38 protein-coding genes, 1 pseudogene, 4 riboswitches and 1 other annotated feature (1 of these 44 only partly in view) are annotated in these 42,129 nt (G+C 43.0%); of the genes and pseudogenes, 13 read left to right on the top strand and 26 right to left on the bottom strand.

From position 1 onward, the window contains the following. Positions 1 to 155: 155 nt before the first annotated feature. Complete coding sequence (locus MOF34_RS02025) at positions 156 to 338, bottom strand: hypothetical protein (protein WP_019714162.1); 183 nt, start codon at positions 336 to 338, stop codon at positions 156 to 158. A gap of 87 nt (positions 339 to 425) precedes the next feature. After that, on the bottom strand, positions 426 to 584 hold the full coding sequence (locus MOF34_RS02020; protein WP_019714161.1) for a hypothetical protein: 159 nt from the start codon (positions 582 to 584) through the stop codon (positions 426 to 428). A gap of 193 nt (positions 585 to 777) precedes the next feature. Here MOF34_RS02020 and tnrA point away from each other — a divergent pair, with 193 nt between their 5' ends. Continuing rightward, positions 778 to 1,110, top strand: coding sequence for a MerR family transcriptional regulator TnrA (gene tnrA / locus MOF34_RS02015; RefSeq protein WP_003218544.1), 333 nt, complete (start codon positions 778 to 780; stop codon positions 1,108 to 1,110). A 43-nt stretch (positions 1,111 to 1,153) separates the two neighbouring features. On the opposite strand, the gene mgtE is transcribed toward tnrA, so the two are convergent. From mgtE to ykoG, 7 genes are all read right to left on the bottom strand, one after another. After that, positions 1,154 to 2,509 carry a magnesium transporter gene (gene mgtE / locus MOF34_RS02010; RefSeq protein WP_019714160.1) on the bottom strand — a complete coding sequence of 452 codons (1,356 nt, stop codon included), beginning with the start codon at positions 2,507 to 2,509 and terminating at the stop codon, positions 1,154 to 1,156. Between the two features lie 17 nt (positions 2,510 to 2,526). Further along, a complete protein-coding gene (locus MOF34_RS02005; RefSeq protein ID WP_010330178.1) occupies positions 2,527 to 2,649 on the bottom strand; it encodes a hypothetical protein in 123 nt (40 codons plus the stop codon). A 90-nt stretch (positions 2,650 to 2,739) separates the two neighbouring features. Continuing rightward, a riboswitch (M-box (ykoK) riboswitch) is annotated at positions 2,740 to 2,907 on the bottom strand. Positions 2,908 to 3,014: 107 nt separating this feature from the next. Then, the gene (locus tag MOF34_RS02000; RefSeq protein ID WP_003218541.1) at positions 3,015 to 3,152 is read right to left on the bottom strand and encodes a transcriptional regulator SplA domain-containing protein; all 138 of its coding nucleotides are present in this window, start codon (positions 3,150 to 3,152) and stop codon (positions 3,015 to 3,017) included. A gap of 84 nt (positions 3,153 to 3,236) precedes the next feature. After that, the gene (locus tag MOF34_RS01995) at positions 3,237 to 3,752 is read right to left on the bottom strand and encodes a PepSY domain-containing protein (RefSeq protein WP_019714159.1); all 516 of its coding nucleotides are present in this window, start codon (positions 3,750 to 3,752) and stop codon (positions 3,237 to 3,239) included. A gap of 91 nt (positions 3,753 to 3,843) precedes the next feature. Next, positions 3,844 to 4,518 (bottom strand): PepSY domain-containing protein, encoded by a 675-nt coding sequence (locus MOF34_RS01990; protein ID WP_268398226.1) that lies wholly within the window; start codon positions 4,516 to 4,518, stop codon positions 3,844 to 3,846. Beyond that, positions 4,515 to 5,879, bottom strand: coding sequence for an ATP-binding protein (locus MOF34_RS01985; protein ID WP_268398225.1), 1,365 nt, complete (start codon positions 5,877 to 5,879; stop codon positions 4,515 to 4,517). Before MOF34_RS01985 ends, MOF34_RS01990 begins: the two co-directional genes overlap by 4 nt. 3 nt (positions 5,880 to 5,882) lie before the next feature. Further along, complete coding sequence (gene ykoG, locus MOF34_RS01980; protein ID WP_268398223.1) at positions 5,883 to 6,569, bottom strand: two-component system response regulator YkoG; 687 nt, start codon at positions 6,567 to 6,569, stop codon at positions 5,883 to 5,885. A 101-nt stretch (positions 6,570 to 6,670) separates the two neighbouring features. After that, positions 6,671 to 6,783, top strand: a riboswitch (TPP riboswitch). A 96-nt stretch (positions 6,784 to 6,879) separates the two neighbouring features. Here ykoG and MOF34_RS01975 point away from each other — a divergent pair. Genes MOF34_RS01975 through MOF34_RS01960 form a run of 4 tightly spaced genes read left to right on the top strand, consistent with a single transcriptional unit; the run spans position 6,880 to position 10,453 of the window. Continuing rightward, positions 6,880 to 7,488, top strand: coding sequence for a Ykof family thiamine-binding protein (locus MOF34_RS01975; protein WP_019714155.1), 609 nt, complete (start codon positions 6,880 to 6,882; stop codon positions 7,486 to 7,488). Beyond that, positions 7,485 to 8,084, top strand: coding sequence for an ECF transporter S component (locus MOF34_RS01970; protein ID WP_268398220.1), 600 nt, complete (start codon positions 7,485 to 7,487; stop codon positions 8,082 to 8,084). Before MOF34_RS01975 ends, MOF34_RS01970 begins: the two co-directional genes overlap by 4 nt. Next, the gene (locus tag MOF34_RS01965) at positions 8,071 to 9,714 is read left to right on the top strand and encodes an ABC transporter ATP-binding protein (protein WP_268398219.1); all 1,644 of its coding nucleotides are present in this window, start codon (positions 8,071 to 8,073) and stop codon (positions 9,712 to 9,714) included. The genes MOF34_RS01970 and MOF34_RS01965 overlap by 14 nt, the downstream gene beginning before the upstream one ends. Then, entirely contained in the window at positions 9,689 to 10,453 is a 765-nt protein-coding gene (locus MOF34_RS01960) for a CbiQ family ECF transporter T component (protein ID WP_268398217.1), read from the top strand. The genes MOF34_RS01965 and MOF34_RS01960 overlap by 26 nt, the downstream gene beginning before the upstream one ends. A 32-nt stretch (positions 10,454 to 10,485) precedes the next feature. Here the strand turns inward: MOF34_RS01960 and rsbRB are convergent, their stop codons facing one another. Further along, on the bottom strand, positions 10,486 to 11,319 hold the full coding sequence (rsbRB, locus tag MOF34_RS01955; protein WP_029317030.1) for an RsbT co-antagonist RsbRB: 834 nt from the start codon (positions 11,317 to 11,319) through the stop codon (positions 10,486 to 10,488). Between the two features lie 231 nt (positions 11,320 to 11,550). Here rsbRB and isp point away from each other — a divergent pair, with 231 nt between their 5' ends. Together isp and metE are read left to right on the top strand one after the other, a co-directional pair. Further along, positions 11,551 to 12,510, top strand: a complete 960-nt coding sequence (isp, locus tag MOF34_RS01950) for a serine protease Isp (protein ID WP_268398214.1) — start codon at positions 11,551 to 11,553, stop codon at positions 12,508 to 12,510. Between the two features lie 131 nt (positions 12,511 to 12,641). Then, positions 12,642 to 12,797: riboswitch (SAM riboswitch) on the top strand. Between the two features lie 127 nt (positions 12,798 to 12,924). After that, positions 12,925 to 15,213, top strand: a complete 2,289-nt coding sequence (gene metE, locus MOF34_RS01945) for a 5-methyltetrahydropteroyltriglutamate--homocysteine S-methyltransferase (protein WP_268398212.1) — start codon at positions 12,925 to 12,927, stop codon at positions 15,211 to 15,213. Between the two features lie 404 nt (positions 15,214 to 15,617). Here the strand turns inward: metE and MOF34_RS01940 are convergent, their stop codons facing one another. Then, positions 15,618 to 21,572, bottom strand: a complete 5,955-nt coding sequence (locus tag MOF34_RS01940) for a pectinesterase family protein (RefSeq protein WP_268398210.1) — start codon at positions 21,570 to 21,572, stop codon at positions 15,618 to 15,620. Between the two features lie 229 nt (positions 21,573 to 21,801). Further along, entirely contained in the window at positions 21,802 to 22,626 is an 825-nt protein-coding gene (locus tag MOF34_RS01935; RefSeq protein ID WP_268398208.1) for a MerR family transcriptional regulator, read from the bottom strand. Between the two features lie 770 nt (positions 22,627 to 23,396). On the opposite strand from MOF34_RS01935, the gene MOF34_RS01930 reads away from it, so the two are divergent. Then, complete coding sequence (locus tag MOF34_RS01930) at positions 23,397 to 26,912, top strand: bacterial Ig-like domain-containing protein (RefSeq protein WP_268398207.1); 3,516 nt, start codon at positions 23,397 to 23,399, stop codon at positions 26,910 to 26,912. A 304-nt stretch (positions 26,913 to 27,216) separates the two neighbouring features. Here MOF34_RS01930 and MOF34_RS20845 read toward each other — a convergent pair. Then, positions 27,217 to 27,680 (bottom strand): annotated as a pseudogene (locus tag MOF34_RS20845) (histidine phosphatase family protein); the annotation flags it as partial. Positions 27,681 to 27,814: 134 nt separating this feature from the next. On the opposite strand from MOF34_RS20845, the gene MOF34_RS01915 reads away from it, so the two are divergent. Then, on the top strand, positions 27,815 to 28,285 hold the full coding sequence (locus MOF34_RS01915) for a nucleoside deaminase (RefSeq protein ID WP_268398203.1): 471 nt from the start codon (positions 27,815 to 27,817) through the stop codon (positions 28,283 to 28,285). 5 nt (positions 28,286 to 28,290) lie between these two features. On the opposite strand, the gene MOF34_RS01910 is transcribed toward MOF34_RS01915, so the two are convergent. Both MOF34_RS01910 and MOF34_RS01905 read right to left on the bottom strand, forming a co-directional pair. Then, complete coding sequence (locus tag MOF34_RS01910; RefSeq protein WP_268398202.1) at positions 28,291 to 29,397, bottom strand: TPR domain-containing glycosyltransferase; 1,107 nt, start codon at positions 29,395 to 29,397, stop codon at positions 28,291 to 28,293. Between the two features lie 123 nt (positions 29,398 to 29,520). Continuing rightward, a complete protein-coding gene (locus tag MOF34_RS01905; protein ID WP_041905183.1) occupies positions 29,521 to 29,931 on the bottom strand; it encodes an organic hydroperoxide resistance protein in 411 nt (136 codons plus the stop codon). Between the two features lie 140 nt (positions 29,932 to 30,071). Here MOF34_RS01905 and MOF34_RS01900 point away from each other — a divergent pair, with 140 nt between their 5' ends. Then, positions 30,072 to 30,515 (top strand): MarR family transcriptional regulator, encoded by a 444-nt coding sequence (locus MOF34_RS01900; RefSeq protein WP_268398201.1) that lies wholly within the window; start codon positions 30,072 to 30,074, stop codon positions 30,513 to 30,515. A 34-nt stretch (positions 30,516 to 30,549) separates the two neighbouring features. On the opposite strand, the gene MOF34_RS01895 is transcribed toward MOF34_RS01900, so the two are convergent. The 9 genes from MOF34_RS01895 to MOF34_RS01855 form a co-directional block, all read right to left on the bottom strand. Continuing rightward, on the bottom strand, positions 30,550 to 30,975 hold the full coding sequence (locus tag MOF34_RS01895; RefSeq protein ID WP_268398200.1) for an organic hydroperoxide resistance protein: 426 nt from the start codon (positions 30,973 to 30,975) through the stop codon (positions 30,550 to 30,552). A gap of 130 nt (positions 30,976 to 31,105) precedes the next feature. Continuing rightward, positions 31,106 to 32,353, bottom strand: coding sequence for a glutamate-5-semialdehyde dehydrogenase (gene proA, locus MOF34_RS01890; RefSeq protein ID WP_268398198.1), 1,248 nt, complete (start codon positions 32,351 to 32,353; stop codon positions 31,106 to 31,108). After that, positions 32,350 to 33,462 (bottom strand): glutamate 5-kinase, encoded by a 1,113-nt coding sequence (gene proB, locus MOF34_RS01885; protein WP_268398196.1) that lies wholly within the window; start codon positions 33,460 to 33,462, stop codon positions 32,350 to 32,352. The genes proA and proB overlap by 4 nt, the downstream gene beginning before the upstream one ends. A 63-nt stretch (positions 33,463 to 33,525) precedes the next feature. Then, positions 33,526 to 33,736: a binding site (T-box leader), on the bottom strand. Between the two features lie 87 nt (positions 33,737 to 33,823). Next, a complete protein-coding gene (purU, locus tag MOF34_RS01880; RefSeq protein ID WP_019714137.1) occupies positions 33,824 to 34,726 on the bottom strand; it encodes a formyltetrahydrofolate deformylase in 903 nt (300 codons plus the stop codon). A 70-nt stretch (positions 34,727 to 34,796) separates the two neighbouring features. Continuing rightward, a complete protein-coding gene (gene ykkD, locus MOF34_RS01875) occupies positions 34,797 to 35,114 on the bottom strand; it encodes a multidrug efflux SMR transporter subunit YkkD (protein ID WP_003218500.1) in 318 nt (105 codons plus the stop codon). Continuing rightward, entirely contained in the window at positions 35,114 to 35,452 is a 339-nt protein-coding gene (gene ykkC, locus MOF34_RS01870; protein ID WP_268398195.1) for a multidrug efflux SMR transporter subunit YkkC, read from the bottom strand. Before ykkC ends, ykkD begins: the two co-directional genes overlap by 1 nt. 77 nt (positions 35,453 to 35,529) lie before the next feature. Then, positions 35,530 to 35,641: riboswitch (guanidine-I (ykkC/yxkD leader) on the bottom strand. Between the two features lie 33 nt (positions 35,642 to 35,674). Beyond that, positions 35,675 to 36,190 carry a GNAT family N-acetyltransferase gene (locus MOF34_RS01865; protein WP_032728172.1) on the bottom strand — a complete coding sequence of 172 codons (516 nt, stop codon included), beginning with the start codon at positions 36,188 to 36,190 and terminating at the stop codon, positions 35,675 to 35,677. After that, entirely contained in the window at positions 36,180 to 36,707 is a 528-nt protein-coding gene (locus MOF34_RS01860) for a DinB family protein (RefSeq protein ID WP_019714134.1), read from the bottom strand. The genes MOF34_RS01865 and MOF34_RS01860 overlap by 11 nt, the downstream gene beginning before the upstream one ends. Before the next feature lie 92 nt (positions 36,708 to 36,799). Continuing rightward, positions 36,800 to 37,531 (bottom strand): DUF421 domain-containing protein, encoded by a 732-nt coding sequence (locus MOF34_RS01855; protein ID WP_019714133.1) that lies wholly within the window; start codon positions 37,529 to 37,531, stop codon positions 36,800 to 36,802. Between the two features lie 155 nt (positions 37,532 to 37,686). Between MOF34_RS01855 and MOF34_RS01850 the strand changes: the two genes are divergently transcribed. Then, positions 37,687 to 37,917 carry a hypothetical protein gene (locus MOF34_RS01850; protein WP_019714132.1) on the top strand — a complete coding sequence of 77 codons (231 nt, stop codon included), beginning with the start codon at positions 37,687 to 37,689 and terminating at the stop codon, positions 37,915 to 37,917. A gap of 77 nt (positions 37,918 to 37,994) precedes the next feature. Here MOF34_RS01850 and hmpA read toward each other — a convergent pair whose 3' ends face one another. After that, positions 37,995 to 39,194, bottom strand: a complete 1,200-nt coding sequence (gene hmpA / locus MOF34_RS01845) for an NO-inducible flavohemoprotein (protein ID WP_268398194.1) — start codon at positions 39,192 to 39,194, stop codon at positions 37,995 to 37,997. Positions 39,195 to 39,436: 242 nt separating this feature from the next. Continuing rightward, positions 39,437 to 39,955 (bottom strand): acyl-CoA thioesterase, encoded by a 519-nt coding sequence (locus tag MOF34_RS01840; protein WP_268398233.1) that lies wholly within the window; start codon positions 39,953 to 39,955, stop codon positions 39,437 to 39,439. Positions 39,956 to 40,148: 193 nt separating this feature from the next. On the opposite strand from MOF34_RS01840, the gene MOF34_RS01835 reads away from it, so the two are divergent. Beyond that, the gene (locus MOF34_RS01835; protein WP_268398193.1) at positions 40,149 to 41,009 is read left to right on the top strand and encodes a dimethylarginine dimethylaminohydrolase family protein; all 861 of its coding nucleotides are present in this window, start codon (positions 40,149 to 40,151) and stop codon (positions 41,007 to 41,009) included. 87 nt (positions 41,010 to 41,096) lie between these two features. Then, a protein-coding gene (gene pgl, locus MOF34_RS01830; RefSeq protein ID WP_268398192.1) for a 6-phosphogluconolactonase crosses the window boundary here: on the top strand, positions 41,097 to 42,129 show its 5' portion. It continues 17 nt past the right edge of the window; only the first 1,033 of its 1,050 coding nucleotides appear in the window; it begins with the start codon at positions 41,097 to 41,099; its stop codon lies beyond the right edge, outside the window.

The following is a 42,129-nucleotide window of genomic DNA, read 5'->3' as shown; positions in this document are numbered from 1 at the left end:
ATGAAGAAGATTGCCACATACCTAGCCAAGCAGGGCTAGGTATGTGGGAGCTCTTTTTTAGTTTTTGAAATCAGCTGAAAATCCAAAGAAACAGTACAAAACAAAAAAGCTTGTAGAAAAAACGTCGTTTTCTCTACAAGCTGAATCCTTATACATTATCTTGTATAAGGATTTTTTTTGTGATTTTGAATGCTGCGAAAGAAATAAGCATATTCTTTCCGAAGCTCAGAAATCGTCATTTTGTTCATGACTTCTTTATTATAAACTCCAATTTGCCAGAGCTTTTCAGAATAATGGCTTCGTTCTTTTTCTAAAGCAGATTTCAATAAATTACTCATAGCGTCCTCCTTCATTTTGAGGTATCCTATATACAAGATACTCTTTTTAAATGAACGTGGTATGAATCTAATGTAAAGAATTTATGTCTACGAAGATTTTCGGTATAGTCCGTTTTGAACCGATCTTAATAATTGAAAAGCATGTTCTCCGGCAAGCTGCATAAACGTCTCCAACATTTCATCACGCTTGATATCCAACTCTATAATTTCTTTTGCCAGCGAGACCGCTTTTTCTTCTTCCTCCATGATTATCCTTCCTCCTCAGTTATTCGTTACATATAAGATAAAACGTGATTGTGTGTTACGCATTATTCTTGTTAATTTTTCTTCCGTGTTTTTTCAAAAATCTTCTATTTGATGTTAGAAAATATGACAATCGTCAGGTTTTTTCGCTTTGTTTTTTATATACTATTATCAAAAGACATCCAGGGGTGGAAAAATGGCCACAGAAGATCATTCTTATAAAGACAAAAAAGTGATTTCAATCGGGATTGTGAGTGAATTGACAGGATTGTCCGTAAGACAGATCAGGTATTATGAGGAACGAAAGCTCATTTATCCGCAGCGTTCATCAAGGGGAACGAGAAAATATTCTTTTGCTGATGTGGAACGGCTGATGGATATTGCCAATAAGCGTGAAGACGGCGTACAGACGGCAGAGATTTTAAAGGATATGCGCAAAAAAGAGCAAATGTTAAAAAACGATCCGCAAGTGCGGAAAAAAATGCTGGAGGGGCAGCTTAATGCTCACTTTCGGTACAAAAACCGTTAAATGATAAAAGTCCGACTCGCTATTGAGACGGACTTTTATCATTTTATAATGAGTGTATGAATGCAGTGGCAATGCCAAAGTAAATTATTAAAGACAAAATATCGCATAACGTTGTAATCAGCGGTCCAGAAGCGATCGCCGGGTCTACTTTTAGCTTATGCAAAATAATAGGGATAATTGTACCTGACATCGTGCCGATAATTAAAGTGAAGAACAGTGAAGAAGCGACAACAAATCCCAGCACCGCGTCCCCCTGCCATAAAATAGAAATGATTGCAATCAGCACTGAACAAACCGCTCCGATATAAATACTTGTTCTGAATTCCCGGAAAATCAGGCGCATAATCGTTTTTTTGTTCAATTCTTCTTTAGACAACCCTCGGATGACAACCGCAAGAGATTGTGTTCCTGTATTTCCTGTCATCCCTGTCACCATCGGCATGAAAAACGCCAGCGCGACAACCTGCTGCAGCGCATCTTCAAAATTACTGATAATGCTCCCAGAGATCAGTCCGATAAACAAGAGTAAAATCAGCCATGGCAGGCGCCGATACGCCGCCACGTATGCTTTTGTGTCAAAGGTGATGTCTTTACCTGAAGCGGCAAATTTTTCGTAGTCCTCATCAGCTTCCCGAATGACGACGTCGATAATATCATCGACCGTTACAATACCGACAAGCACGTTGTTTTCTTCCACAACCGGGATGGCCAAGAAATCGTAACGTTCAATCAGGCGGGCAACCTCCTCCTGATCCTGAAGAGCGTCTGCTGATATGACGCGGGTAAACATTAGATCCTGCACCTTTTCTTCAGGCTCGCCCAGTATTAAATCTCGGTAGGAAAGTACGCCAACCAGCTGTTTGCTTTCATTGATGACGTATAAGTAGTTGATCGATTCAGCTATTTCAGCAAAGCTTTTCAATTTGACAACCGCGTCTTTTACCGAATAATGCTGAGGAATCCATACATACCGGTTTGTCATCATGCGTCCCGCTGTGTCAGCCGGATAATTCATCAAAAGCTGTACAGCTTTTGACTCTGACGCTTCCATGCTGGACAAAAGCTGTTCTTTCAGTTCCTCATTCATTTCTTCTAGCAATTGAGCGAGATCATCGTTGTCCATTTTGTTCATCGCAAGTGTTGCTTTTGTTTTTCCAACTTTATTTAAGACGGCAAGCTGGTATTCGCGTTCCAGCTCCCCAATCATATCAGTGATATCATCTACAGTTAAATATGATAAATAGCGGGCGCGGTGTTTTTCTGGCATTTCCTTAAAAATAAATGCCATATCATAGGGCTGAAGCTCATCAATAACGCTTCTGAAATCCTTAATTTTCCCGTCTCGCAATAAAATAATAATGCGTAAAATGAGTTCGTCATAGGTCATGTTTTGAATCATCGGGAATCGTACCTCCTCTACGGAGACGTGCCGGCCTCGCCTGAAGGTGCGGCAGATCGTCTCCTCATCGTGTAATCAATTGTCTTGCTGTCATAGTATATGGGTACCTCTTCAGATTGACTCGAATGGGGAGAATCCATACTCCGCACCTCCTTTGATCAGTTTCGTTTTCAAGGCATAAAAAAAGCCTTCGGGATTGAAGGAGAAAGAAGCACGGCAAAAAAGCGTGCGAGCGCCTTCAGTCGTAGAGCTTTAGCACTGTATGGCATAGGATTTAATCATCCAGCTGCGTTAAAAATCACCTTATGTCGATGATTTCTGTTGACCCATTGGCGTCTTTGGACATTTTTGGGCAGCAGCGTATCTCCATACAGGAGCCTCACCTAACGAAGTTCTTAATTGAATTGACACACTGAGATTACAGAAAAAAACAAGCTGTGTCAACAAAAAAAAGTAATTAATGTGTTTTCATCACATTTACGGAACAAAACAAGGGCCTAAGCCCTTATTCTGTTGTTTGCGTCTCATCATCTTCAGAGAGCAAATGATATGTTTCATGAAGAAATAAAGCGTACTCTCCTTCCTTCGTCGGATGAGGGACATATTCAGCCTGATTGATGTATTGCTCCTCTTTCTTTTCCATGCGTTTTTCGCCTCCTTTTCTACTTAGATTGTCCAAAAGAAGGTTTCTTATCATGAAAAAACCCCCGCTGCTGCGGGGGTTTAGTTAGTCGTCTATCTCTTGTTTGATGATACGCCCATCCTTTGCGGAAATGTCAAACTCAGCCTCATTTCCTTGTTTCGTTTGGATCTCAATTTCGTAGATGTAAGCGCCGTCGTCTTCATCAAGCTTGCTTTCTGTTACGGTTCCATTGGTTTGCTTTAAGGCAATTTCTTCAGCTTCTTCTTTTGTGATGATAACTTGTTCAGCTTTCTCCTTTAACGGGTTATTGAGCGCTTGTTTTGTATTGATATCTACATAAACGTCGTAGTCTTCACCGTCTTTTTCGATCTCCACTTCATAGACTTCTTTACCGTTGTAAATGTCTCTGTCGATGTCGTCTACTGTGCCGTCAACAATCGTTTTGGCTATTGATTCCGCTTCCTGTTCAGTGAGTGCGTCAGTCTTGGAAGAAGCAGACTGTATGTTTTCATTGTTTTCTTTTGCAAACGCGTTGTAGCTGAATCCGCCAGCCGCTAAACACCCTGCTAAAAGACCAATCACCCATCTTTTCTTAATCATATGTGATTCCTCCTTTGTTTTGTATGAGTTCAGTTTACACACTCAATATGAAAGGAAAACGAGAGAAAGATGAGAATTTGATGAGAAACCGTCAGTCTTCATACACAATGTTTGCAACCTTTCCTGTGTAGGCATTGATTTTCACAGTCGCTTCTTTATCATCCGGAAGATCAACATCCACTTCAAAGATGAGAGTGCCCTCACTTTCTTCGAGATCTGCGTCATCCGCTGTCCCGCCCGTTTCTCGCTCAGCAATGGATTTGGCTTCTTTTTTCGTAATCGGTGTTTTTTGTTGATCTTCGCCGCTGATTCGATCGGCAGACACGACTGCTTTTTCCTTCATGTCTATCTTCACTTCGTATGTTTCTCCATCTTTTTTTTGTATGGTATATGTGGCAACACGATTTTGTTGTGTTTGTTTTTTGACGGTTCCCGGCACCCGCTCAAGCGCGAGATGTTCGGCTTCTTTTTCTGTCATGGCAGATGGATTCAACGCTTTTACTCTGTTCATCGAAGAAATGTCAGCCGATTTTGCGTCAGCTTTTATAAAATAAGTTCCTTTTGGATTTTCAAGGGTCATGTCATATGATTTTTTATCCTTTGACTGTGTTACTTTCGTGATCTTTCCTCCATAAGAGGCTTCGACTTTTTTTACAACAGCCTCCTTTGACAGCACATCCTCATGGGTTTGCCGAAAGGTGAGAAATGCACCGATGATGACGGCTAAAACCGCTGCTGCCGCAGCAAATATTGCTTTTCTGTTCATCGGCCTCCCCCATTCTGTTCTCTGAATTGCATGGTAACATCTGTTCCTTCTCCCGGCTTGCTTTTGACAGACAAATCAATGCCGTGTTCATCGGCGATTTGCTTGGCAATGGAAAGGCCTAAACCCGTTCCGCCTGTTTTTCTGTTTCGTGCCTCATCCGCCCGGTAGAACCGCTCGAACAGGTACGGGATATGCTCCTCAGGTATTCCGATGCCTTCATCTCTCACAGACAGAAACGGCCTTCCATTCCTCATTCCAGCTGATATCACAATGGCTTTTTCACTATATTTTATGGCATTATCAAGCAAAATGGTCAGCAGCTGCTTGATCCGTTCTTCATCAGCTGTTACAAGCAGGCTCTCCTTATCTGTTTCGAGCAAAATGTCACGCTGATAGGCGGGCTGGAGCGTTTGCATGACGGCTCGCGATACTTTAATCAGATCAATTGTTTTTAGGTCAAGCTCGAGTCCTTTATGGCTTTTGGCCAGCGCCAGAAGCTGATTGGTCAGTTTTTTCATATGCACCGCTTCTGAGTGAATGGCTTCTATCGACTCTTCAAGCACTTCCGGCTTTTTTGCCCCCCAACGCTTCATCAGGCTGCTGTAGCTTTCTATAATTGTGAGCGGGGTTTTCAATTCGTGTGAAGCATCTTGAACGAACTGCTGCTGTTTATCGTAATGCTCTTTCAGCATTATCGCCATCTCATTAAATGTCAGCCCCATTTGATATAACTCGTCGTGCGACTGTCCTTCCAAAGAAATGGTTTTGAATACTTTCTCCCGCTGTATGTCTTTCATCGTCATCATCAGTCTCCTGATCGGATTGATAATACGGCGGGCGAGCAAGCTTCCGGCAAAAAAAGAAGCGATACAGACAGCAGCACTTGCAGCGATTAAAATGATTTTCAGCAGAAACAGACTCTCCTCTGTGTTCTCCAGCCTTTCAACCAGCTGAAGAGATACCACTTGCCCATCGGTCCAAATAACCGGAATGGCAGCTTCAGCAAACAGTTTGCCGTCATGTTTCCTTACATCTGCTGTTTCCCCGCTGTGAAAAGTGAGTGGAAAATCTTTATACGCTTTTTCTTTTGTTATGGTCATGACGGCTTTTTGATCACCATTCACTACACGAACCATGCCGTTTGCAGGAAGATAGGCCTGCAGCATGTCCTGCAAAGCGACTCCTTCTGTTTCGGCAGTATGTAGCGCTTCGGCAATGTTATCCGTCTCATCCGCAAGCCTACCTGCATCCTTTGACGTCAGCGCGGACGAAAAAATGAGATAAACTGCGGTATGGACCAAAAATAATAAAACCAACAGCGATATGGATGTGTACAGATGTATCTTGGTCTTCAGCTTCATCGTTTACCCCTTAATGGCATAGCCGACCCCGCGAACAGTATGGATCAGCTGTTTTTCGTAAGGATAGTCCAGTTTCTTTCTGATGTATCTGATGTAAACGTCCACCACATTTGTATCACCGATATAATCAAATCCCCATACAGAGTTTAGAATCTGTTCCCGGGTCAGCACTTGCTGCGGATGTTTCAGCATATAGACGAGCAAATCAAATTCCCGGGGCGTTAATTCCACCTCTTTGTCTCCGCGTCTCACTTCACGGGTTTTTTCGTTCACCCGCAAGTCGTCATATGTAAGAAAGGTGTCGATATCTTCTGTTTTTGGTCCATTTTGGCGCAGCGCCGCCCTGATTCTCGCAAGCAATTCCTCGATTTCAAATGGCTTGGTAACATAATCATTCGCACCGATGTCCAGCCCTGTTACCTTATCAGGAATACTGTCGCGTGCCGTTAATAAAATGACGGGTGTCTGCTGATCCGTTTTTCTCAAGCGGCGCAGCACTTCCAGGCCGCTAAGTCCTGGAAGCATGACGTCTAGAAGCACTAAGGAATATCCGCCTTCCGCAGCCGCATCCAGTCCTTCAGTGCCATTATATTTAATGGTGGAACTATATCCTTCATATTGCAATTCAAGCTGGAGCACCCTGGCGATTTTTTCTTCATCTTCCACAATTAATATGTGCCCTCTTTCCAAATTTGATCATCCTCTCCTGTCCCTATATGAAAAAAATGATTTCATTGTTTACAAAATGATTGTTATCATCTATTATGATGTCAAAATAAAAAATTGTATACGGAAAGCACTAGGGGTGCTGTTTTTGGCTGAGATAAAGCGTGCAAACACGCGCTTTGATCCCTTATGACCCGATCTGGATAATACCAGCGTGGGGAAGTGCAGGTTGACCGAATGGTGTATTTTTTTGTGCGCTTAATCGATCTATGACTGCATATTCCCTTAGAATATGCAGTTTTTTATTTTACCAAAAAAACAGGAGGTCGGAGAAATGGATCATATTTGTGGTACAAGCAGAATCGCCGGTTTTCGGTTCTCTTTATACCCGATGACGGATGATTTTATCAGTGTGATCAAGTCAGCGCTGAAAAAAACTGACACATCTAAGGTTTGGACGAAAACAGATCATATCAGCACGGCCTTGCGCGGATCGATTGATCATGTATTCGATGCTGCCAAAGCCATTTACCTTTATGCGGCGAACAGCGAAAAACACATCGTCATGAATGGCACGTTTTCCATCGGATGCCCGGGAGATACACAGGGAGATACATATCTTTCCGCAAGCAATAAGCGTGTCAATGAAGATGCCGTCCGAAGCCTAAACGCAGAAGCCCCTTGCCAATTTGCGCTTTATCCGATGAATGAGCCGGATTATATGGGCCTTATCATGGAAGCTCTCGATATTGCTAAAGCAGAAGGCACCTTCGTACAAGGCGTCCATTATGCGAGTGAGCTTGACGGGGATGCGCATGACGTGTTCAGAACACTGGAGGCCGTTTTCCGCATGGCTGAACAGCAAACAAAACACGTAACCATGACTGTGAATCTCTCGGCTAACAGTCCATCAAGAAAAAAACAGAAAGCAGGGATAAAATGAAAAGCTGGAAAGTAAAAGAAATTGTCATTATGTCCGTTATCAGTATCGTTTTTGCCGTTGTTTATTTATTATTCACGCATTTCGGAAACGTACTTGCAGGTATGTTTGGGCCAATCGCCTATGAACCGATTTACGGCATTTGGTTTATCGTTTCTGTCATCGCCGCGTACATTATTCGAAAACCGGGTGCGGCGCTTGTTTCTGAAATCATTGCCGCTCTCGTTGAGTGCCTGCTGGGAAATCCGTCTGGCCCGATGGTCATCGTCATCGGCATTGTTCAAGGCCTCGGGGCTGAGGCTGTATTTCTCGCGACGCGCTGGAAGGTATACTCTCTTCCTGTCCTTCTCCTGGCAGGAATGGGATCTTCAGTAGCCAGCTTTTTCTACGATCTCTTTGTTTCTGGCTATGGTGCCTATTCACCAGGTTATCTTCTTATTATGCTTGTGATCCGTCTGATTTCCGGCGCGTTGCTTGCGGGGCTGCTCGGAAAAGCAATCAGTGACTCTCTTGCTTATACGGGTGTGTTAAACGGAATGGCACTCGGAAAGGAACTGAAAAAGAAACGGAAGCGGGCATCAGAACATGCAAGCCTTTAATGAGCTCCTGACGGTTGACCAGCTCAGCTTCTCTTATGAAGAAGACGAGAAACCGGTGTTTCAAAACATTTCGTTTACGCTGCAAAAAGGGGAATGCGCTTTATTGCTGGGGCCGAGCGGGTGCGGAAAAAGCTCCCTCGCCCTTTGTTTAAACGGTCTTTACCCGGAGGCTTGCGACGGCATACAGTCCGGACATGTATTTTTATTTCAAAAACCGGTCACTGGCGCTGAAACCTCCGAAACGATTGCTCAGCATGCCGGGGTCGTCTTTCAGGACCCGGATCAGCAGTTTTGCATGCTGACGGTTGAGGACGAAATTGCTTTTGGGCTGGAAAATTTGCAGGTTCCGAGAGAAGAGATGACGGAGAAAATTGATGCCGTATTAGAAAAATTGCGTATCACCCATCTAAAAGAAAAAACAATATCAGCGCTGTCAGGAGGACAAAAGCAGAAAGTGGCTCTTGCCTGTATTTTGGCGATGGAGCCTGAGCTTATTATGCTAGATGAGCCAACTTCTTTGTTAGATCCCTATTCAGCTCGGGAATTCGTTCACATGATGAAAGATCTTCAGCAAGAAAAAGGCTTCAGTCTCCTCGTCATTGAGCACCAGCTTGATGAATGGACGCCTTGGATTGAGAGAACAATCGTGCTGGACAAAGCAGGCAAGAAAGTGCTCGATGGCCGAACGAAAGATCTATTTCAGCACGAAGCGAAGACCTTAAAGCAAATGGGGATCGCGATTCCAAAAGTGTGTGACCTGCAGGAAAAACGCCGTATGCCGTTTACATTATCAAAAGAAACGCTTTTCAAGGAACCCTTTCCTGCCTGGCATGCTGAAAAGAAAGAAGCTCCTTCTGGAAAACGTGTGCTTGATGTCAGCAGCCTTTCGTTCACGAGAGGACAGCAGACGATTTTCAAAGACATCAGCTTTTCATTGCGCGAAGGCTCTTTGACCGCGCTTGTCGGCCCGAACGGCACCGGAAAATCAACACTCTTATCCGTCCTTGCGCGTCTGATGAAGGCGCAAAGCGGAAAGATTCTTCTATATGATAAACCGCTGCACTCATATAAAGAAACTGAACTGCGGAAACGAATGGGATTTGTTTTTCAAAACCCGGAGCATCAGTTCGTCGCTGGCACAGTATATGACGAGCTGTTGTTCGGCCAAAAAGTAAATGCTGAAACTGTGAAAAAAGCGCAGCATCTGCTGCATCGTTTCGGTCTTGCGCATTTGGCTGATCATCATCCGTTTGCAATCAGCCAAGGGCAAAAACGGCGCCTGAGCGTCGCTACCATGCTCATGCATGACGTAAAGGTTTTATTATTAGACGAACCAACCTTTGGCCAGGACGCCCGTACTGCGGCTGAATGCATGGACATGATTCAGCGGATTAAGCAAGAAGGAACCGCTGTCCTCATGATTACACACGATATGGAGCTAGTGTCTTCGTATGCCGACAGCGTACTAGTGCTTCACGATACGGGCCTGGTTTTTGACGGATCTCCAGCGCAGTTATTTTCTCAGGAAACCGGGCTGGTCCAAAAAGCAAAACTCACCCTTCCCCTTCTATATGAATGGATGGCATATCAAGAGGAGGTGCGTGATGAAGCAGCCGTTACATCTCATTAATCCGACAGTGAAAGCGGCAGCCATTTTTTGCTGTGTCATCATGCTGTCGTTTATTTACAATCCTTACACCCCTGCTTGTTTTTATATCATCATTGTTGCGGGTATCCTATTGGCGGCCAAAATTTCATTGAAAAAATGGTTTTTGTTTACGATTCCGTTTTTGATTTTGGCATTCGGTTGCGTATGGACAGCCACAGTTTTTGGGAAGGTCCCGACAACTCCAGATAATTTCTTGTTTCAAGCCGGCCCGGTCTCGATCAACAGCGATAATGTATCTGTCGGCATCTCTCTCGGATTTCGTATTTTGTGCTTTTCCGCCTTATCAATGATGTTTGTTTTTACAACCGATCCGATTTTATTTATGCTGAGCCTTGTCCAGCAGTGCAAGCTCTCACCGAAGCTCGCGTATGGCGTTATTGCAGGCTTTCGTTTTCTTCCGCTTTTAAAGGATGAGCTCCAGCTGATTCAGCAGGCTCACAAGATCAGAGGAGGAGCGGCAGAGAGCGGCTTCATTGAGAAAATCAGCGCGTTAAAGCGATATACCATCCCGCTTTTGGCAAGCGCCATCAGAAAAGCGGAACGGACAGCGCTGGCGATGGAATCGAAAGGTTTTACAGGAAGCAGAAACCGGACATATTACCGGACACTGACCGTCAACCGGCGTGACTGGCTGTTCTTTTGTCTCGTTCTCTTATTATTCGCAGGATCTTTTCTCGTATCGTTCTGTTTTTCCTCATAAAAAATCCGCTATCGGCGATAGCGGATTTTTTCTTATTGATGATAGTTTAATGCCTGGGCGAGATTGGTTTTTATTGTAATATTCGAAAAATCAATTCCCAGCTGTACAGCGGTTTGCGCAATTTCAGGCCTGATTCCTGACAGGGTTGACCTGACACCGATCAAATTGAGCGCCTCGATCAATTTAAAGATTTGGTGTGCTACCATCGTATCAACCACCACAACACCTGACAGATCGATTAACAGATGCTCCACGCGTCTTTTTGCACAAGCCTGAAGCGTGTTTTCCAGAATAAACTTTGCCCGTTCGGTATCAATGTCACCGACAAGCGGAAGCAGGGCTGTTGATTTGCTCAGGGTAATGACAGGCGAGCTTAATTCTAGTATCATTTCTCTTTGGGCATTTAATTGCTGTTTGGCATTCATTTCAGCATGGTCGACGAATGTATAAATGGTAAAATCAAATACTCTTACAATCAAATCTGCCCATTTTTGTTTCTCTCCCGATTCAAACGCCGACTCGTGTTCTTCTGCGAACTTCTCTAAATACTTCGTATATAATCTCCTGTTTCTCATAAACTCCCGAATGACATATTGAACCGGAGTGTCAAGATGCTTTTGATCGTTCGTCAGCTCAATGACCCACTCTTCAAATCCTTCGAGAAACTGTTTTTCCGGCAAAATATACATGTCATTCAGATGCCGGTAAAATTCTCTGTCCTGCTCTTTCAATTCTTCCGTTACAGATGCACTATGTAAGGCGTAAATCGAATTCGGATCGCTATCCTCCATCGTTTCAATCCATTCATCGGCCATTTGTTCCACATGTTCTGAAAAAAACGCATATAATTTTTCATTCAGTTTCATCACACTGCTCCTTTCCCTTTCCCCAACACTATTATAACTTGACTAACAGCTGAATCCCAGTCATACATTTTAAAGAAGCTATCCAATATTTTGAAAATCACTAATTCTTTTGGTTATATCCTAATTTTTCAAAATGCTTCAAATGGCTCTGTCCGAACGGTTGCTTTTTTCATATAATATAAGGCAACACCCTTGAATCCACTTGAAAGCATAAAAAAGGAGGGCTTTTTTATGAATGGTGAAATCCGCTTGATCCCGTATGTGACGAATGAGCAGATTATGGATGTAAACGAGCTTCCTGAGGGCATTAAAGTGATTAAGGCGCCAGAAATGTGGGCAAAAGGGGTAAAAGGCAAAAATGTAAAAATTGCTGTATTGGATACGGGCTGCGACACAAACCATCCTGATGTAAAGGACCAAATCATCGGCGGAAAGAACTTCACGGATGATGACGGCGGCAAGGAAGATGCGATCTCCGACTACAACGGACATGGCACACATGTCGCTGGAACAATTGCAGCTAACGATTCAAACGGCGGCATTACCGGGGTCGCGCCTGAGGCAAGCCTATTGATTGTGAAGGTTCTTGGCGGTGAAAACGGCAGTGGACAATACGAATGGATTATTAACGGCATCAACTACGCGGTTGAACAAAAAGTCGATATCATCTCAATGTCCCTTGGCGGACCAAGCGATGTGCCAGAGCTGGCCGAAGCAGTGAAAAACGCCGTCAAAAACGGAGTGCTTGTCGTGTGCGCAGCGGGAAATGAGGGTGATGGAGACGAACGCACAGAAGAGCTTTCCTACCCTGCCGCTTATAATGAAGTCATTGCGGTTGGATCCGTTTCCGTAGCGCGGGAATTATCAGAATTTTCTAACGCGAATAAAGAGATTGACCTTGTGGCTCCGGGAGAAGATATCTTATCCACTCTCCCTAACAAGAAGTACGGTAAGCTTACCGGCACTTCAATGGCAGCTCCTCATGTCAGCGGAGCGCTTGCTTTAATCAAAAGCTACGAAGAAGAATCATTTCAAAGAAAGCTTTCTGAATCTGAGGTTTATGCACAGCTGATCCGCAGGACACTTCCGCTTAATATTGCTAAAACGCTGGCAGGCAATGGATTCCTGTATTTAACCGCTCCTGATGAGCTGGCAGAAAGAGCAGAGCAATCACATTTGCTGACCCTATAAAATTATTTTTCTTATATAATATAAACCAAATATTGTAAAATAAATTTCAAATTCTATGTTGACAACGAATTTACATTACTGTTAAGATTACCAACAAATGATTTAACTTTTCAAAAAATTAATAACATTTTCTCTTATCGAGAGTTGGGCGAGGGATTGGCCTTTTGACCCCAACAGCAACCGACCGTAATTCCATTGTGAAATGGGGCGCATTGCTTTTCGCGCCGAGACTGATGTCTCATAAGGCACGGTGCTAATTCCATCAGATTGTGTCTGAGAGATGAGAGAGGCAGTGTTTTACGCAGAAAAGCCTCTTTCTCTCATGGGAAAGAGGCTTTTTATTGTGAGAAAACCTCTTAGCAGCCTGTATCCGCGGGTTAACGAGAGTGTTTTACATATAAAGGAGGAGAAACAATGACAACCATCAAAACATCGAATTTAGGATTTCCGAGAATTGGACTGAACAGAGAATGGAAAAAAGCACTTGAAGCGTATTGGAAAGGCAGCACTGATAAAGATACGTTTTTAAAGCAAATCGACGACCTATTTTTATCCGCAGTAAAAACACAAATTGATCAGCAGATTGATGTTGTGCCTGTTTCTGATTTCACACAGTATGACCATGTACTCGACACAGCAGTCAGCTTCAACTGGATTCCGAAACGATTCAGACATTTGACAGATGCTACCGATACATACTTCGCTATCGCCCGCGGAATAAAAGACGCTGTATCCAGTGAAATGACAAAATGGTTTAATACAAATTACCATTACATCGTTCCGGAATATGACGAGAGCATTGAATTCCGACTGACAAGAAACAAACAGCTCACAGATTACCGCCGGATCAAACAGGAATACGGCGTTGAAACAAAACCTGTGATTGTCGGCCCTTATACGTTCGTCTCGCTTGCTAAAGGCTATGAACCGTCTGAAGCAAAAGCGATTCAAAAACGCCTTGTGCCGCTATATGTACAGCTTTTGAAAGAGCTTGAAGAAGAAGGCGTAAAATGGGTTCAAATCGATGAGCCGGCGCTTGTCACAGCTTCTGCCGAAGATGTCCGAGGCGCAAAAGAATTATTTGAAAGCATGACAAACGAGCTTTCATCCTTGAATGTGCTTTTGCAGACGTATTTTGATTCTGTTGATGCTTATGAAGAGCTGATCTCTTACCCGGTACAGGGAATTGGCCTTGATTTCGTTCACGATAAAGGCAGAAACCTGGAACAGCTGAAAACACACGGATTCCCAACAGATAAAGTGCTGGCAGCAGGCGTCATCGACGGACGCAATATTTGGAAAGCAGATCTTGAAGAACGTCTCGACGCCGTTCTTGATATTCTCAGCATTGCAAAAGTCGATGAACTGTGGATTCAGCCTTCCAGCAGCCTCCTGCATGTTCCGGTAGCGAAGCACCCTGAAGAGCATTTGGAGAAGGATCTGCTGAACGGATTATCTTACGCAAAAGAAAAACTAGCCGAGCTGACAGCTTTGAAAGAAGGTTTAGTATCAGGAAAAGCGGCGATCAGCGAACAGATTCAGCGGGCGAAAGCTGATATTCAGGCGCTCAAACAGTTTGCAACTAGCGCAAATTCTGAACAAAAGAAAGAGCTAGAACAATTAAGCGATAAAGACTTCAAACGCCCCATTCCTTTTGAAGAACGTTTAGCCCTGCAAAATGAATCTCTCGGCCTCCCGCTTTTGCCGACGACTACGATTGGAAGCTTCCCGCAGTCTGCTGAAGTGCGGAGCGCACGCCAAAAATGGCGGAAAAAAGAGTGGTCTGATGAACAGTACCAAGACTTTATCAATGCAGAAACAAAACGATGGATTGATATTCAGGAAGAATTGGAGCTTGATGTGCTTGTGCACGGTGAATTTGAACGGACAGACATGGTCGAATACTTCGGTGAAAAGCTGGCCGGCTTTGCCTTCACAAAATACGCTTGGGTTCAATCATACGGCTCACGCTGTGTCCGCCCGCCAGTCATTTACGGGGATGTTGAATTTATTGAACCGATGACAGTGAAAGACACGGTGTATGCACAGTCCCTGACATCCAAGCATGTGAAAGGAATGCTGACCGGTCCTGTTACAATCTTAAACTGGTCCTTCCCTCGAAACGACATTTCGAGAAAAGAAATCGCCTTCCAAATCGGGCTTGCCCTTCGCAAAGAAGTAAAAGCGCTTGAAGATGCAGGCATTCAAATTATTCAAGTGGATGAACCGGCGCTGCGCGAAGGCCTTCCATTAAAAACCCAAGATTGGGATGAGTATTTGACTTGGGCGGCAGAAGCATTCAGATTAACCACTTCTTCCGTGAAAAACGAGACGCAAATTCATACACATATGTGCTACAGCAACTTCGAAGACATCGTCGATACAATCAATGATCTTGATGCCGATGTGATTACAATTGAACACAGCAGAAGCCACGGAGGATTTTTAGATTATTTAAAAGACCATCCGTATTTGAAAGGACTCGGCCTTGGTGTATATGATATTCACAGCCCTCGTGTGCCGTCAACTGAAGAAATGTACAACATTATCATTGATGCGCTTGCCGTCTGTCCGACTGACCGCTTCTGGGTAAACCCAGACTGCGGATTAAAAACAAGACAGCAGGAAGAAACGGTTGCCGCATTGAAAAACATGGTTGAAGCCGCAAAACAGGCAAGAGCTCGGCAGACACAACTTGTATAAAATAAAAACCATCTGTCTTCGGCAGATGGTTTTTTCTGTTAGAAAGCGGAAATCGGTTTCCGATGCTTCCCATCCCCTTCTTTTACCATTTTGGCAGCTCCATTTTCACCAAACTCCACAAGGCTCATTGATGTATCATGTATGTAAGCATAATTTCAATATGTCATTAATGCGTCTTCACCGTTTTATTCACTCAATTCAGATGATCAAGGTTGACATTGAGCAGGAGGGGGCACTAACCCCCGACCTCTCCTACCGTCGTTGTACGATGGTTTCATCTAACTCAAACGCCTGCTCTGATATCGGTTAGGTAGACCCTTACGCCTTTTTTGTTTGTATTAGTGTCAGTAACTGGACTGGCTGCACAAGGTCTGGTTGTACCCGATGTACCACTCCTCTCATTATTACCGCTTTTCCTTCTTTTTTGTTTTTACAGACTTTGAAGGTCCTGTGGTAGATTCATTGCCTGCTGCGTCAAGAGCTTCTACCCTAAAGGTATACTTTGTTCCTGCTGCCAGCCCTGATACTTGATAACTGCTTTCTGTAACGGTAGCAAGTTCAGTTTCATCTTGATATACTTTATAACCGCTAACCTTGTCACTAGCCCCGCTCCAGGTCAAAGTGAGGCCTATATCCGTTACATTCGAGATTTTTAACTTTCCTTTGTTCCATAAAGGTGTTGTATCTTCTTCAATCACCTCAACACCATCAACGATTAGTTTAATGTCACTGAACGTAATGTCTGCATTTCTAGCTACAAACATTCCTACATAAACGTAATCGGAATCAATACTTGTTAATTTAAAATCAAAACCTCCCGTAATCATAGCTTCATTTCCAAACATAGCAGCATAGCCGTCTGAATTGCTCTCGATATGAAGGTTAACCGTATCTCCTGGGGATATTGGACTCTCAGCCGTTCCACCTTGAGTAAGCACTCCACTCTTCCTCGCAAAGGAATTCCAATACCCTCCATATAATGCTTTTGTCAGCTTCAAAGGTGCTGCTGCAACAAAATCACCCAGAACTGTCGTCATATTCGAATCAATATACATTTCATCTCTGGCCATCAAACCAAAGGATACTTGATCGTTATATTCAAAACTATTCATTTTAGCTTTTGCAGTCAGCTCAAATGTACTGTTTGCAGGAACCTTATAGTAATACATCGCAATTCCATCCGCGTTACTAGCAATTTTCCCCTTATTATTCCTAACAGCGATGTGCATATTTCCATCATCATCGAATTCTAAGGTTTGATTTTCCTTATTTGGACTACCACCAACATTACCAAAAACCGTACCTTTCCAAATTCCATAGTCAGCCCATAACTCACTTTGCGGCAATTTACCTGTATAAGATGGTTCCTCGTAACTTGGATTAGAAACGAGTGTATCTGCCTTCGTTGGTGCTTGTGCGACAATTACATGCTCGGCTAGCCCACTTATGCCTAATTCCTTAATCGTCTTGGTGATAAGGTATGCATGATAGGTTGCTCCCCATATATTAGTGTGGGTATTATCTACACTATCCGATTTTGACGATGTCCATGAATGTAGATACAACGTTTCATCCGGACCTAGTTGGTCATATAATTTTTTCGTTAATGTTGTCATATCTACTACGGGGATTTCTAAATCAACGCCTAAATTTCGGATGGCTTGCGCATAATCTCCACCTTCAAATTCTCCAGAATTCTCTGTAATATGAAGATTTGAATTACTCCACTCCCCAGTTGCTGTTCTTCTTACAATTGGGGTAGTCAAGATGACTTGAGTTCCTGCCGCTTGAGCCGGCTTAATATAATTCTCATACAAAGAGTTCGCAAAGGATCCCTGATCCGAATAGGTTCCATTGGGATTTGTATATCTGTCAACTTCATGCTTCTCATCGTTATGCCCAAAACCTATAAATAAGTAATCTCCGCTCTTCATACCGTTTAGTAACGTTTGATACTCAGGATCAGTGGTATAGCTTTTTGAACTTCTTCCTGACAACGCAAGATTTTGTACAGTGAATGAGCCGCCCAAATAGTTTTCGATCTGAGTTCCCCAACCATATCTTGGATAATAGTAGTTATCTGAGAAGGCACTCACGGTGGAATCGCCAACAATCCAAATCGTTGACGCAGGATCAGTCGTTTTTGCTGTTATTCTCACCTTTATGATAACCCCCGGAGCAAAATCGTCTACGGTTCCGTGAACTTTCACCATTCCAACCTTTGTAGTGTCAACCGTATCCCAGGTCACTTTCACATCCTTTTGAGTTCCATCACTGTAGACTGCCGTTACAGTTTGTGGAAGTTCAGCTGGATTTCCTTGAGTTACAGTTATCTCTTCTGGTTGTACGATTGAAGTTATGGTAGGTTGTTCGGATACAGCAGATAGGCTATTAATTAAAGCCTGTGTTTCGTTAGTCCAATAGTTATCTAACTCTTTTGTATAAACGCCTTTTTCATCACGAGTATACACACTTACTTCGCTGCGTGAATTGACTTCAAATTGTATACTGTTCTTATTGTCTACAGCGCCTACTCTTACAGGTGGAATCAAGTAGTCGGAGATGTTAAATCCAAGCTTCTGTATTTCCTTGGCAAGTAAACCACCATTATAAAAACCTCCAATTTTATTGTTGTGAGTTGAGTCTGCAAGGTTCATAATTGCCCTCGCTACAGGGGAGTCTCCATTACTGGCAGCAGGATCATTCTTATACGCCTTTTCATATGAGTCCTTCGTCAAGTCAAACATATTGATGACTTCAACACCCTGCTCTTCACCCAATTGCTCAACAGCTCTTACATAAGCATTATTGGAAGTTGTAATTGTTCCTGTTGTGGTATCCGTTGCATCATGATGAGGCTTAATCGTTCCATCCGAGTTAAAATATTGTCTTGAAACCGGAGTTGCTAGAATAGGTGTTGCACCTGATTTTCTTGCTACATCAATATACTGCTGCAAATACCACTTGAAGGTACCGCTTGTATACGGGTAATACTCTGGGCCATATTTTGAAAGACTTTCAGGCGTTGCTTCTTTTACACCTGGAACGGAAGGATACATACCATTTTTATCGGGTTCTCCCATAGAGACAAATCTGTCTAAGAGGTATCCAGTTTGATTTGCTGCATCATTATGTCCAAACTGAATCAGCAAATAGTCATCAGCTTTAATAGTCGAAGCAATTTTATCAAGACTTCCCTCATTGATAAAGCTTCTTGAGCTTCTACCTCCGTTCGCATAGTTCACAATATGAATTTTATCGTCATTAAAAAAGCTCTGTAAATACTCTCCCCAGCCACCTGAGCCTGATGATGATCCGTACGTCTTAACCGTCGAATCACCTGCTACATAAATATTTACACGCTGTCCATCCGGAATTTCATTGCCTCCACCACCGGATGATCCAGATTTAACCACATTATCAAGCTGAATAGACATCGGTGTGCTCTTTAAACCATTAACGGTTTCTGGTGTAACAACAGCCTTAATATAATAACCTTCATCGGCACTTGTCATTTTATAGGTTTTTGAAATATACGCTGTTGTTGCCTGGATTAACGTCTCCGTTCCATCCGGACTTACCCTATACCACTGGATTAACGAACTGTCGTTTTGGTTATCATTTGGATTATTAAACTCATAACCTAAGCTAATCGTATTGCCGGTGTAAGGAATGTTCATGTCATCGTCTGATATAAAGAAAGGGTCAATCTTAAATGTTGGAGCTGCATCACTGTCAGCTGTATAGTAAGATGGTGTCCATCCTCCAAGGTAATTCTCAACACTTATCGCAGCTGCTTGTTCATCTGTCAAGACGGACACTCTTCTTTGTGAAGTATCAACAGCGGTCCCATCATAAGTCGTGTTGTATTCTGCATAATTTGCATTTTCAGGTTGATTGCCAGACATCTCATGCCAACCGCTTGGATTCATGATATCGCTGGTCTGAAGCTTAGTATTTAAGAAGGTTACTTTTGCCCCTGCTCCCCATGGTCTTCCAAAATAACCTGGTGAAAACAGGTTTTCACTGTCGGCTGTAATTGTACTGTTCCTAAACAGGTACCCATAGGTTGCTGTATCCTTTGCTGCTGTTATATAACCACCTACAGCTTGGTCACTATAACCGGCAAAATGCAGTGTAACATTATCAAATACTACGTTCCCATCACCAAATATATAGTCTGTGTTGCCTTCTATAAAAGAGTTCTTAAAATAACTGCGATTCGCACCTGTAAAAAGGGTGTCCTGACTTCCAAGAAAACGACAGTTCAAAAATTCTGTACGGTCTCCCTCAATAATGATGGCTGCCGCTCTTTCTGTAGCTGCTTTTGACGTAACATCAGTAAAAGACTTTCTTTCTACATTTATAGAGCTTCCAGCTACATTGGCCAACTCCACACCATCTGCTAATTCTTCATCTGTAACATATTTATTGAAAGAATTTTCAAATATAATGTTTTGAGCTTTGAAGTTTTCAGCAGCACTAGTGAGATAAACAGTGCCTCCCCATTTACTGGCGGTATTTTTGGAATACTTATCAAATGCCTTCTCTTCATCATAAAAGCCGTCATCCCCGATGCTGTAATATTTATATCCAATACCGTAATACCACGTAATTTTAACCTGCGTATCGGGGTCATCGGTTGGGTTTGGGTTGGAATTTACAAGGGAAATGTATGGAGTTTCAATTACAAGCTGCTCCCTGTATACTCCAGGCGCAATATGAATGGTAATTCGCTGTTCTTCATTGCTAGGGTTCATTCTGGCCGCTACAGCAAGAGCTTCCTTCACTGTATGATAGTTATGTTCCTTTGAACTGTCACCAACATATAAGTCAGCAACCCAAGCGAGGGGCTCTGGCTCCGTATGATTAACAAACAAAATATCCTTTGTGGTATCCTGCCCACTAATAACTACGTGAGAGCTTGTGCTATCATTCTCAGAACTAACTGCTGAAACGCTGTACGCTCCGTCTCTGAGGCTTACTGTATATCCTCCGTTCGACACTGTCCCGGAATACATGTACCCATCATCAACATTGGTAAATGATATACTTGAAATTTTCTCTGTTGAGGATAACCCCTGGAATGCACCTGTTGCCGTATATACTGGTTTTTTAGCAACTGTTATATCTCTAGTAGTGTCAGCGCTTACATTTATGCTGCCACCATCAACAACTTCATAATCATTTACTCCAGAAAGAACGGCTGTATACAGCAGTCCATCCTGAACATCAGCTGTAAAAGTCATATCCTGTGTATTAACTGTAGCTGTAACTGGTGAAGCAAGGCTACCTTCTTCGGGATTAAATTTGATTTGCAACTTACTTACATCATAACTACTGTCAAAGCCCGTAATATCCCCTCTTACTGTGACAAGCCGGTTAGCCACAACATCTAAGCTAATATTTTTTCCCATTGCAATATCAGAAGTTGATGTGCTTACCAACTTGGTTTCATCAGAAAATCTGTATTCAGGGACATCCTTTAGAGTGGCAATATACTCATAATCAGTGGCTAAAACTGCATCAAAGGTATTGTCTGCATTCACATCCACAGTTGTTGTATCACCTGTTGTCTGATTGGTGAACTGAAGTTTATAGCCTGTAGAAATATCACTGCCGTCTAATTTCACAGCGCCACTTACCTTAACTCCAGGAGTTCTAACTACTCTATGGATCCAAGGCTTTCCTCCTGAATTCGCCGAAACATAAATTTGATAAGAGCCGGAATATTGTGCTATGAATTCAACCTTTTGTGCTGTTCTAGAAAATTCAGCGGTACTATCCTGAACTTCCGAAGTATCAGGTATTACGGTTACTTTTGAACCATCTATACTTACCCCTGCGTGAACTAAGTGAATGGTTTCATCTCCATTGCTAGTGCCGCCATAAACTGTAATTTTATCTCCTGCAACAACATGATCCAAAGTTAAAAACCTTCTCTCTGTACCTCCCGTACCATTTGCGTAATAAACGCCGTTTGATTGATATCCATCCTCATAACTGTGCTCTTGATTTTCCCAGCTACCAGAGGAATTATCACCGACAGTCGTGCCATCAGCTTTATAATAGTAAGACCTGTCACTTGTAACTGGATTAGCTACGGTTAAATCACCATAAGAAGTGGTTTCAAATGTACCAGATTTGATGGTAGTTTTCTTGTCAAGGATATCGGGGGTCATATTGTTGTTGTATAATTCCCCTGGCATTTGAATTCCCCCAAAATCCCATACATCGATTTTTCGGCTGTTAGATGTGTCACTGGCTAATGCTACACCACCAATACTGTTTAATGCTAAGGTGAAAAGCGTTGTAAATATAAGGACTTTCCTAAAAGTTTTTTTATACTTACTTTGCATTTTTACACCCCTCTCAATAATTGGGTTTTTTCTTATACATCACACCACCGACTTACTAGGAAATGAAATGGATTCGTCCCCCTTTGCCTTTTTGTCTAACAGCCAGCATTCGCAACTAGAGGGGACATCCCTCAATAATCGAAAAGTGTGTCACCTCCTCTTTCATCTTTTCCTGGTCCGCATAAGTGTTATTATGAAGGTTGACACAATGTCAAAGTCAATGAAGCGCTTACATTTTTGTTATAGGAATACCTAGTAAAATATACTGTATCTCTTGATTCCCTTCTAACACATTGGCAACTACAATCCCAATAATATCACCAGTCACCTGTAAATTGTGATCCTCCATATATTGAAAAGGTTCATTAAGTAAAAACTCCTTTAAACTATTAGACTTACTGGCTTCGTCAATATTTAACGGTAGCTTGGCCATAGTGAGCAGAGATTTTCGTTTATCATATTTTTCCGTATATTCATTATGTGCTATTTTATATTTTTCTAAATGTGCGCTTTTTATCGCCCAACCTGCATTTAAAATAATATGGTCTTTTTCAACATCTTCTTTTCGTATTAAGTAAATCCTTTGTAACTCAGGTGATACATTCAAAAATTTTTGTACAGTTGCTAGTCTACTAGGTTCTTTTAAAAGCTTATCCCCACTTTGATAAAGTACATATGACAAATCTACGCAATCTCTGATATAGCAATGGTTTGAGCCATTCGCCTTTTTCATTAGAACCAAATCATCTTTTAATCTATGTCTTAAATTCTTTAAATAGCGAATCCGATTGTCAAATTCCTCTATTTTTCTCTCAAATGCAGTTATTAGCCCTGGCAATTCACTGCTCTTCATCCCGTCTATTTCCGGAAGTGTAAAATCATACTTCCGCAATAACTTGAGGTTCATTAACATGATAATATCTTCTTCATGATAGTATCGATAATTACTAGTTTCAGATCGTTTCGGAGTAATATAGCCCATTTTTTCATATCTTCGGATTGTGTTAGTGGAAAAGTCAAGTAGAGCAGCTACCTCACTAATCTTGTATTTCATAACAATCTCTCCCCATAGTTTAGTGTATATTTCTTCACTCTATTTCTAAATCCACCCATCTTTTCGTGTATATACTGTACGAAACGATACCGTTGTCGCTCCACACTAAGAAATCTGCTAGCAAGTATTTTTTGATTACTTGATGTTTCGTCTTCAAACAAATTGCTTGCTTCGTTCTCTTTAGATAGTGTCTTAGTTTTTCTGCGTACTCTTGAATCTTGATCTTCTCCTTCAGGTTCAACTTGATCTTCCCCGGATTTGGATTACGTTTGAACAACTCTCGGGAGGTGGTCAAAGTCTTTTGGGTCCACATTTACCCGGGAGTAGAACTTTATCTATCAAAGCGGAGAATATTTAAGCATATGTAAGTCACATGTTTCTAAAGAGAGACAGCTCTCAACGTGGACTGAAGAGCGCTTCCGCTTCTCTTTTAATGGCTAACCTATCATCTCCTTTCTGTTGAAAATGTCGGAGCCTTACAACGGATTTCGGGAATTTTCTTTTGAACTCCCTTACATAAAGGTTTCAGAGTAAGTTGATTACACATAATATTCAGATAATTATTGACAGCGCTTTCAAACATAGGTATTTTAAAATTACAACGTTGTTAACACAAACCACTTTTTTATCCACTATTTAACTCCATTCTACTTCATTCGCAGCAAACTTATCCAAAAAACATGCCTGGCAATTTAATTTATCTGGAGGTGTTTGACACGAATTTACTATGTCTAAAACTTATCTAAAATGAAATAAGGAGGCGTTACTAGATGAAACAACGGCGCTTTGGCAAAAGTATAGCAATTATTGCTATCTTTTTAATGGTGTTCTCTAATATGAATCTGACAGTGTTTGCACAAACTATCAACAATCCACTTGGAGATGGATGGAGCTTTGAAGCTTTTGGCTCTAATACAAGTGACGATAAAAACACGGCACCAACTGATAATGGGGACGGATCCCTTACAATCCTTGCTGAGGGCGGAAAAATTGCAAGCAGTGAAATTGGCATATCCTTTCAATCATTAGAACTTAATGCCTCAGATAACTTTGAAATCAAAACAACAGCGTCAGCCGACTCCTATAGTCCTGACAGCCAGCGTGGTTTCGGCCTGATGATACTTGATCAAACAGGTGAAGATAAAGAAGGTAAAAACAGCCACAATTACGTTGCCGTGGGGGCCCTTGATGGGGAGCTTCGAGGGTATTACAGTAAAGGCGGCCTAACCAAGTTAGACGCATTTCCAAATAACATCAGTCCTGCGACTGGAGAATCTTATACCTTATCTATCAGAAAATCAGGAGATACATTCGTTGTTACCTCCAATGGGGAAAGTGAGACATTCAAACTGGAGGATGCCTTTACGGGGAATATCTCAGTGGGATTGTTTGTAGCTCGTAATGGTCAAATTACATTTTCAGACACCACAGTTGATGTCTCTGATGTAGCTACTGATGAACTTCAAGCAAACACGGATGATATAAAAACTGATTATCTGGGGGACGAAGAGCTTAAGCTGGAAGGATTAGAAGTGACTGCTGTTAATGGAGACAATTCAGAGACTCCCGTTCCCGAGACACGTGTTACTGGATATCCTCGAACAACATATACCGTTGGGGATGCGTTTAATGCTGATGGTCTGGAAGTATCTAAAATATATGACAACGGAGATCAGGAAGTGCTAAACTCAGATGCTTATGAACTGGATACAAGTAATTTCAATAATTCAACCGCAGGAGTCTATACAATTGGTGTACACCCAACGGACAGCTCAATCGCCGGCACTTCGTTTGATGTAACTGTCCGGGAAGAAGCTGAAATCGTTTGGAACGAAATCCAATTCGGACATTCTACGGATGATGATACAAACTATATTGAATATCTTGATAACGGAGGCATTCGAGTCGTTGCAGAAGGGACAAGTTCCGGCAAAATTACTGGTGATCATGATGGGATTACCTTCTATTACACAGAAATTGATGCTGAGGAAGATAACTTTACACTCTCTGCTGATATCAAAGTGAACAAATACGCAAAAGGTTCCCATGATGGTCAAGAATCTTTTGGTATTATGGCCCGTGATGCGATTGGCGAACATGGCAACAGCGGTGTATTTGCTTCCAATATTGCTGCTATCGGAGGTTTTAGCGGTGGCACAAAAGAAATGATTGGTACACAACTGTTTATCCGAACCGGGGTAGAATCTTCAGATGGAACTGGAAGTCAAGGTGTTCAAAAAACGATGCTTAAAGATGAGCGGCCATCAATTGATAACACTCATCCTGCTGAAGACTATCGTTTAACGCTCTCGAAAACAAACAGTGGTTATACTGGACAATTAAATAATGGTGATGAAGCTGTTTTCTTTGAACCAGACATTTTACATGTCCAGGATGACAAGATTTACGTAGGTTTCTATACTGCAAGGTTGGCAGATATTGAAGTTCATAATATTGACTTGGATATAACAGCATCTGCTACTGATGCACCAAGGGTATATCCTCCTGCTGAACCTGCTGAACCTGTTGATCCAAACTTCAGCATTGTATCCCGCGACAAAACTTCTGAAGCGGAATATGATTTACTATTGAAATCAAATGTTGACGGCGTCCTAACAGTTAAAGCTGGCCAGGAAGTAATTGCTAGCAATTTAAATATAACAGCAGGGGATATCGTTAAGGTACCTGCTACACTAAAAGAAAATGCTGACACAAACTTTCGCGTGACATTCTTGCCAAGCGACACCCAATATTTAACTTCTTACGATAAGATAGTGAAGAACTTTACCGTATCAATGAAAACTTTTAGAGATGGTGAAGATATCCACGTCTCTCCTGATGGCACAAGGACTGGAGATGGCGCATTAGCAAATCCACTTGATCTAGATACTGCCATTGAATACGTACAACCTGGACAACGAATTATCGTTGCTGACGGTAACTATGTAAGAGATTCTAAACTGGAAATTTCTAAATATAACGATGGTACAGAAAACTCGAGAAAGTATCTTGTCGCTGCTAACGGCGCTCGTCCTGTTATCGACTTTGATAAACGCTCAGAAGGTGTCATATTAAGTGGTAACTACTGGCATGTAAAAGGAATTGATGTTGCACGATCTGCAGCTAACACAAAAGGTTTTGTTGTTGGCGGACACCACAATATTGTAGAAGACAGCAGATTCTATGAAAATGGTGACACTGGTTTGCAAATTAGTAGAACAGACGGTGATGCTCCCCGTGAAGATTGGCCGTCTAACAACCTTATTTTAAACAGTGAATCCTTTGATAATGCAGACCCTTCCCACAATAACGCAGATGGATTTGCAGCTAAGCTGACATCTGGAGAAGGAAACATTTTCCGCGGCTGCATCTCGCACCATAACATTGATGATGGCTGGGACCTTTACACTAAAGTTGGAAGCGGAGCGATCGGGGCTGTTACCATTGAGGATAGTATTGCTTATGAAAACGGCACACTAACAGATGGTACGGTTGGTGATGGCGATAAGAATGGATTTAAGCTAGGTGGCGAAGGTATCCATGTCCCACATATTATTCGAAACAGTATTGCATTTAATAACGGGGCAACTGGTTTCACCAGCAATAGTAATCCAGGAATAATCGCAGAGGACATCGTCGCATACAACAATGGAAAAAACATTGACTTTTCTACGTACTCTGGAATTGAAGAAGACTTTCAGTTAAGTGGCGTTGTTTCATACCACAGTGGAGGTAAAAATACTGCTGATAGCTATCCTGAGGACGCTCTATCAGACAATAACTACTTCTTTAATGGCGAGGAATCTGTGAACGCATCTTCAGATGTCATTACAGATGAGAACTTTGTGAGTTTAGATCCAAAACTTCCGTATGAACGTGACGAAGATGTAAAAGGCTTAGAATCAAATATAATCTGGGGGGATTTCCTGCTATATCTTCCAAGTATAACAGCTGAGCTGGAAGTGCGCCCGGCTACATTAAAACTCAACGAAAATAAAAATAGCAAGGCAGTTTTAACATCTTATCTGGTATTTGCTGACGAAACAGTTTTAGAGAATATCGACTTTGCCAGCCTTCTTTTAAATGGCGAAGTCGTACCAGCTGAAAATCAAAAGAAAAATCCTGTCGTTGATTTGAACGATGATGGTTTAGCAAAATACAAAATCGTATTCCCACGCCAGCAGCTGTTAAGTACCCTGGAAAAAGGAGAGCAGGAGGTAACAGTTACCGGAACATTAACAACAGGGCAAAAGTTTAGAGCAACAGGCATAGTTACAGTAAAATAAATCAAAAGGATGGTGCTTCTTCCGTTAAGCAAAGAAAATAAAATAAAATAAAGGCACAAGCAAAAAAGGCAAACCTCACTGGTATGCCTTTTTTGCTACTGCTGAATTTTGGTGTTAAACCCTCCTGAGGTCTGCTAACAGGGGTGGTATGCAGGTGGATATTTAGAGCAGATATTTATTGATGGAGTAATCAGTATTTCCAGAGGATATATACAGAAAAAGAAAATCGTTTATATGCCCCTTTTCCACCCCATTTTTTACTAATCATAAATTCAACTTCCTCTTACACGATTTATGGTACGGCTCCTTTTATGATATTTAACAGCATTAATATAAAAACAGAATGTGTAACCAAGAGAACATTACTGGAAGAGTGTCTGTCTAAAATCGTTTGGAGAGCCAGCCTTACCCGGTTTTCAAAATCAAAAAACATTTCACTTCCCTGCTGGCGATAAGCTTCGGGATAATGAAAATAAGCATGAAAAAGCTCTGGTTCGGCCCTTTCAATATCCTCTTGTTTTTTCCCTTTCCATGAGCCCAATGACATTTCTCTGAATATATGATGGAGCCTGCGCGATCTCAGTAGGTTTTCCGGTCTCTTCTGTCCGCTTGCTCGGGCTGATTCAATTCAAAATCTTTCAGACGCTCCCCAAGAGCACGAGCGTTGTATTGTCCAAGTTCTGTTAAATCAGAATCCTGCCAGCGTTGCATCCGTTTTTCCACGTTCCATTGAGTCTGTCCGTGCCTGGCAATATATAAATGCAGCATGATTCCCCCTCCTCTTTTCTCCTCTTATCTTAGAAAATCCCCCAAATATTTTGTTTATTTTGCACTTTTTCGAGAATGAATTTTGCCCCTTTTTCGGCTATACTTATAACACTCAATTGACAGGAGGGTTTGGGATGAATCATAAAAAGTTCTTAAAGCAGGCTGTCGATCTAGCTCGTGATGGAGTGCATGCAGGAGTTGGCGGGCCATTCGGAGCCCTTATTGTAAAAGACGGATCCATTATTGCCGAGGGGCAGAACAACGTCACAACAAGCAACGATCCGACCGCCCATGCGGAAGTGACAGCTATTCGGAACGCCTGCAAGGCACTTGGAACATACCAGCTTGATGACTGCATTTTGTATACGAGTTGTGAGCCATGCCCCATGTGCTTGGGCGCCATCTACTGGGCCCGGCCCAAAGCCGTTTACTATGCAGCGGAGCACACAGACGCTGCTGAAGCCGGATTTGATGATTCATTCATTTATGAAGAAATTGATAAACCTGCTGAAGAAAGAACAATCCCCTTTTATCAAGTGACTCTGACGGAGCATTTATCCCCGTTTCAGATATGGCGGGATTTTGCCAATAAGAAAGTATATTAAAAGGATCAGGCATGTGCGGCCTGATCCTTTATTAATTCGCTGAGAAGCCGCTGTGCCCGTACGCACTTCGGGTTGGCATTCAGCGCTTTTTGCAAATACAAAACAGCTGTCATATGCTGACGCAATTCAGCATAGCAGACACCGAGCCAGCAGCTTGATCTAAAATCGGCTGCCCCCTTCACCTGTACGTACTGATGGTGTGCATTATCGGTGTGCAGGCAAGCTTCAAACGCTGTGATCGCTTCTCTCACTTCTTTTAGCTGATACATGATGATCCCTTTATAATAGTGAAGCGTGCAATAATCCGGATAATGTCTCAGCGCTTCATGGATATCGCGTTCCGCTTCTTCGTACCGTTCTGCGTCAATTATTAATAATTTAAACTTTAAATAATAGGCATCAGACGGCGGAATTTGCCTTTTTCTTTTACATTCATTGATGCAATCCACTGCCAGCCAGAGGGCTTTATCATGTTCGTTTCCTCTGTCATACTCAGCTGCTTTCTGATAAAGGAGAGACGGGTCAGCGCTGGCTGTCAGCAATTCCGTATTCAATAAGCTTATGTTGTGTTTATGCTTGTGCTGTGCCTCCTGCTCTAAATACCCGTAATGGTGAATGATACATGGAAGTGAGAAAGTACTGCTTTCCCCTTCTCCCTCAGGCCTTTCGCAAACCCTTCCCGTAAACGTTATGTTTTGCTGATTGCGGATCAGCCTGATCTGCCTTTGTTCAAACGCTTCGTTTTCATCCCATTCCTTCCCTGTATAATTCACAACCTTCACGCAGCCGAGAGCTGGCAGGCTGTCTGTCAGCATCGAAGGCAATAGGCTGCCTGTGTCCGGATCTAATTCTTCGTCGGCATCCAGGATCAATATCCACTCACCCTTGGCATGCCGCAGGCTGGCATTTCTCGCCTGTGAAAAATCCTGTTCCCAACTATGATGATAAACCTGAGCATGAAAGCTTGTGCAAATATCTCCCGTACGATCGTTCGACCCGGTATCAATCACAATAATTTCATCGGCAATAGGCTGCACACTCTCTAAACAGCGTGCAATATGGCGTTCTTCATTTTTCACAATCATACATACTGACAGCTTTGGCCTCTTCATGTACTCACCTTTTCTCTCGTCTGAATTCACCTATATTACATGTATTCACACTTTGAAAAGATCATGCCCGCCCCGCATGCTTTCCCACAAAAAAACATCCTGAGAACCCTCAGGATGCCGATCTTATTTTAATTCTAATTTCACATCAATATTTCCTCTGGTTGCTTTTGAATAAGGACAGAAATCATGAGCAGCATTGACAAGCTCTTGCGCCTTATCCCGATCCAAATCTTTCGTGTTCACAACAAGTGTGACACCGATTTTAAACCCGTCGTCGCTCTCATCCTTCATGAGGCTGACCTGTCCTTCAATTTCGGAATCAATCTCGATATTTTGTTCTTTGGCCACGTGTTCAAGCGCGCCGCCGAAGCAAGCAGCGTATCCTGCCGCAAAGAGCTGTTCCGGATTTGTGCCGGTTTGCCCTTCTTTTTTGGCATTTGGCATTACAATATCAAAATCAAGAACACCGTCATCTGAAGTAATATGTCCTGCACGTCCGCCGCGTGCGGTTACTTTTGCTGTAAATAGTGCCATATTTTCCAACCTCCTTATTTGTATCTAGTTGTTATATTTCCCTTTCTGATCTTTTTAAACATGCTATGTTTGCGATAATAGGAAAAGTGATGTTTTTCAGATACAATAGAATGGAATGTCAGAAAGAGTTGGTGAACAAGATGAAAAATGAATTTGACCATATGAAATTGGAGAATCAGCTATGTTTTTTGCTTTATGCGAGTTCGCGGGAAATGACAAAGCAATACAAGCCGCTGCTTGAAAAGCTAAATGTGACGTACCCTCAGTATTTGGTTTTGCTTTTGTTATGGGAGCACGAAACGCTAACTGTCAAAAAAATGGGCGAGCTGCTGTATTTAGATTCGGGAACACTTACTCCGATGCTAAAGAGAATGGAACAGCAGGGTTTGATTACGAGAAAAAGATCTGAAGAGGATGAGCGGTCTGTGTTGATCAGCCTGACAGAGGACGGTGAGCTACTGAAAGAAAAAGCGGCTGACATTCCGGAGACGATTCTGGGGCTTTCAAATCAGTCCGGAGAGAATCTGAAACAGTTAAAATCCGCTCTATATACATTGCTGGAAACACTTCATCAAGAAAATTGAGGATACCTTATACGGGGTATCCTCTTTTTTTCTTCTATTCAGCTACTTCAAGCGTAACATCGATATTTCCAGAGGTTGCTTTTGAATACGGGCAGACGCCGTGCGCTTTTTGCATAAGTGCCTGTAATTCTGATGCACTGACTCCTTTTCCTTTCACCTGCAGCGTCACACCCAGTTTGTAGCCTTGATCTGCTTCATCCTTTAACAGGCTGACATGCGCTGTAACCTCTGTCTCCACTTTGACTCGTTCTGTTCTTGCTACAAGCTGAAGTGCGCTGTCAAAGCAAGCTGCGTAACCTGCCGCAAACAGCTGCTCTGGATTTGTCGCTTTTTCTAATTTTTTTGCTCTCGGTGTCCCCGGCATTGCAACATCGAGCTCAAGAACGCGGTCTGATGAAATCACCTTTCCTTCTCTTCCCCCTACCGCTGAAACAGTCGCTGTAAATAATGGTTTACTCACTTTTGTATCCCCCAAAAATATATTTTATACAATTAAATTGTACACAATATAATTTGCAGTGTCAATTTTTAAATACGCAAAAAAAAGCTTATCCCGTTACGAGATAAGCTTTTTCATCGAACATTGCCCGCTATTCGCGGATTTGCCCTGTTCCTTTAATGATGTATTTTGTAGAAGTCAGTGCTGGAAGTCCCATCGGCCCTCTTGCATGAAGCTTTTGTGTGCTGATGCCGATTTCGGCTCCGTAGCCGAATTCAAATCCATCGGTAAAACGGGTTGACGCATTATGATAGACTGCGGCAGCATCGACAGCCGTTTGAAAATAAGCGGCATTCTTGTTATCTTCAGTTAAAATTGCTTCAGAATGATTGGTGCCGTAATGTTGGATATGCTTCACAGCTTCTTGGATGTTCTCAACCGTCTTTACGCTAATGACAGGCGCTAAAAATTCAGTTTCCCAATCTTCTTCTGTTGCTTGTTTGCTTGAAGGATGAAGTTCACATACAAATTCATCACCGCGAATGTCAACTCCTGCGTTTTCCAGCTGAGCCAGCAATTCTTTCCCGTGTTGCTTCGCCCATGCTTTGTGGATTAGCAGTGATTCAATCGCGTTGCATACGGAAGGGCGCTGCGTTTTGGCATTTACAACAACCTTTTCTGCCATTTGGGGTTTGGCCGTTTCGTCAATAAAGATGTGGCAGTTTCCTGCTCCGGTTTCTAGTACAGGCACTGTTGATTCTCTGACAACGAGATCAATCAATTTCTTGCCTCCGCGCGGAATCAATACGTCTAAGCCATCATTTAATGTAAAGAGCTCTTTTGCTGTCTCTCTGCTCGTATCCTCAATCAGCTGCACAGCGTTGATCGGAAGCGCTGATTGCTCGAGTGCTCTGTGAATAACATTGACGAGTGCTTTATTGCTGTGAATGGCTGAGGAGCTCCCCCGCAGGACAACCGCGTTCCCTGTCTTCAGGCAAAGGGTAGCCGCATCAACTGTGACGTTTGGCCTCGCCTCATAAATCATTCCAACGACACCGAGCGGCACACGGACTTTTTCAATAAACAGGCCGTTTTCCTTTTGAATCGTTTCAAGAGATTCGCCGACCGGATCAGCCAAGTCGATTAAGAGCTCTACCGCGTCCGCAATGTCACGAATGCGTTTCTCATCCAGCGTGAGACGGTCAATGACATCCGGTGTTAAACCATGTTCTTTTCCGTTCTCAATGTCTTTTGCATTCTCCGACAAGAGAAAGTCCAGTTCGTTGCGGAGTCCGTTTGCAATGAGACTGAGCGCCTCATCCTTCTCGACCGTTGTTTTCATGATCATTTCGGCTGCTGCTTCTTTCGCCAGCTTCGCTTTTACAGAAACTTCACTCATTTTTCTGCCTCCCAGTCTTTTAAATTGACCCAGTCATTCCTATGAATAACCTCAAACGTTCTCTCAAAATCAAGTTCATTACTTCGTTTGCCTTTGACCTCCATAATCTCCTCGGAGGAGTAATGAGTTTGGCCTTTGCCGATCACGCCGCCCGGTCCCCTGACTTCCACGACCGCCCCTTTCGAAAAGCTTCCATTTACGCCCACTACGCCAGCTGGCAGCAGGCTGCTTCCGTTATGGATCATTGCCTCCTCGGCACCCGCATCAATGAGGATCTCTCCTGCTATTGGCGAATGGAACTGAATCCACTGTCTCGTGTTGTTAACAGAGGATAATTCTTTGTCGCCGATATAAGTGCCGTCTCCCCTGCCGTCTAAAATCTCCGCAAGCTTTTGCTCTCCGCTGCCTGTTCCAATAAACACTTTCACTCCAAGAGACAGCGCAGTTTGTGCGGCTAACAGCTTTGATTTCATACCACCGGTGCCGACCTTTGATCCGGCTGAGCCCGCATATCCCAGTAATTCAGGCGTGATCTCCGGCAGATAATCAAATCGTTTCGCCTCAGGATTTTCATTCGGATTGGCATCATACAGCCCGTTAATGTCAGTGAGAATCATAAGCTGATCCGCATGAATCAATCCGCTGACTAACGCAGAAAGCATGTCATTATCCCCGAATGTCAATTCTTCAACAGATGTAGAATCATTTTCATTGATAATCGGAATGACGCCGCGTTCCAGTAATTCCAATATCGTTGCATACGCGTTTCGATACCGTTCTCTTTTCGAAAAATCATTTCTCGTTAAAAGGATTTGTCCCGGAGTCAGAGAGTATTGTTTGAATTGATTCATATATTGCTGCATTAACAGTGTTTGCCCAACCGCGGCCGCCGCCTGCTTTCCTTTGATGGTAACGGGGCGGGACGGATAACCGAGGCGGGAAAACCCCGCCGCTACGGCTCCCGAGGTAATCAGAATCATTTCATGTCCCGCTTTCTTTAACAGAGAAATGGCTTGAACATGCTCACTGATTTTTCCCTCATCAATGCTTCCGTTGCTATTCGTGAGCGAACTGCTTCCTATTTTCACTACTATTCTTTGTTTTTTCATTTATTCTCCTCCACGGCTTTTTGCCAGCCAACTTACAATAAAAAAACCCATTTCATCCTGATTCATAAGGACGAAATGGGTTTCCGTGGTACCACCTTGATTGAACGCGCTTATGCACGTTCCGCTTTCCTGTAACGCCAGGTTACGCGCCTAGGTTTTCCCCCTAAGACTCCAAGGCAGGTTCGGCAGGTTTCATGCGGCAAAATGTTTCAGCGATTCATTTTGCTCTCTGTCACAGAAAGGTCTGCTTACTAATCCTCTTCAACGCTCAATGATTTTTTTATATTATGCAAAGAAAAAGGACACTTGTCAAGGTTTTTTGTGACCAAAAAGAGCCCGCATGGCGCGGGCATCTTGCAGTCTAATTAAAGACGATTGTTTTATTTTCGTGAACGATGACGCGGTCTTCCAAATGCCATTTTACAGCACGGGCAAGCACGCTGCGTTCAATTGTTCTTCCAATGTTTTTTAGCGCTTCCGTATTGTCACGGTGGTCCACGCGCTCAATATCCTGTTCAATGATCGGCCCTTCATCAAGATCGTTTGTGACATAGTGAGATGTCGCTCCGATCAGTTTCACGCCTCGCTCGTAAGCCCGTTTGTACGGATTCGCACCGATAAAAGCAGGCAGGAACGAGTGGTGAATATTAATGATGCGATTCGGATGAGCCGAAACAAAGTCAGGGGTTAAGATCTGCATATAGCGCGCAAGCACGATCGTATCAATCTCATATTGCTCAAGCAGTTCAAGCTGCTTCTTTTCGACTTCCGCTCTGATGTCTTTGTTTGCTTTCATATAGTGGAATGGAATGTTCAGCCGTTCAACCAGTTCTCTCGCTTCCTCATGGTTGCTGATGACAACAGCAATTTCCGCCATAAGGTTGCCGGTTTGCCATTCCCAAATCAGCTCATGCAGGCAGTGAAGCTCCTTTGAGACAAAAATGGCGACACGCTTCAGCTCGTTTGCTAATGTTAAACTCCATGTCATGTCGAATGTTTCCGCAACAGACGCAAACGCATCCTGCAGTGTTTCTTTTTTCTCACGAATGCCCTCGCAGTCGAATTCGATTCTCAGGAAGAATCGGCCGCCTTCAGGGTCTGTCGTATATTGATTGGATTCTATAATATTGGCGCCGTGTTCAAATAAAAACGCGGAAACCGCAGAGACGATACCCGGCTGATCGGGACAGCTTACCAAAAGACGCCCTTTATCCTCATTTCCATCACGGTATTCGTTCAACCGCTGTGTCATATATGATTTCATGAATAATCCCTCTTATCTTTGTAAGTCTAAACTATTTATCCATTATACTGAAGATTTGATAAAAATCAATTTATGACAGAATTTTTAAACCAACGGCTGAACATAAAATCAAAGCGATAAAAAAGATGCGTTTAGCGTCCTTCGGCTCCTTGTAAAAGAGGATACCGACAAGCGCTCCGCCGGCGGTGCCAATACCTGTCCAGACAGCGTAAGCCGTGCCCATTGGAATGGTTTCCATTGCATACGACAGCAAGGAAAATGAAGCGGCAAAACCAACAATGATCAACAGCACCCATTTCACGCTTTTTTCCTTCGCATATTGATTCATAAGGGCCACGCCGGCCATCTCCAAACAGCCTGCGCACAATAAACTGATCCAGTGCAGCATTATGCCTCGCCTCCTTTTTCCTCTGTCTCATCCTGTGTCACAAGCTTCAACCCGATGACACCGACTAAGAGCACGCCGATTAACAAAAGCTTCGGCCATCCAACCGGCTCATGAAACAGAATGATTTCACTCAGTACTGTTCCTGCCGTGCCAAGTCCGGTAAAGACGGCATACACGGTTCCGACAGGCAGACTGTTTGTCGCCTTCATTAAAAGATAAAAGCTGACTATAATGCCGATGGCAGTGCCGCTCCATGTTAAAACTGAGTCAGCATGCTTTAAGCCTACCACCCAAACAACCTCAAAAACGGCGGCAAGCACGACTAATCCCCATTTCATTTCAAGTCATTCCTTTCTTTCCAGTAAGATTCCCCGAAAACAAAAAAACCCCGGACAGTCGTCTCTCATGAGATTGACTCTCCCGGGCTTTTTTCCCTCCGTGTGCATACACGCCTCTATTTACGCGTATGTGTTTTCTCTCGGACCAGGCCATGTCCATTGACACGCGGAACCCTAGAAAACGTTACCTTACATCATGATACTATAACTTGGTTCTTTCTTTCAATTGTAAGATTTTCTTTCATATACTGCGATTGGTTTATTCCATTTTTTAATCGTTCTATCATAAATCATGCCGATTTTCTCCGCTACTCGTATGGACGCTTTGTTATTAGGGTCAATCAAAGCCGCAATTGTGCCGAACTGCCGCGCGTTGAAGCCATAGTCCAGGCAGGCTCGAGCCGCTTCTTGCGCATAGCCGTTCCCCCAGTGGCGGCGGGCAAACATATAGCCGATTTCCATTACTGTTTGATTTTCGACCTGCTGAGGAACAATGCCGCATTGCCCTAAAAAGTCCCCTGTCCGCTTATCTTCGGCGATCCACAGACTGACGCCGTACCCTTTTTCATTTCTTTTGTTCCAACTGATCCACTCGCGGGTTTGCCTCTTATCTTTTAAACCGGAATAATATTTCATGACGTCAGGATCGTTAAAAAGTTCAAACAAAGAGGCTTGATCACAATCTTCCATACAGCGCAAACGAATTCGATCGGTCACAAGCTTCGTTTTAGCGCTCATATTTCGCCACATCCTGCTTCCATTCTTTTTTGAGGGCTTCGATATGTGCTTGATGATAGCGGTTATGATCCGCCATATGCCAAATGCCCCACCGTATGGTCGCGGTGTCATCATCGTAAGAAAGCGGCTGATGCAAATCATTTTCAGTTAAGGTGTAACATACCAATTTCAGCTCATTTACCACATGCCGATGTCTTTTCAAGAGGTCATCTAATCCGGGCTGATTCTCCGGTTCAGACAGCCGTCCGCTATCATCTGTCATCGGGCCGTATACCTCTTCAATATGATCTGGTATCCGATTTTCCTTGATACGCCAGACCCATCTGATATCTACATTTGTGAGATGGTGCAAAAGCTGAGCAATGCAGTTCTTTGTTTGGCAGCGCCCCTTATAGTAAAGTTCATTGTGTGTCATGTGACTTACGATAGAAGTCAGACGGAGACTGTTTTCTTCCACTGCGGAATACAACAGACTGACCGTCGGTGCCATGTCGTTTCTAATGAATAAGTCCCTCATGTTCAGTTCCCCTCCTAACTAGGTACATTAGACACCAAACAAAAATTCCCTTTAAAAAAGAAAAAAGCTCTCGTTAAAAATAGAGAGCAATCTTAATTGTTATTTCCCGGTTTATATAAATAAGGATCATGCCTCGGTTCGTTTGAGGTATGTAAATCAAGCAGTATATCACCCCGGGCATTTGTCGTACAAAGCGTGATCGAGGAGAGCAGTTTAGGGCTGTATCCTTTTTCCTCAAGCTTCTCAAACAGCCAGGTTCGGTTTTTTTGGAGGTATTTCAAGTTATGATCAAGGATTTCGCCGTCCAGTATGAGAGGAATCGGGATAAAATTCCGTTCAGCTTCCATATTCAAATCCCGCACCTGAACCGCTCTCGCTTCTTCTTTTGGGATAACGCTTACTTCCCCCGTTTCTTCAATGATGGCAAGATCAATGTCAGCCGGATCGGCATAACCCTTTTCCCTTAGTTTTCCAAGCAGTTCATTAACCGTCAGCCTTTCTTTACGCAGTCCGCGTTCATCAATATCCCCGTTTCGGATTAAGACAGTCGGGCTTACGACCAGCAACCAGCGCCATTTATTAGAAAGAGAGAGCTTGCTCATCAGAAGATAAAGCACCAAAAAAGAGCCTGCGTAATAAATGGACATCGGCAGCCTGGATGTAAGAATCGGCTCACTGATAATGGTTCCGATTGCGAAGGTTAAAAGCAGATCAAAATTGTTCATTTGTGACACAGCTTTTTTACCGGCAAGCCGAAACAGAATATACGCAATCGAAAATACGATAACTGGCTTCAGTAAAAATGCCCATATCATCCATAACACTGATCTTTACCTCCATCATGCTAGTCATAGTGAGCCTATTTTGCCCAGAGACAGAAGTGCTATACATCGCACCTATTTTCAGTGTTATAAATAGGCGAACGTGTATTACTTAGGCACATACCATAATTGTAAGCAACATAGAATGGAGGCACAGTATGAAGAATCAGAAGACGAATCCCCATTGGCCCTATGATGTACCATCAGCTTCGCATCCCGTAGGCTATCAGCAACAGCAGACAATTGATAGGCTTGCCGGTTTAGAACTGAAAATGGAGCAATTAATTAGAGCGATTGAGATAAACAATGAATTGCTGAGAACGATGCAAGAACAGCAAAACCATGTATGCACCAGCGGCGGAGGCGGGTCAGTAATTGTCCGGATGTAGAAGAAGGCGTTGTCCGCCTTCTTCTATTTCAATAAAACACTCTTCTCTGAAAGAAGAAGAGTTTCATGTATGTGATATCAAACGGGCTGTGCCATGCTTAATTGCGGGCCAAACAGCTCATAATGGATAGATTCCGGCGTTGATCCAAGGTTTGAGACAAGTTTATGCATTGTTGTAATAAATGACTGTGAGCCGCAAATATAATAATCCGCACCTGTATTGGCAATTAGTTTTTTTAGAAACTGCTGGTCAATCTGTCCTTCGTGAAATTGAAGATCACCTGCACGGTCCTCCTCTGTCGGCTCGCGATACACAAATGCTATCTTGAGAGGAAAATGGTTTGCCGCTTCTTCCACCTCATGGCGCAATGCGTGATACTCACTGTTTTTCGCGGCATGAATGAACAGAATCTGCCGTTCAGGCTGCTTGGAAACAGACGTTTTCAGCATGCTGATCATTGGTGTAATGCCAACTCCGGCACTGATCAGAACGAGATCTTTTTGTGATGAAGCATCTAAAACAAAGCCCCCTGCCGGTGCGCTGATCTCTACTGAATCTCCCTCATCCAGTCCATCGTGTAAGTAGGAAGACACGACACCGTCTTTCTTCACTGAGATTCGATAATAGTCTTTTCCCGGCATATCTGACAGGCTGTATTGACGGATTTGCGTATATTCAGAATCAGGAATCTGCACTTTAATGCTGATATACTGCCCTGCTTGAAAATCAGGTAACGGCTTGCCGTCTTCCGGCTTCAGATAGAAAGATGTAATTTCTGTGCTTTCCCGTACTTTTTTTGCGATGACGCACGGCTTATACTCCTTCCAGCCGCCACTTTGCTGCTCCGCCTGCTCATACATTTCTTTTTCAATTTCAATGAACACGTCAGCGATTACTCCGTACGCTTTCTCCCATGCCTGCATAATGACAGGTGTCGCAGTCTCTCCCAGAACGTCTTTAATCGCAAGCATCAAATATTTTCCAACGATCGGGTAATGTTCAGCCTTAATTCCAATACTGCGGTGCTTATGGCCGATTTGTTTGACGATTGGAATGATTTTTCCAAGCTGGTCAATATTCGCCGCAGCTGCGATAACGGCATTTGCAAGTGCAGTGCGCTGCGTATTCTTCTTTTGGTTGGTTTGATTAAAAATATTCAAGAGCTCGGGATGGTTTTGAAACATCAGATCGTAAAAACGGCCAGTGATGGTTTCTCCATGCTGTTGTAATACGGGTACAGTGCTTTTAATGATTTTGATTGTTTTATTATGTAACATTGTATACAATCCTTTCAAAAAGATGTATTTATAATATATCTTTAATTTACATGATCTCATAAATAAAAGATATATCTTAAATGAATCTTTAATAAAGTTGTCATAAAATTATCAATTTACCGTGACAATTGTTGCTTTTTTAGAGAATCTCCTAGCAAAAACGGACTAACCATTGTATATCCCCATCGGAAAGAAGAAGAGCACAAAAAAACCCAAAACAACATACGTTTTGGGTGTAATGTTTACCAAGGCTTTTCAGTTCCGAGCGCATTTGCAAGCGCCTGGCTGTGTTTTTTGCGGTTCTTTCGTTCATTGGCGCGCTGAACCGCTGTATTATGCAGCATGATTTCTTCTTCTGTTTCCGGTACAACTCTCGGTACAGGCACCGGCTTGCCATTTGAATCTAATGCGACAAATGTCAAAAAGGATGTCGCAGCGAGCTCCCTTTCGCCAGTCATCAGGTGCTCCTTAATGACTTTTACAAACACCTCCATAGAAGATGTGCCGACCCATGTCACATATGACTCCAAGCAAACAGAATCCTGTTGCCCGATTGGCTTCAAAAAATCGACAGAATCCATCGAAGCAGTTACTGTTTCGCGTCTGCAATGGCGAGCCGCAGAAATAGAAGCAATGTCGTCGATGTAGCTCATTAATTTTCCGCCAAACAGCGTATTATGGTTGTTTGTATCAAGCGGGAACACCCTGCTGGTTTTTACAACCTTTGACTCTTTACAAAATCTTGTTTCCGGTGTTTCCATATCTTTCTCCCCTTTGATGTCTGATCGTTTAGTTAAATGCACGCATATTCTCCTATTAAACAATATTCTCTGCCATTTGTCTAAAATTTAAAATACTTTGTCTGTCAGGATTTCTCTCTTTATAAAAGGTTTAATGATTTTCACGATGAGGAAATAATAAATGTATTCTCACACGATCAGGAGGAAAAAACAAATGGACGTATCCATCCCGAAACACCAGCACAAAACCGTATGCCGAACGGAATACGGCACACTTCAGAAAGTCGTTTTATGCAGTCCCGAGCACATGACCATAAAAGATGTCATAAACGAAACCCAAAAACATTTTGAAGATGACAATATTCATGTCAAAACCGCTGCCGATCAGCACAGGCGCTTTGTTCAAGCACTCAGGTCACACAACATTGAAGTCATTCTTTTGCCAGCTCGTGACGGGCTCCCTGAGCAGGTCTTCACTAGGGACATAGGGTTTGTCATAGGAAAAAAAGCCTTCCTCTCAAGCATGACTGAACCGATTCGCCAAGGGGAAGAAGCCATCATAAAAGATCTATTTCACAGGCAAGGCATTTCTTATACCCGTATGCTTAATACGAGCATCGAAGGCGGTGACGTCATTATTGATAAGGATATCGTCTACGTCGGTATCAGCCAGCGCACCGACATGTCAGCCATCGGCCAGCTAAAAGAGGAGCTACCTGAATATACAGTCGTTCCAGTGCAGCTGCATGAAAAATTTCTTCATTTGGACTGCGTATTTAACATCGTATCTGAAACCGAAGCGTTAATTTATCCTAATGCCCTTCAGCCAGAGGCAGTTCATATGCTTGCAAAACGTTACGATCTCATTGAAGTGCCCGAGGACGAACAATTTACGCTTGGCACCAATGTGCTTTCAATCGGGAGAAAAACGATTATCAGCCTCCCTTGCAACCGCCATGTCAATCAACAGCTATCGAAAAGAGGCTATCATATCATCGAAATTGACCTATCAGAAATTATTAAATCAGGCGGCTCCTTCAGATGCTGTACGCTGCCGTTGATCCGCGGCGAGTGAAGAAATCCCCCTTTTTCATGTTTTGAACAGCTTATTTTATCAAGATACGTTAATATAGAGATGACATCATTTTAAGGGGGAAATCGCATGACAAAGTACATAGGATATGTCGGAACTTATACAAAAGGCGGAAGCGAAGGGATCTATTCATTTGAGCTTGATACTGAGAATAAAACGCTCAGCCAGCCAAAGCTTGCCGCTAAGCTGGGCAACCCGACATATTTAGCGCCGAATAAAGACAACACCATTCTTTATTCAATTGAAAAAGCAGACGGCCAAGGCGGAGTTGCTGCCTATCAAATCGATAAAAACAGCGGCGAATTAACATTTCTGAATCGTCAGTTAATTGATGGGCCATCGCCATGCCACGTAAGCATCGATGATCAAAATCAGTTCGTACTGACTGCCAATTATCACAGTGGGAAGGTGCACGCTTTTCCGGTTCAGGAAGATGGAAGCTTGCAATCACCTGCTTCAGAAGCCGCTCACACAGGAAAAGGACCGCACGAAAGACAAGAAAAACCGCATACACACTATGCGGGGTTCACACCTGAACACAATTATGTGGTAGCGGTTGATTTAGGTACAGATAAGCTGTACACCTATAAGCTGAAAAACGGCGTATTGGCTGAATCAGGAAGCCATTCCTTCGCTCCCGGCGCAGGACCTCGCCATATCGCTTTTCATCCAAAAGAAAAATACGCTTATGTGATGACAGAATTAAGCAATGAAGTGATTGCGCTTGAATACAATCCGACAGCCGGCGAATTTACAGAAATCCAAGCCGTCTCTGCCATCCCTGATGATTTTACAGATAACAGCCAGGGAAGCGCCATTCATGTCACACAGGACGGCCGTTTTGTTTACGTTGCAAACCGCGGCCATGACAGTATCGCTGTATTCGAAGTGAATCAATATTCAGGCGAGCTGTCTTTCGTGGAAAGAGTTTCGACAGAAGGAAACTGGCCTCGTGACTTTGTATTTGATCCAACGGAAGGATTCCTTATCGCTTCAAATGAAGAAACAGGCAACCTTGTCCTGTTTGAAAGAGACAAAGAAACCGGCCGATTGACAGTGCTTCCATCAACTGTCTCTGTCCCTTATCCCGTTTGTGTGAAAT

Source organism: Bacillus sp. T17B1 (assembly GCF_026796395.1).
Classification (GTDB): Bacteria; Bacillota; Bacilli; order Bacillales; family Bacillaceae; genus Bacillus; species Bacillus spizizenii_A.
Note: the sequence above shows the minus strand (reverse complement) of the source record. Positions and strands in the feature narration are given on the sequence as shown.

Bases quoted from the DNA above. Each gene is read 5' to 3' on its own strand.
- MOF34_RS02025 (WP_019714162.1), bottom strand. From the start codon at position 338: ATGAGTAATTTATTGAAATCTGCTTTAGAAAAAGAACGAAGCCATTAT.
- MOF34_RS02020 (WP_019714161.1), bottom strand. From the start codon at position 584: ATGGAGGAAGAAGAAAAAGCGGTCTCGCTGGCAAAAGAAATTATAGAG.
- tnrA (WP_003218544.1), top strand. From the start codon at position 778: ATGGCCACAGAAGATCATTCTTATAAAGACAAAAAAGTGATTTCAATC.
- mgtE (WP_019714160.1), bottom strand. From the start codon at position 2,509: ATGATTCAAAACATGACCTATGACGAACTCATTTTACGCATTATTATT.
- MOF34_RS02005 (WP_010330178.1), bottom strand. From the start codon at position 2,649: ATGGATTCTCCCCATTCGAGTCAATCTGAAGAGGTACCCATATACTAT.
- MOF34_RS02000 (WP_003218541.1), bottom strand. From the start codon at position 3,152: ATGGAAAAGAAAGAGGAGCAATACATCAATCAGGCTGAATATGTCCCT.
- MOF34_RS01995 (WP_019714159.1), bottom strand. From the start codon at position 3,752: ATGATTAAGAAAAGATGGGTGATTGGTCTTTTAGCAGGGTGTTTAGCG.
- MOF34_RS01990 (WP_268398226.1), bottom strand. From the start codon at position 4,518: ATGAACAGAAAAGCAATATTTGCTGCGGCAGCAGCGGTTTTAGCCGTC.
- MOF34_RS01985 (WP_268398225.1), bottom strand. From the start codon at position 5,879: ATGAAGCTGAAGACCAAGATACATCTGTACACATCCATATCGCTGTTG.
- MOF34_RS01975 (WP_019714155.1), top strand. From the start codon at position 6,880: ATGGATCATATTTGTGGTACAAGCAGAATCGCCGGTTTTCGGTTCTCT.
- MOF34_RS01970 (WP_268398220.1), top strand. From the start codon at position 7,485: ATGAAAAGCTGGAAAGTAAAAGAAATTGTCATTATGTCCGTTATCAGT.
- MOF34_RS01965 (WP_268398219.1), top strand. From the start codon at position 8,071: ATGCAAGCCTTTAATGAGCTCCTGACGGTTGACCAGCTCAGCTTCTCT.
- MOF34_RS01960 (WP_268398217.1), top strand. From the start codon at position 9,689: ATGAAGCAGCCGTTACATCTCATTAATCCGACAGTGAAAGCGGCAGCC.
- rsbRB (WP_029317030.1), bottom strand. From the start codon at position 11,319: ATGAAACTGAATGAAAAATTATATGCGTTTTTTTCAGAACATGTGGAA.
- isp (WP_268398214.1), top strand. From the start codon at position 11,551: ATGAATGGTGAAATCCGCTTGATCCCGTATGTGACGAATGAGCAGATT.
- metE (WP_268398212.1), top strand. From the start codon at position 12,925: ATGACAACCATCAAAACATCGAATTTAGGATTTCCGAGAATTGGACTG.
- MOF34_RS01940 (WP_268398210.1), bottom strand. From the start codon at position 21,572: ATGCAAAGTAAGTATAAAAAAACTTTTAGGAAAGTCCTTATATTTACA.
- MOF34_RS01935 (WP_268398208.1), bottom strand. From the start codon at position 22,626: ATGAAATACAAGATTAGTGAGGTAGCTGCTCTACTTGACTTTTCCACT.
- MOF34_RS01930 (WP_268398207.1), top strand. From the start codon at position 23,397: ATGAAACAACGGCGCTTTGGCAAAAGTATAGCAATTATTGCTATCTTT.
- MOF34_RS01915 (WP_268398203.1), top strand. From the start codon at position 27,815: ATGAATCATAAAAAGTTCTTAAAGCAGGCTGTCGATCTAGCTCGTGAT.
- MOF34_RS01910 (WP_268398202.1), bottom strand. From the start codon at position 29,397: ATGAAGAGGCCAAAGCTGTCAGTATGTATGATTGTGAAAAATGAAGAA.
- MOF34_RS01905 (WP_041905183.1), bottom strand. From the start codon at position 29,931: ATGGCACTATTTACAGCAAAAGTAACCGCACGCGGCGGACGTGCAGGA.
- MOF34_RS01900 (WP_268398201.1), top strand. From the start codon at position 30,072: ATGAAAAATGAATTTGACCATATGAAATTGGAGAATCAGCTATGTTTT.
- proA (WP_268398198.1), bottom strand. From the start codon at position 32,353: ATGAGTGAAGTTTCTGTAAAAGCGAAGCTGGCGAAAGAAGCAGCAGCC.
- proB (WP_268398196.1), bottom strand. From the start codon at position 33,462: ATGAAAAAACAAAGAATAGTAGTGAAAATAGGAAGCAGTTCGCTCACG.
- purU (WP_019714137.1), bottom strand. From the start codon at position 34,726: ATGAAATCATATATGACACAGCGGTTGAACGAATACCGTGATGGAAAT.
- ykkD (WP_003218500.1), bottom strand. From the start codon at position 35,114: ATGCTGCACTGGATCAGTTTATTGTGCGCAGGCTGTTTGGAGATGGCC.
- ykkC (WP_268398195.1), bottom strand. From the start codon at position 35,452: ATGAAATGGGGATTAGTCGTGCTTGCCGCCGTTTTTGAGGTTGTTTGG.
- MOF34_RS01865 (WP_032728172.1), bottom strand. From the start codon at position 36,190: ATGAGCGCTAAAACGAAGCTTGTGACCGATCGAATTCGTTTGCGCTGT.
- MOF34_RS01860 (WP_019714134.1), bottom strand. From the start codon at position 36,707: ATGAGGGACTTATTCATTAGAAACGACATGGCACCGACGGTCAGTCTG.
- MOF34_RS01850 (WP_019714132.1), top strand. From the start codon at position 37,687: ATGAAGAATCAGAAGACGAATCCCCATTGGCCCTATGATGTACCATCA.
- hmpA (WP_268398194.1), bottom strand. From the start codon at position 39,194: ATGTTACATAATAAAACAATCAAAATCATTAAAAGCACTGTACCCGTA.
- MOF34_RS01840 (WP_268398233.1), bottom strand. From the start codon at position 39,955: ATGGAAACACCGGAAACAAGATTTTGTAAAGAGTCAAAGGTTGTAAAA.
- MOF34_RS01835 (WP_268398193.1), top strand. From the start codon at position 40,149: ATGGACGTATCCATCCCGAAACACCAGCACAAAACCGTATGCCGAACG.